The organism is Gaoshiqia sediminis, from assembly GCF_025907915.1.
GTDB lineage: Bacteria > Bacteroidota > Bacteroidia > Bacteroidales > Prolixibacteraceae > Gaoshiqia > Gaoshiqia sediminis.
This window is the reverse complement of record NZ_JAPAAF010000014.1, coordinates 1-57,671: the sequence shown is the minus strand read 5'-3', so window position 1 is coordinate 57,671 and position 57,671 is coordinate 1. Positions and strand designations below refer to the sequence as shown.

Annotated in this window: 37 protein-coding genes (1 of these 37 running past the window's edge); 14 read left to right on the top strand and 23 right to left on the bottom strand. The window is 46.3% G+C overall.

Annotation, left to right across the window (positions count from 1 at the left end; genetic code table 11):
• The 17 genes from N2K84_RS11080 to N2K84_RS11000 form a co-directional block, all read right to left on the bottom strand.
• Positions 1–1,792 carry the 5' portion of a SusC/RagA family TonB-linked outer membrane protein gene (locus N2K84_RS11080; RefSeq protein ID WP_282591879.1) on the bottom strand. The gene continues 1,367 nt to the left of window position 1, outside the view, so 1,792 of the gene's 3,159 nt are visible here — the first part of the coding sequence; the start codon lies at positions 1,790–1,792; the stop codon falls past the left edge of the window.
• 221 nt (positions 1,793–2,013) lie between these two features.
• Entirely contained in the window at positions 2,014–3,759 is a 1,746-nt protein-coding gene (locus tag N2K84_RS11075; protein ID WP_282591878.1) for a glycoside hydrolase family 43 protein, read from the bottom strand.
• A 553-nt stretch (positions 3,760–4,312) separates the two neighbouring features.
• On the bottom strand, positions 4,313–8,224 hold the full coding sequence (locus tag N2K84_RS11070; protein WP_282591877.1) for a hybrid sensor histidine kinase/response regulator transcription factor: 3,912 nt from the start codon (positions 8,222–8,224) through the stop codon (positions 4,313–4,315).
• Between the two features lie 223 nt (positions 8,225–8,447).
• A complete protein-coding gene (locus N2K84_RS11065; RefSeq protein ID WP_282591876.1) occupies positions 8,448–12,026 on the bottom strand; it encodes a family 43 glycosylhydrolase in 3,579 nt (1,192 codons plus the stop codon).
• A 172-nt stretch (positions 12,027–12,198) separates the two neighbouring features.
• Positions 12,199–14,745: a glycosyl hydrolase family 8 gene (locus N2K84_RS11060; RefSeq protein ID WP_282591875.1), complete on the bottom strand. Its 2,547-nt coding sequence runs from the start codon at positions 14,743–14,745 to the stop codon at positions 12,199–12,201.
• 192 nt (positions 14,746–14,937) lie between these two features.
• Positions 14,938–16,890 carry a glycoside hydrolase family 97 protein gene (locus N2K84_RS11055; protein ID WP_282591874.1) on the bottom strand — a complete coding sequence of 651 codons (1,953 nt, stop codon included), beginning with the start codon at positions 16,888–16,890 and terminating at the stop codon, positions 14,938–14,940.
• Between the two features lie 22 nt (positions 16,891–16,912).
• Positions 16,913–18,481 (bottom strand): glycoside hydrolase family 43 protein, encoded by a 1,569-nt coding sequence (locus N2K84_RS11050; RefSeq protein ID WP_282591873.1) that lies wholly within the window; start codon positions 18,479–18,481, stop codon positions 16,913–16,915.
• Between the two features lie 115 nt (positions 18,482–18,596).
• Positions 18,597–20,336: a glycoside hydrolase family 43 protein gene (locus N2K84_RS11045; protein WP_282591872.1), complete on the bottom strand. Its 1,740-nt coding sequence runs from the start codon at positions 20,334–20,336 to the stop codon at positions 18,597–18,599.
• 134 nt (positions 20,337–20,470) lie between these two features.
• The gene (locus N2K84_RS11040; RefSeq protein WP_282591871.1) at positions 20,471–21,304 is read right to left on the bottom strand and encodes an alpha/beta hydrolase; all 834 of its coding nucleotides are present in this window, start codon (positions 21,302–21,304) and stop codon (positions 20,471–20,473) included.
• A gap of 148 nt (positions 21,305–21,452) precedes the next feature.
• Positions 21,453–24,101 (bottom strand): glycoside hydrolase family 9 protein, encoded by a 2,649-nt coding sequence (locus tag N2K84_RS11035; protein WP_282591870.1) that lies wholly within the window; start codon positions 24,099–24,101, stop codon positions 21,453–21,455.
• Between the two features lie 40 nt (positions 24,102–24,141).
• Entirely contained in the window at positions 24,142–24,450 is a 309-nt protein-coding gene (locus N2K84_RS11030) for a hypothetical protein (protein ID WP_282591869.1), read from the bottom strand.
• A gap of 1 nt (position 24,451) precedes the next feature.
• Positions 24,452–25,111, bottom strand: coding sequence for a hypothetical protein (locus N2K84_RS11025; protein WP_282591868.1), 660 nt, complete (start codon positions 25,109–25,111; stop codon positions 24,452–24,454).
• Between the two features lie 20 nt (positions 25,112–25,131).
• Positions 25,132–27,681, bottom strand: coding sequence for a glycosyl hydrolase 115 family protein (locus N2K84_RS11020; protein ID WP_282591867.1), 2,550 nt, complete (start codon positions 27,679–27,681; stop codon positions 25,132–25,134).
• A gap of 159 nt (positions 27,682–27,840) precedes the next feature.
• Entirely contained in the window at positions 27,841–29,892 is a 2,052-nt protein-coding gene (locus N2K84_RS11015; RefSeq protein WP_282591866.1) for an alpha-glucuronidase, read from the bottom strand.
• A 12-nt stretch (positions 29,893–29,904) separates the two neighbouring features.
• Positions 29,905–31,722: a T9SS type A sorting domain-containing protein gene (locus N2K84_RS11010; protein WP_282591865.1), complete on the bottom strand. Its 1,818-nt coding sequence runs from the start codon at positions 31,720–31,722 to the stop codon at positions 29,905–29,907.
• Positions 31,680–32,570 carry a DUF1565 domain-containing protein gene (locus N2K84_RS11005; RefSeq protein ID WP_282591864.1) on the bottom strand — a complete coding sequence of 297 codons (891 nt, stop codon included), beginning with the start codon at positions 32,568–32,570 and terminating at the stop codon, positions 31,680–31,682. Before N2K84_RS11005 ends, N2K84_RS11010 begins: the two co-directional genes overlap by 43 nt.
• Positions 32,571–32,716: 146 nt before the next feature.
• Positions 32,717–34,093, bottom strand: a complete 1,377-nt coding sequence (locus tag N2K84_RS11000; protein WP_282591863.1) for a beta-xylosidase family glycoside hydrolase — start codon at positions 34,091–34,093, stop codon at positions 32,717–32,719.
• A 385-nt stretch (positions 34,094–34,478) separates the two neighbouring features.
• Here N2K84_RS11000 and N2K84_RS10995 point away from each other — a divergent pair, with 385 nt between their 5' ends.
• The 5 genes from N2K84_RS10995 (at position 34,479) to N2K84_RS10975 (ending at position 39,398) form a co-directional block, all read left to right on the top strand.
• On the top strand, positions 34,479–35,360 hold the full coding sequence (locus N2K84_RS10995) for an AraC family transcriptional regulator (RefSeq protein ID WP_282591862.1): 882 nt from the start codon (positions 34,479–34,481) through the stop codon (positions 35,358–35,360).
• A gap of 187 nt (positions 35,361–35,547) precedes the next feature.
• Entirely contained in the window at positions 35,548–36,261 is a 714-nt protein-coding gene (locus N2K84_RS10990) for a pirin family protein (RefSeq protein WP_282591861.1), read from the top strand.
• Between the two features lie 132 nt (positions 36,262–36,393).
• Positions 36,394–36,963: a YceI family protein gene (locus tag N2K84_RS10985; protein ID WP_282591860.1), complete on the top strand. Its 570-nt coding sequence runs from the start codon at positions 36,394–36,396 to the stop codon at positions 36,961–36,963.
• A 317-nt stretch (positions 36,964–37,280) separates the two neighbouring features.
• Positions 37,281–38,036: a DUF4197 domain-containing protein gene (locus N2K84_RS10980; protein ID WP_282591859.1), complete on the top strand. Its 756-nt coding sequence runs from the start codon at positions 37,281–37,283 to the stop codon at positions 38,034–38,036.
• Positions 38,037–38,063: 27 nt separating this feature from the next.
• Complete coding sequence (locus tag N2K84_RS10975; protein ID WP_282591858.1) at positions 38,064–39,398, top strand: alpha-L-fucosidase; 1,335 nt, start codon at positions 38,064–38,066, stop codon at positions 39,396–39,398.
• A gap of 46 nt (positions 39,399–39,444) precedes the next feature.
• Here N2K84_RS10975 and N2K84_RS10970 read toward each other — a convergent pair whose 3' ends face one another.
• Positions 39,445–40,869: an ATP-dependent DNA helicase gene (locus N2K84_RS10970; protein WP_282591857.1), complete on the bottom strand. Its 1,425-nt coding sequence runs from the start codon at positions 40,867–40,869 to the stop codon at positions 39,445–39,447.
• Between the two features lie 90 nt (positions 40,870–40,959).
• On the opposite strand from N2K84_RS10970, the gene N2K84_RS10965 reads away from it, so the two are divergent.
• Genes N2K84_RS10965 through rsmD form a run of 3 tightly spaced genes read left to right on the top strand, consistent with a single transcriptional unit; the run spans position 40,960 to position 42,952 of the window.
• Positions 40,960–41,592, top strand: a complete 633-nt coding sequence (locus N2K84_RS10965; protein ID WP_282591856.1) for a hypothetical protein — start codon at positions 40,960–40,962, stop codon at positions 41,590–41,592.
• A gap of 8 nt (positions 41,593–41,600) precedes the next feature.
• A complete protein-coding gene (locus tag N2K84_RS10960) occupies positions 41,601–42,431 on the top strand; it encodes a DUF3822 family protein (protein WP_282591855.1) in 831 nt (276 codons plus the stop codon).
• Positions 42,419–42,952, top strand: a complete 534-nt coding sequence (gene rsmD, locus N2K84_RS10955; RefSeq protein ID WP_282591854.1) for a 16S rRNA (guanine(966)-N(2))-methyltransferase RsmD — start codon at positions 42,419–42,421, stop codon at positions 42,950–42,952. The genes N2K84_RS10960 and rsmD overlap by 13 nt, the downstream gene beginning before the upstream one ends.
• An 86-nt stretch (positions 42,953–43,038) precedes the next feature.
• Here the strand turns inward: rsmD and N2K84_RS10950 are convergent, their stop codons facing one another.
• The 4 genes from N2K84_RS10950 to N2K84_RS10935 are packed head-to-tail and all read right to left on the bottom strand — an operon-like array spanning position 43,039 to position 47,048.
• Positions 43,039–44,235: a YeeE/YedE thiosulfate transporter family protein gene (locus tag N2K84_RS10950; RefSeq protein ID WP_282591853.1), complete on the bottom strand. Its 1,197-nt coding sequence runs from the start codon at positions 44,233–44,235 to the stop codon at positions 43,039–43,041.
• A gap of 6 nt (positions 44,236–44,241) precedes the next feature.
• The gene (locus N2K84_RS10945) at positions 44,242–44,763 is read right to left on the bottom strand and encodes a YeeE/YedE thiosulfate transporter family protein (protein WP_282591852.1); all 522 of its coding nucleotides are present in this window, start codon (positions 44,761–44,763) and stop codon (positions 44,242–44,244) included.
• On the bottom strand, positions 44,760–45,431 hold the full coding sequence (locus tag N2K84_RS10940) for a cytochrome b/b6 domain-containing protein (protein WP_282591851.1): 672 nt from the start codon (positions 45,429–45,431) through the stop codon (positions 44,760–44,762). The genes N2K84_RS10945 and N2K84_RS10940 overlap by 4 nt, the downstream gene beginning before the upstream one ends.
• A 12-nt stretch (positions 45,432–45,443) precedes the next feature.
• Positions 45,444–47,048, bottom strand: a complete 1,605-nt coding sequence (locus N2K84_RS10935; protein ID WP_282591850.1) for a tetrathionate reductase family octaheme c-type cytochrome — start codon at positions 47,046–47,048, stop codon at positions 45,444–45,446.
• Positions 47,049–47,476: 428 nt separating this feature from the next.
• On the opposite strand from N2K84_RS10935, the gene N2K84_RS10930 reads away from it, so the two are divergent.
• The 6 genes from N2K84_RS10930 (at position 47,477) to N2K84_RS10905 (ending at position 56,222) form a co-directional block, all read left to right on the top strand.
• The gene (locus N2K84_RS10930; protein WP_282591849.1) at positions 47,477–48,748 is read left to right on the top strand and encodes an alpha-L-fucosidase; all 1,272 of its coding nucleotides are present in this window, start codon (positions 47,477–47,479) and stop codon (positions 48,746–48,748) included.
• 94 nt (positions 48,749–48,842) lie between these two features.
• Entirely contained in the window at positions 48,843–49,853 is a 1,011-nt protein-coding gene (locus N2K84_RS10925) for a Gfo/Idh/MocA family protein (protein WP_282591848.1), read from the top strand.
• 223 nt (positions 49,854–50,076) lie between these two features.
• Positions 50,077–52,338 (top strand): aconitate hydratase, encoded by a 2,262-nt coding sequence (locus N2K84_RS10920; protein WP_282591847.1) that lies wholly within the window; start codon positions 50,077–50,079, stop codon positions 52,336–52,338.
• Between the two features lie 25 nt (positions 52,339–52,363).
• Positions 52,364–53,596: an NADP-dependent isocitrate dehydrogenase gene (locus N2K84_RS10915; RefSeq protein ID WP_282591846.1), complete on the top strand. Its 1,233-nt coding sequence runs from the start codon at positions 52,364–52,366 to the stop codon at positions 53,594–53,596.
• A gap of 1 nt (position 53,597) precedes the next feature.
• Positions 53,598–54,866, top strand: coding sequence for an NADP-dependent isocitrate dehydrogenase (gene icd / locus N2K84_RS10910; RefSeq protein ID WP_282591845.1), 1,269 nt, complete (start codon positions 53,598–53,600; stop codon positions 54,864–54,866).
• Positions 54,867–54,902: 36 nt separating this feature from the next.
• On the top strand, positions 54,903–56,222 hold the full coding sequence (locus N2K84_RS10905) for a citrate (Si)-synthase (protein WP_282591844.1): 1,320 nt from the start codon (positions 54,903–54,905) through the stop codon (positions 56,220–56,222).
• 336 nt (positions 56,223–56,558) lie between these two features.
• Here N2K84_RS10905 and N2K84_RS10900 read toward each other — a convergent pair whose 3' ends face one another.
• Positions 56,559–57,494, bottom strand: coding sequence for a formylglycine-generating enzyme family protein (locus tag N2K84_RS10900; RefSeq protein ID WP_282591843.1), 936 nt, complete (start codon positions 57,492–57,494; stop codon positions 56,559–56,561).
• Between the last annotated feature and the right edge of the window lie 177 nt (positions 57,495–57,671).

Below are 57,671 nucleotides of genomic sequence, written 5' to 3'. Positions count from 1 at the left end.
CTTTACGGCTGAACAATCCCATAGCAGTTATGCTATGTTTGCCAAAATCACGCGCCCAGTTTACCTGTAACTGATAATCCAGGTTACGCAAGGTAGATCCGTTTTGAACGGTACCTCCGGCAATGTTCCACAGAACGCCTTGCATGAAATCGAATTTGTTGTTGTTCTCAAATTCTTTCTTGTAGGTGGCCATGCCGGTAGCCGGGTCAATCCATTTTTGCTGAGCATCGTTATAAAGGTCGTTAACCCCTCGGTTATATTCTACAAAAGCATTATCCCAGGAAATAGTACCTCTGAAATTTAAGCCTTTTGTAACAAAGTCCAACTTTTGCTCCAGAATGAAGTCGGTGTTGATGCGCGTGTTGGTGGTGGTCATCACACCGGCAAGTGCCAGGTTGGCTGCCGAGTTGGTCACATTCGAAATGATGGGATAAAAACCCCAGGAGCCATCCGCGTATTGAGGCAAAAATACATCAGGCGCAATATTGTACGCACCCGCCCACTGTTGGGCCACGGCCCAATCCGATGAGTTTGTCTGGTTCCAGGGACTCTTTTTGGCGCCGCTCGAACCTGAAAGGTTTACTTTAAACAAAGTCGATTTTGTCAATTGGAAGTCGAGGTTACTCCGTACGTTTATCCGGTTGAACCCATAACCCGACTGATAACCGCGGCCGTTATCGAAAACCCGGAAAAGGTCGCCTTCATGTGCAAAGTCGGCCGAAGTAAAATATTTCACGAACTTAGTACCTCCGGAAACGTTAATATTCGCATTGTACGACATGGCGTAATCTTTAAAAAGCTCGTCCTGCCAATCCACGTTTGGATAGCGTTCCGACTCTTCCAGGTTGGCCGGATAACGGTATTTGTTAATAATATCTTGTGGCATAATGTACCCCCACGAGTCCGGTTCTACCCCCAACTCATGTTCAATCGCAATATTACGGGCCATTAAAGCATCGTAAGAATCTAACTTATTAGGCAACTTTGAGGGCACCTTAACCGTGGCATTTGCCGTTACATCAATTCGTGCGGCACCTTCTTTACCACGTTTCGTGGTAATAAGAATGACGCCATTGGCACCTTTAACACCGTAAACGGCTGTTGCAGATGCATCTTTCAACACAGAGATTGACTGCACGGAACTGACGTCCACACTGCTCATCGGACGCTCAACCCCATCGACCAATACAAGCGGTTCACTATTGTTCCACGAACTGGCCGAGCGGATCAGGATCATCGGATCTTCTTCGCCGGGCAAACCCGAACTGGCAATTGTGATTACACCCGGAAGATTCCCTGTCAGCGCGGAGCCAACGTTGGAAACACCGGCCGCACGCTCAAGCACTTCACCGGTGGTTTGCGTGATGGCGCCCACAACACTCTCCTTTTTCTGCTGGCCGTAACCAACAATAACGGTTTCGCCCAATTCCACACTCGACTCCTTCAGCGTTACAGTAATATTGTTCTTACCGGCGACATTTATTTCCTGGGTTTCCATCCCGATAAATGAAATAACAATCGTCTGTTTACCAGCAGGAACATTCAGCGAAAAGGCTCCGTTAAAATCGGTTGCAGTACCGACACCAGTAACACCTTTAATGGTTACAGCAGCACCAATAACCGGATTATCCAGCTCATCCAATACCGTCCCTGTTAAAAGTTTGGCATCCTGAGCAAAGCCGGACAGAGAAATTAAAACGACCCCCAAAAGCACAAAGCTTTTCAGCAGGGTAACCCTTACATTTACCCGTAAGGATTTTAATTGAGATAAGAAATTTGATGTTTGTTTCATTACGTTCTCAAATTAAATTGATAAAAAGTTCTAAATTCCTGAAGGATTGCAATTGCCCATATCAATGACAATCAAGAACCTAGCCCCTCCATAATCCGTAAGGATCCTGACAAGAGGAGAATGAAATACTGACATTTTTCGTAGCCGATTTTTAATCATAAGTTCATAGATTTGAGGTTAATAATTACATTTTCATAGATCATTTACAAATAGCTGGTTAATTAATTATTGAATTCATATAGTTTATTGGAGGCGTATAAACCAATTGTAGTCCCGGTAAACCCAAAAGATTGGGCAGTTGAGAGATAATAGGCTTCAACTCCTTCGGCCAGCAATTTCCAACTGCCGCCACCGGTAGCATAGTAAAAACTAAAATGGGTTCCCGTAGAGGTAACCTTCAGGTCTATTGAGTCATCAGTTGGTTTCAGAGGTTGTGAAGCCAATGTTTCAACTACATTTGTTTTTATCTTTTTCAAGCTAATTTGCACTTGGTCTCCGTCTTTTTCCACCGCCATGAAATACTGATGGCCCTCGTCTTTCATCAGCAACACACCGGCCATTTCAGCTGCTGTTTGCGGCGTAAAGTACATGCTGGTAGTACATTCAAATTTGTGGTGCTGCAAGCGTCTGCCAACAAAAGCCGGCGACTTCAATTCGTTCGATGCCACATCGGCACATCTCAGGGTCAGGAAGCCTGGATTTTCGGTCAAGGAATAGAGTTCAGTAGCAGCTCCGCGCAGGGTTGTCCACTCCATCCCCAGTTCAGGCGTATCGAAACCGTCGTTCTTCTCAAAGTTGCCGAAGGTGGTGCCAGACTCTCTTTTCACCCCCTCCATTTGGATGATTCCGGAAATTAATTCATCGCCTTTGGTCATGTAAGGAAATCCATCTTTGCTCCAGCGAACAGGTAGCATAAAGGTTTCACGGCCCAGGTTTTCAAATTTATTGTCAATCGGACGACAGGCCAGGAAAACCGACCACCATTGCCCGTTATCTTTCTGAATCAGATCGGCATGACCTGCACAGGTAACCGGGAGCGGACGGTTGGGATCGAGGTGCAGCTGGGTAAGAATCGGATTTTTATCCCAAGGCAGAAATTTTCCCATCGGAGTATTTCCTTTAAAAATAACTTCCCGATGGTTCTCTGAAGTTCCGCCTTCGGCACACATCAGGTAATAACTACCATTGATTTTGTACAGGTGAGGTCCTTCAATCCATATCGGCTTGTCGGCCAGATTGACACCGCCATTGACCAGCATGATGCTCTCACCAATCGTTTTATCGGTTTCAACATCAAACTCGCGCACCCGAATGGCACGATGACCTTCGTAAGTGGAACCGCCGTCGGGCACATCGTTGTTGACAATGTAGGCTTTTCCATCCTCGTCAAAAAAGAAAGAAGGGTCGATGCCGCCAACCTCAGGTAACCAAACCGGATCGGACCACGAGCCGAACGGATCTTTGGTTTTCACAAAGAAATTGCCCCGGCGAATGTTGGTGGTAATCATGTACCAGGTTTGGTTATGCGGGTTGTAACTGATTGCAGGGGCAAAAATGCCTTCACTGGTTCGCTGTCCGTCGAGCGGTAATTGCTCGGGGCGGTCGAGCACATGGCCAACCTGTTTCCAGTTAAGCATATCGGTACTGTGAAAAATCGGCACCCCCGGATAGTACGAAAAGGTAGAAGTCACCAGGAAATAATTTTTCCCGTCGGTACAAACACTTGGATCGGAATACCAACCCGGAAGGATCGGATTATAATAATAGTCGTCACCCGGAAGAGGATTTTCCTTATAAAAATCGTCATCGCCTTTGTAGGTAAAATAATCAAAATGTGCGACTAAGCTATCGGAAGCGAAACTGGGCAATTCGGCTTTAGTTCCCATGTTACAGGATGGAAAAGGAACGGTTAAGACCGACAAAAGAACAACTCCACTAAGAATTGAGATGGAGAACTTTTTCTTCATTCTATGTTCATCGTTTAGGTGAATAGCAAGATTACTTTCTATGTGAGGGTACGCCAATTCAACAGGGAAGAGGTTTTCACATTCACACAAATCAAATGTAAACCGACCTATTGGTGATGACTTTTAATTTTGGATATTTGATTTTTAATTTGGGACACAATTTAAAGAAGTGCACATAATACACTGATTAAATGCGATATACACCCAAATAAAAGAGAGGAAAAATCTACCTGAAAAAATAAGGGCCAAACACAATTACCGGTTTCAGAAAGCACGAAAAGCCGCGTTGAATGAAATGATGGCACAACAGATTAACGCATAAAAAAACCGGCACCTGTTTAAAATCAGATACCGGGTGTGGTTGGCTTTCTAAAATTGAATATCCGTTTGCATTTCCTGCCGGGATTCTTCCAGCTCCAACGATTGTAATTCGTAGTCAGTTGATTGTCATTTGTTGTTCTTTTAACCATTTAATGACCATGTCTGACAACGTAATGACACTTGTCTTTTGGGGATAAGAAATATTCCGGGAACGCATTTTCCCAATCCAAATTTAACTGACCTGAGTTGGCGATTTACCGTAGTGTTTCCGGAAGACCGTGCTAAAATAGCCAACGCTTGCAAACCCGCAGAGTTCGCTAACCTCGGTGATGGAATATTTTTTCGTCTGCAACAACTCCAGCGCATGATCCAACCGGATCGATTTGATAAAGTCAGTTGGCGACTGATCGGTCAACGATTTAATCTTCTTATACAAAAGCGAGGGACTAACATTCATGGCCGAAGCAAAATCGTTTTTGGAGAACTGTGAATTTGCCAGGTTTTCCCGCACAATCTCAACCATCTTCTTCAAAAATTTGTCATTCAACTCATTGTCCAAAATCGTTTCATCCTCATTTACTTTTATGATTTTCAGGGCCTTTTCACGAATTACCTCGCGGTTCTGAATGATTGTCCGGATCCGCTGCTGAAGCAAGGTTACATCGAAAGGTTTTGTCAGGTAATCATCCGCACCAAGCCCTAATCCCTTCATCTGCTGAGCCTTCCCGGATAAGGACGTCAGCAAAATAATCGGAATATGGGACGTTTCGTAGGTTGATTTTAGTTTGCTGCATAATTCGAAGCCATCCATGTTCGGCATCATAATATCAGAAACCACCAGGTCCGGGGTTTCCTTCTGGATTAGTTCCCATGCCTGCTGCCCGTCTTCGGCCAGGGTAATTTGAAATTGCGGATCCATAGCCGATTGTAAAAACTCCCGTAAATAATCATGGTCTTCAACAATCAAAACCTTCATTTTGTGATTGGTAACAGGATCAGACCCGTTCATCATAACTGAATGCATATCCTTTTTCTGCACCAACGGCTGAACGACTTTTTCGTCGGGGGACTTTTGCTTCATTTCCGCCTCATCAATCCGTTTCACCGGCATCACAACCTGAAAGGTAGAACCAACATTTAGCTGGCTGAAACAGCTGACCTTGCCGTCATGCAGATTCACATAGTTTTTCACCAGCAGCAGCCCAATACCGGAACCAACAATCTTCGAGTTCACGGCATTGTCGCCCCGGTAATATTCATGAAACAACTGCCGCTGCACCTTTTTACTGATCCCGATTCCCTGGTCTTTTACTTCCAAAATCCACTTATTTGAAAAGCATTGCAAGTCAACCAGTACCGGCATATTGGGATAAGAATATTTTATCGCGTTGGAAATCAGGTTGTCAATCACCTTCTCAATCATGGATTCATCCATGGCGGTAACAAATTTCGAAAAGTTTGTGGTAAACCGCAATTCAACATTCTTACTATTGGCATACGATTCAAACATCATAACCCGGTTCTCGATGATCTTAACGATATCGACCATCGACAACGACAGCTTTTCTTTCCCAATATCAACTTTCTGAAAATCCATCAGTTGAGTAACCACCTTTGACAAACGTTGCGCTTGTTCGGTTGCCCAATGTAAATATTGCAGTCCCTTATTGGAGAGCCCCGGCTCTTTGTGCAATTCCTCAATTGGTCCGCTGATTAACGTTAGCGAGGTCCTGATATCGTGAGCGGTATTGGCGAAAAACCGGATTTTTTCCTCCGAATGTTGTTTTTTCAACCGGTCAACATAATAGAAAAACAAGAAAACCCCCAGACCAACGATAAAAACTAAAACCAGCATCTTAAACCACCATTCCTCCCAAATTGGCGGAATCATGTGCAGCGTAATGGCCCTTTCATCAATAACCGTAGTTAAAGAACTGTCAACCATACGGATCCGCAGCGAATACGTTCCACTGGGAATATTGGAATACGACAAAATCCGGTTGTTGACCGGTTTGCTCCACTCTTGGTCGAGCCCTTCCAGTTTCCACGAAAATTTGGAGCCTGGTGAGGTAACGCCAATGGGGATCAATTCAAGGCTGACCGTATTTTGGTAATATTTAAGGGACAATTCCTGGAGACTATCCAATGGATTGTTGAGCCTAATGTTTGACGATTCGCGAATCGATCGCCCGGAAACCGTCAGGTCCTGAAAAAAGATCCGGCCTTCATCCTGCTTGGGCTGAATTTCATTGGGGTCAAAAACCAAAGCCCCCGTATTGGTTCCCCATATCAACTTACCATTTCGAAGCGTATAGTAGGAATTTTGATTAAACGAAACGTTGCTCAAATCAGATAACGACGTGAAGGTCAGTATCGTATTATCCATCTCGTTTAACCGGCTCAAGCCCTGCTCTGTCCCGATCCAAAAGTATCCGTTCGAAAACACGATGCTGTTGACAAAATTCGAGGGCAATCCTGAATCGACCGAATATCGATGTATTAGCTTGCTTTTAAGATCATACCGAATAACCCCGTCCCCACTGGTGCATAGCCAAACCACATTATTCTTCAATACAATATCATAGACCAAATAGCCTTCCAATAAGGTTTGGGTTTGTCCGTCCTTTTTATCAAACAGCAACAAACCGTAAGTGGTACCGATCAACAGTTTATCCGGCCCATAATCCGCCATTACGTAAACAGTCATATCGGGAAAAGATTTAAACCTGTTCTTCTTGGGTTGATAACAAATCAAGTCACCATTCACACCACCAATCCAGATATCGCCCCGCGTATCCTTATGAATATCAAAAATAAAGTTACAGCCAAATTCGCCTTTAGTTGCATCCGGGCTGTAATGGGCCAATTCTCTGCCGGTTTTTCGGTCGAGCAAATAAACGCCTGATGAATAGGAGCCAGCCCATATTCTCCCCTGGTCGTCCTCGCAAAGCGACAAAAACACCTGCGCCTGCTCCCGTTTGTTATGATAGAACGATTTCCAGCGATTGGCGGCTACATTCCAGTAGCTGATGCCATTATTTGTTGCAAACCAGAGATTACCGTCCGTGTCTTCCAATATGCTGTTTACATCATCTGTGACCAGCGAATTGGGATTATTGGCCACATGATTGATCTTGGTTACGATCGGATTGGCCTGATCGAAATAAGAAGCTCCTCCACTATAGGTGCAAACCCAGACACGATTATTTTGATCGCGGTAAATGTCATATACACCATTACCCTTCAGCGAATTAGGATTATCCGGATCTTCCTTAAAAACATTCAGGATCCGTGTTCCCTGCTTGTTGATTTCCCACAGCCCCTGGCCATCAATGCCAATAAGCATGGTTGAGTCGGAAATAGTTTCGATTGCCAGTATGGGTTGGTTCGGTATCGCGGAAACACCGGAAAGGCTCATCCTTCCATTTTCGTCCGTTAAATAAAAAAGGCCATCCGCGCGTGTTCCTACCCAAAGTGTATTTAACTCTTTATCGAATAGAAAATGAGACACAAAATAGTCCTTACCTTCGGGAAATACAAAATAATCGCTTGATGAGAAATCAAGCGTATTATATAGCCTGATCTGCCCGTTAATGGCAAAAAAGAAAGTATGGTCGTCAAACCATTCCAAAGAATGAATACTTTCGGCCTGGGCCAGCGATTTCAGTCCGGCTTCCGGGTCGTAACAATACAACCCAAACGAAGAAGAAAGCCACATTCTCCCCTGACCATCAACCAAGAGCTTGGTTACTATGATATACGGATTCCGAAGTTCTTTGGCAATGTTGATCTCTAATTCAAATATATCCTGAATGGCATCGTACTTAAAAATTTGGCCATTATTGGTAAACGCATACAAAACAGCATCTTTGTAAACTAACCGAACTGAAATGATATCGGCAGTTTCATACGGCAACTGATAAATCCGGATATCATCCTGGGTATAACGAAGAATGCCCATTTTGGATGAAATCCAAATAAACCCATTATCATCGCTGCATACCTGGTTGGTTTCGCGGATCGAAATTTCATATTCGTTATTCAGATTGAAAAACTGAACATCATTCGCTGCCCGAACCTGAAAAGGGATGGTATTCAGCAGCACGAAAATGCAGGCAATAACTATCTTGAACTTAAAAATCATAAGCAGGTCTGGTTTCATTCCATGATACAGATAGCAAAACAATTAAAATATTGCCAAAAACAGCTATTAAAAATGACTTTTTTGCGATGTGCCACTCGTTGTTGTATGACACGTTTTTAGCAACAATTTACTGGGATAACAAGGTAAAGTAAAAAGGCAAAAGTCACAAAATGAGCATTCATCCAGATCAAAATGAGACAACATCATCCTGGATCCAGGTGCATCAGAATCCCAATCCTATTTCAACTACTTTCTGGTTACCAACAATATAAACTCCTGCCGGAAGCCCTTTTGTGGCATTTTTCCGTATAACATCCGAACGCAGTTTGATTCCCATCACGGAATACACATCAACCAGCTCTGTTTCATCATGATTTCGAATCGGAATCTCCGACACATCCGTCGGGATCGTCCCTTCATCGATGGTATTGGTCAGAAACACCTCCGCAATTTCAACCGGGCAACCTCCAAGTGTCCAGAATCCGATGATGTAAATATGCGAAGGATCCAGTTTGGTGTCGGTGTCTTTCTTGTACATATTATAAAGCGGAACAGTCATTTCGGTACGGTTTCCAAAATCGTATTCTGCAGCTCCATCCCAGTAACTATTACTATCGAACAGGCGGAACGAGGGCGAACAAGTTGCTGCTTTTTCCAACCTGACGACCAAATATTTGTAATCCGAAAGGTCAATGCCGGCATCGTATTTCCATCCGCCAAAGCCATATTGGCCGGTAACCAAGGTTGCTGTCGTCTCGTCAAAAGTTCCATTCGCATAAATCGAAGGGTTAAACAGTCCGCTGGTCAACGGAAAAGTAGAAGAAGTAACCGTAAACTGGCGCGAAACCGGATTTCCCAGTCCGCCCTGGTAGGTTACGGTAACTGTTACTTCGCCATCGGCATCAGCAATAATGTTTCCGTTTACAATTTGAATGATTTCGGGCTTGGGATTATCGTATGTTGCACCAATGGAAACATCTTCCGTCCGGCCATCGGCAAAAACTGCCTGAACCGATAAGCTGGCGGTACCGCCGGTGAGCAATTCCACATCGCCCCCTTCAACAATCAGGTCAGTCAAAGTCAGCGACTCTTCACTGTAGCCTTCAAAAGCGTCATCATAAAAAGTTTCTTCCGAGAAAAATTCTTCGGTTGAAAACCAATCAAGATCCACGTAGCCTCCGGTTTGAACGGTAGCAAAGTTAAAGATGCTGAACTTGTTGCCGGTAAATACCGAAAGATCGAATTTCATGTCCAAGTCCGTTCCGATTTTCGTGTAGGTTTCGTTATCCAAACTAAAATAAAATCCGGCCATGCTGGTGTTGTAACTTGCCACAGCACGCAAATAAACTTCGATGCCTTCAATTGCGGCGCCGGTAACCATTGTGCCGTCATTCATCATCACCAACACTTTTTGTCCGTCAATCACTTTCACCCCAACATAAGCATACGGATCCTGAAAAACGGCCAACCCGGCCACATCGCCTTCCAGCATATTTTCAATATCCATTTTAATCGTGCCAAATGATTTATCCAGATCCGAAGGATAGCCAAAAATCCGTTGGGTCAAGGTATTCCGTGCTTGGGTTAAGTCGTTCACCACGCTCACCGTTTCCAGCCGCAGGTAATCCGGACGCTCCGTGAGCGACCACTTTGTATTATCCGGATTGTGGTTCCATCCCCATTGCATGCCCGGTTTATAGTTCCTGAAGTTATCATTGGTCGGGAGGACTTTCACAGGGTAGTCGCGACCAACATTGGGTTTGGTGTAAGTGGTAACACCTTTTCCGTCAACACCAATTTCCGGCCAGTTATCCACCCAGGTCACAGGCTGAAGGTTGGGTAAGCGGCCGAAAGCGCCTTTATCGTAAAACAAAACCGTCCACCATTCGCCGGTTTGGGTTTCCACCAAGGCACCCTGATGAATATTATCATCATCCAGCAAAAGTTTTTCTTCGTAGGGGCCATAAATATTGGTCGACCGCAAAGCCACCTGGTACGCCGGCCATCCGCCATAGGTCGCATAAATGTAGTAATAGCCGTTGATCTTGTACAAATGGCTGCCCTCCAGCCCTTCTTTTACCGTATAAGTGTAAACATCCTGCGCCGACCCGGGAACAACCGAAAAATCTTCATCCAACTCAGCAATTTTTAGTGTATTGATCCCGTAAGCAACATAGGTTTTCCCATCCTCGTCGAAAAACAGGCCCGGATCGTAAAAAGTGTCAGCCAGTTTTTGTTTTTCCCAAGGCCCTTCCGGATCGGTTGCCGTTAATAGGTAACTACCTTCTTCCAGGGTTGTAAACAGCAGGTAATATGTTCCATTGTTGTATTTCAGGCTAGTTGCCCATTGGCCGTGGCCATACCGGTCACATCCATCCAAATCGAAACAGGCCGACGATTCGATCTTCTCCAGCGGGTTGCTACAGTATTCCCAGTTCACCAGGTCGAAAGATTTCAAAATGGTAGCACCGGGAAAAATGTGCATGGTGGTGGATACCATGTAGTAAACATCGCCCACCCGTATGACATCAGGATCGGGGAAGTCGGCAAAAATCAAGGGATTGGAATAAGTTCCATCGCCATTGTCGCTCTGCGACTGGTATTGAAAGTCGGGGCGCGGGTAATTTTCATTGGCATACTCCTGATACCAGTGATAAACCGGCCACGGACAGGCTTCCGGATCGTTCAAAAAAGTATAGGGTTCGCCCTCAGCCGGCGGTTCACCTGTAAACTGGGCGAGTAAATCGGGACTTGTAAAAAGTAGCCAGCTCACATTGCCGGTTTCGTCCATAATCTTTTTGAAGTTGGCGCCAAAACCATCGCCCCCGGCAGTTCCGGTATGGCCTTTCCCCCAGGATGACTCGTATTTTTCATCCGCCCAATCCATTTCAGTAATCACAATGGGCGCAAAATCAGCAACCGGCTTAACCTGTTCGTCCCACTCTTGCTTAAAAACTTCGTAACCATCGGCGCTACCAAACCAACCCGGATAAACATGCACAGCGTAGCCAATATTTTCGCCTTCAATCGGATTTAAGGCAAAACCTTTGTACTGCGACTGGTAGCCCGAACCCGGAATCCAGAGCACATTGTGAAAGCCATTTTCGCGTATTTTGTTGACGATTGGTTGAAAAATTTGTTTGAGCACATCAAAATGTGCCTGGGCATTGGACCCTTCGGTTCCATCGGCCAGCCGAATCCGAACCGGCTCATTGGCCAGCTCAAGCATGATCTCATCGCTGTTTTTTATTTTTGGATGCTTCGACACAATGTCCCAAACCGTCATCAGGTATTGCGCATAGTTATAATCGTCCTCCACTCCAATAACTTCGGGACTAACCCCGGGAGGACGCATAATCACATACAGTCCTTTTGAAATGGCATATTCGGCCATGGGAATGAACACTTCATCCAGGTATTTTCTGAACCGATCTTCGTTAAAACAATTCGGAAGTTCGTGGCCATCAGGCGTACAACCGGGCGTATTGCTCCAATACGGATCCATGTGCAAACGCAAAAAGTTCATCTTCCAGCCGGCATCCAGGATATCATCAATCAAACCTTGATTATAGGCCAAACAGCCATTTACGTCGTAGTTGGTCCATTGGGTTCCCCGCTCGTTAAACCATGGACTGTAAGTCTGGGCAAAACCATGCAGGTTGACCGTATTGCCATGCGGGTCTTTCAAATAGCGGCCGTCAACATGTAACTTGGGAGTGGGCATGCCTTCCCACGCATAAACATCCGAGATCCATGAAAGGAACATCAGTAAGAACAACAGTCCGGGTAGTCGTTTTTTCATAAGTCAGGTTAAAATCAGGTTCAATTCAAATTCTACCCAATAATAATCCGTCTGTCCCAGACCGCTTTTCGATATGAGATAAATGAGTTTTAAATTTAGACAAACAAGATTTGATTGCTAAGGAAAAGCAAGTTAGCCATTAGAAACCGAATCACCTAAGCTCGTCTTTCACCTATTCAGGAACAATAGCCTGATAGTTACCGCTCAGATGCATTAAACTGAACAGGTACATGAGGCCGTCAAAATACGGATCGAAGTATTCGTCTTCATAAGGCTCCAGTTTTTCATTCCAAAGCTTATGCACAAAATCGTAGTCCGGATCCACTTCATCGATGAGTGAAACCGTTGCAGCCGTCGAAATAAAGCCCAGCGAGTGCCGCAACTTCTGAAAACCGCCCGCTTGTAAAATAAACTCTGGAGTCGTACCATCCGGATTGTACTGATCAACAAAATCGTTGATGCCTTCTTTCCGTAAAAATCCGTGAATTCGCGCGGCATAATCTTCCTGCCAAGCTTTATCCTTGCCAAACCAAACGTAGTCCATGGCAATATTCATTGGAACTCGCCATGAATCGTAACGAAAACCGGCAGGCATCCAACGGGTTGGGTGCGCTATACCGTCAAAGTTGGTGTAGTCGAAATTCAATCCGGTTTCAGCGTGACAGGCGCGGTGCAAAAACATACGAGCGGTATCGGCACAATCGCGGTAAAACTGCTCGTGACCATCATTTGCAAAATCGGCCCAAACCTCCAAAAAAGCCGGAACATGATACGACGGATCGGTCCATTCGTATCCGCCACCCTCAGGCACAAAGCTGATTTGTTTGTGTTCCAGGTTGATCACATGGTGAATTCCACCCGTACCATCTTTTGCCCACATGGCATCCAGTATTCTCCGGGCTTCGGCGTAATAATCAATGCCGGTGTCATTTCCCCAGCGATTCGATGCAAATAACAGCGTAGTTACAAAAAACAACTCGCCATCCGAAGCCGATCCTTCTGAGTTTTTTACCATGGTTTCGGGGTTGATGCTCCAGGCAAAATAGCCATCTCGCGGCCCGCCCTGATGCTGGGTGTATTTTTTTGTCCAACGCCAAATCCGGTCAAAAACTTCCTTCTTGTCTAACTGAACAGCCACCATCATTCCATAGGAAAGTCCTTCGGAACGGGCATCATGGTTCTTCAAATCCGATACGTAAGCCATCGAATCGCCCACCTCAAAATAAACCCGATTGGGCCCTTCAAAAAGATCGTAATAGGCCTTGGACAATTTCGCATCAATTTCTTGCTGGCTATACCCAGCCTCAAGGAGGAGATTGGGATAATTACCGGTGTAATACGCGCCTGTTTGGTTTTCAAAGCGAATCCAGTCGACCTCAACCGGGTTATCCGCTTTGTTGACGACAACCAGGTTCTGAACCCCGGACTGAAATTTAGATAATGGGGCGTCAATGATTTTCCATTCGGCACTTTGAGGAATGCTCACTTCGCCCACGACTAGGCCATCCGCATGGTTTAAACGGATTTGCAAGGTGCCGCCCTCTTCGGACAAAGCCCTGACCTGAACCGACGTCAGCTTTTGATCACCAAAATCGACGGCATCATACTGAATCCAAGCATCCCTGCTATCGAAAATGGTCTTCCAGCCTTCAAACGGATTGGTGCTATTCTTAAAACCGATTGTTGCACCCGAATTGCTGATAGTGCTGTAACGGTCGATTTCAATATTGTTTGTTGCCTTGGTGAGTCCAACACCACGCAGGCTTGGAATAACTTTCTGGATGGTTCCGTCGGCATTGAAAAACAGGCTGTCGACACGAACAGAACGGTTTTTATCGAACTGCGGCGAATAATCGTTGTGATGGTAAAACAGGTACCACTGCTTGTTGTATTCAACAATGGAATGGTGGTTGGTCCAACAACCCGTTGGCGACTCGTCCATAATCACGCCGGTCATTTTAAAGGGCCCCATCGGGTTATCGCCAATGGCATACTCCAACCGCTCGGTTTTGTTTTCCACATGCGGAAAAGTAAGATAATACAAGCCGTTGCGTTCGAAAACCCATGGCCCTTCTTTCAACCCTTTCTCGGGAAGATTGGGAATGATCATCGGCTCTGAATCGAGTTCCAACATGTTTTCTTTCAATTTGGCCACAAAAATATGCCCGTGCGACCAATAGATGTACGCTTGTCCGTCTTTGTCGATCAGCACATTGGGATCGATTCCCTTAATGCCTTTAATATTTTCTTGCTGAGTTACATACGGCCCTTCGGGTTGATCGGCCACCGCCACGCCAATACCAAAACCTTTTCGCCCGTTCTCGTCCACTTCATTGGTATTGGCCGGAAAATAAAAGTAATATTTGCCGTTATGCTCCACACAATCGGGTGCCCACATACTGTACGATGTCGAATCGATCCAAGGGGCATCATACTGGCTCACAATCATGCCGTGGTCGGTCCAATCGGTCAGGTTTTCGGACGAAAACACGTGGTAATCTTCCATACAGAACCAGTCTTTCCGAAGGTTTTCACCCTCGGGAGCTAGAATATCGTGCGAAGGAAACACATAGATTTTATCATTGAAAACCCGTGCTGATGGATCGGCTGTAAACTGGTTGCGAATAAATGGGTTTTGGGCTGAAACATTCGTATTTTGAACAAAAAGCACAGCCACCAGTATAGAAAGTGAAGTGAAAAAAGCGGTTAAGTTGGTCATCTGTTTTGATATTAATCAGGTTTAAAAAATGATAATGAGCCGGCAATCGACCTGTTTTTCAATAGCCTGCGGCGAAGTAAAAAGTAAATTAAACCACAGAGTTAACAGAGATTGCACGGAGTTTCACTGAGATTAAATTCCCCTGTTTTCTCTATGAGAATCCCTGTTTTCTCCTCGGTTTCTTATGAGTTATTATTGAACGAGCAGAATCCCGCCGTTGGTCGGAATTTGCACATCAATTTCCTGTTTATTATTCAGTTTAACCGATGCCACTTTGCCGTTGAGCTGCGCATCGTCGGTGTAAGCTTTCAATTCAGCATTTGCTTGAAGCATGGGCAAATTGAGTTTCAACTTCAGGGTTTCATTCTGAGCGTTGATTCCTGCAATGTACCATTTGTCGTCTTTGCGGCGTGCCACAATCACATACTTCCCGGGGTAACCGTCAATGAATTTCACTTCGTCCCAAGTGGTTGGCACGTTTTTCATGAAATCGATGGCCCAGGCGGGTGCGTCGGTGAGGTTGTTGGGCGCCAAGGCAAAGTGCTGAACTCCGCTTTGGAAAAGCACGGCCGTGGCCAATGCAAACACGTCGGACGTTTTGCGCTTGGAACCTCGGTTGGGCGTGTTGTTTCCGTTGTAGAACTTGTTGAGCGCGCTACCGCCAAAGTCCATGCTGCCCACCGTGTTGCGGATGAATGGGTGCAACGTGGCACTGAAGGCCTCGCGGTCACAATGGTATTGGCTGAAGTGTAGGTTTTCGCTGGCCAAAATGGCTTCGCTGGCCGCATAATTGGGATACATGCGCTCCCAGCCGCGTGGCAAGGTGCAGCCGTGGAAAATAACCATGATTCCAAAGTCGTTGGCATCGATCAGAATGTCTTCGAACAACTTCATGGTCACTTGCTTGTCGCCCCCAAAGAAGTCGACTTTGATGCCTTTCACGCCAATGCTTTTCATCCAGGCCATTTCTTTGCGGCGGGCAATGGTGTTGTCCATAATGCCGCGTGGCCCCTGTGGCGCGTCGTTCCAATAACCGTTCGAGTTGTACCACAAATACAACGAAACGCCTTTGCTGGCAGCATATTTGGCCAGTTCTTCAATTTTATTGTAGCCAATTTGAGTGTCCCAAAGGGCATCCACCAGCACGGTTTCGTAGCCCATGGCCGCACTAAAATCGACATATTCTTTTTGAACATCGAACACCGTGGCGCCGTCCATTTTCATGATCCAGCTCCACGAGCCTTTGGTGTATTTGTACGCTTGCGAAGCTTCGTAAAGGGGTTTTACCACATCGAATGCAACGGTTGTTTCAACAATGGGCGTCAACGTTTCGCCCACGGTGATGGTGCGCCAAGGCGTGAAACCTGGCAACGGAATGCCCGGCGCTGCCGTTCCGTTTCCGTTGTTTTCGCCTTCCATAGGGAAACCGATGGTGTACAAACCGTTGGCATGACCCAACAAGCGACTTCCGCAGTAGCGGCTGTCAACGCCCGTTTCGGAAATAAGCACCCAACCGTCGTTGTTCACCTTGAACAAACAAGGAAAGGTGTAGCCGTTGTTTTCCGATCCGTTTTGGCCCATGGGCGCGTCAACGGTGAATTGCATTTCGTAGCTGGGCATGGTACGCGCAAAGCCTACCATGGTTTTGCTTTGTGGCGTGAGGAAGGTGGTTGTTCCTTTAGGGAACACAAAACCCGAAGCCTCTTGGTTCACCATACAGCTTTTGCGTTCGCCCTGTGGATGCACCTTGTATTGAAACGCCACATCGTTGTTGCTTACGCGAAAAATGACGTCGAACGCAGGTTTTTCATCTTTCAAAAAAGAAAAAACACCTTCGGTGGCCACATAATTCACCTTGCTTTTTTTGATGTTGGGCAAGGAATACGTTTCATCGATTTTGCGCTGTTGCGCTTGGCTGCCCAAAACAAGGCCACTGGTGAAATCGCCCACGTTGGTTTCCATTCCCAAAGGTGAATTTTCGAGGAAGGTTTTCCCGTTGTAAACCACTTTGTAAACGGCTTTTCCGTTGGTATCGGCAATGCTTACAACCAATTTTCCGTCGGGACTGCTAACGGTTTTCTCAGCAGCTTTCGAGAATCCGAATACGCAAATAAGCGCTAAAAATAACAAACCAAATCTTCTCATAATGAATATTTTACACTAAGTATCATTTTGAAATTTGATCACTAATGCGAAAGTAATCGAAATCGGCGTATCCACCCGTTGTTTTGGTAGCATAGTTGAACAATCCAAAACGGTAGCCCATGAAGTGCTCCATGAGCGTGTATTCCATTTTGAGCTCGCCGCCAATTTGTTTCCAAGCCTTTCCATCGAGGCTGTAGAAGAATTTGGCCACATCGATTTTATTCCTGAAATCGCATTCAATTTTCAAGTTCACTTTATTTTGAACCAGCGGCAAACTTTCCAATTCGGTGGGTACATCGGTTTTGTTGCTTACCATGAACAGGTATTTTTGCCCGTTGACTACTTTCACTCCCACCTGACCAAATTTGCGTTGAAACGCAGTCAATCCGGCAAAATCGCCTTCTTTCAAATTGGTGGCATCGAGCAAGGTTGTTCCGGTGCAAACCGGGCCAATGGTGCGCTGTGTGAGCGTGTTGCGCGACTTGAGGAAAAGCGAGTCGATACGACCCGTTTTCAGGCGAAGAAATCCTTTGCGCTCGGTTACCGACCACAATGAATTGTCGGGATTGTGATTCCACTGCCAAACCAAAGGCAACGCAGGTTGGCCCTTTTTTCGTTTGAACTCGTCGTTGGCCACAATGCCGGGCATCAAGCCTTTGCTGGCAGGCAGGTCGAGGGTTTCGGGCACTTTGCCATCGACACCCAACACCGGCCAACCATCTACCCATTTCATGGGAACTAAGAATGGAATGCGGCCAACGGAACCATGATCCTGGAACAAGTAGGCAAACCACTTGCCATCGGGCGTATCGATGATGCTTCCCTGCGCCACCCCTTTATCTTGAAGCGCAATGCGGCCTTCCCAAGGTCCCATTAGGTTGTCGGCACGATGAACCAAAACGGTGCGCATACCGCCACGTGGCCACGAAATGTTGAACAAATAGTACTTCCCGTTGTGTTGAAAAAGCTGTGAACCTTCGGCTTTCAGCATATTCGGTTCGGTTGGTGCACTGGCATTTTCGATGAGCACCTGATTGATCCCACCTTCTTTCACGCCCGTTAAATCTTCGTTCAGCTCAACGATTTGCAATCGACCACCACCGGTGATCAAGAACGCACGGTTGTTGTCGAAAACAAGCGTACAATCGTGATAACCTGGCGAAAACGAATTCACTTTCCAATTGCCTTTTTCAATATCGTTGGTCCGAAAAATGTAAGTTTTATCGGTTGTTTGGGCATAGGTTGCGATGTAGTACGTACCCTTGTGATAACGCAAACTGCTGGCCCAAGTGCCTTTTCCGTAATTGCTTTTTCCGTTCACAAGGCTCAAGGCATCATCCTCGCCCAACCGATCGTAGGCATAGTTGAGCATTTCCCAATTCACCAAATCTTTCGATTTCATAATGGGAACACCGGGGCACATGTGCATGGTGGTGCTGGCCATGTAGTAGGTATCGCCCACGCGGATCATCGACAAATCGGGCACATCGGCAAAAATGATTGGATTTTCAGCCTTTTGAGCCTGAGCAAATATTATATTTACAAATAACAATGCTGACAGGATGATTAGACTACCACTTTTGATTTTCATTTCATTTAGTTTACTGATCTGCAATACAGGTGTTTCGCTCTAATTGGCAGGATACCAAAATTACGTCGAACCTGCCAATTGAAAAACGTGAATATTTAAACAAACTATACCAAAGTTATTCAGGAACAGCATCGTTGGCCGAAGTCGCATACAAGCCCAGCAAACAACCGGTGAATCCACCAACTACATTGGTCGAGAGAATGTCGCCCGACACAGTACCTCCTAAATTTACAAAATCAGTTCCGTTAATCGAATAGCTGAACTGGTAGTCATCGCCATGGGCCTGCACTTTTAAGTGAACCGGATTGTTGATATCAATAACCGTGCTGGCCACAATTTTTGACTCCACCTGGCGACTTCTTCGCGGCCGTTCATTCCGTTCGAGTAAAAGACAGTATTCATCGCCCATCTTCGTCACTCCAAAAACGTAGTTCGAGTGTTCATTCTGAAGCGCCACAATACCCGCCAAATCCTTTTCCGACGCTGGCTTGTAATCGAGTGTGGTTTCAAACGAAAAGTTTTTATGCTGCTGACGGTGGAACAAGGTTGACGTGGGTTTCACTTCCTTAATATTGACTTCGAAAGGCTGAATCAGCAAACCTTTTTTTGTAAGCGTCATGAAATCTTCGCGAGGCCCTCTCAAACCAATCCAACGATAGTCGAGCTTTTCGGAACTGAAATCTTCTTTGAAAGTAAAATTGCCATTGGGAAAGAAACCATCCCTTCCAGCTTTGTTTTCAACACCTTCGGGCATTTTCAACTTGGGTTCCATGGGAACCAAACCGTTTTCGAATACTGGAAACTCGCCCGACCAGTCGACCGGCAAGATAAAGGTTTCGCGGCCCGTGTTCACCCGGTCTTTTTCGTTGGGGCGAATGGCCAGAAATACACCATAATACTTGCCGTCAGGACCTTCGACAAGATCGGCGTGGCCTACCCAATCAACTTTATTTGCTCGTTCTTGCGGAAAATAGCGTTGGGTCAGGATTGGATTGCTGGGTGCCGGTTTGTATGGCCCCCGGGGATGGTCGCTGATGAAAATCACTTCGCTGTGCCAGCCACCCGTTCCGCCTTCGGCACACATCAAATAGTATTTGCCATTTTTCTTGTAGATATGAGGTGCTTCAATCCAAATGGGCTTTTCAGACAGGTCAACTCCCCCATCGACAATAATCTTGTCAGTTCCGGCAATCACCTGGTCGTTCTCCACATCATAATCCCAAATTTTGATCACCCTATGTCCGTTGTACAACTCTTTTCCCTGGTCGGGCGCATCGTTATGAACAACGTAGGCTTTTCCGTCTTCATCAAAAAACATCGACGGGTCGATCCCATTGAATGTTAACTTAATCGGGTCACTCCAGCCTTCAAAAGGATCTTTGGTTTTCACCACGATATTTCCAAAATCACCCGCAAACTGGGTGGTAATCATGTAAAAGGTATCGTTGTTCGGGTTGTACTTGATGGCCGGAGCATACACACCCGCACTAATACCCGTGTCGTGAACCTTTAACTGCGACTTGCGGTCCAGAACGTGCCCCACCTGGTTCCAATTCACCAAATCGTTGGAATGAAAAATTGGAACTCCCGGGAACATGGCAAACGACGAGCTCACCAAAAAATAGTCATCGCCCTTACGCGTGATGGCCGGATCGGGATAACAGCCCTGTAAAATCGGGTTGTAGAATTCGTCGGCTTCCAAGGGATTATTCTTATAAACATCATCGTCGCCGGTGTAAACAACTTGACTAAACAGGGGAATATTATCGCTCTTACTAGTTTTTTTCTTCTTGTTTTGACTAAATCCAGCCACGCTAACTAAAATCATCAAAACAGACAGTAATCCAACTTGCATTCCTTTTAGGGACGTTCGCCCACGATATTTTACGCTCATCATCTCTAACTAAATTTATTTCTTTATAATCAATTATTTCATCTCTGTGGAATTGGCCTCAACAGCTGGCCTCTTCAGGAATATCATCCATCAACTTAAAAGATCAACTGCACGTAATAGTACAGATCATCTTTCCAAACCTTAAAATCGTGATAACCATTTGGGATGACCCGATAAATATGTGGCACTTCCCTGGCTTTCAGGTATTCGCTTGTGCGTTTACTTACATGGAGCAGGCCATCCTGATCTCCACACGAAATGTATAACAGTTTCAGTTGGTTACGGGCATTCTCCGGATCGGGTACAAGATGCTCCGGCTGTTTGGTGTTGGGCGCCGATGAAAAACCACCAACCCAGGCAAATTGATCGAGGTTGCCCAGACCGAAGTTCAGCGACTGCCCGCCTCCCATCGACAAACCGGCAATGGCCCTATGCTCCCGGTCTTTCTTTACCGGATACGTTTTCTCAACGAATGGAATCAAATCGTCCAGCAAATCCTGTTCAAATGTGGCAAATGCCTGCACTTTGTCAGGCGCCATGATGTTTCCGGCAGCGCGGTCATCCTTCATGGCACGGCCGTTGGGCAACACCACAATCATTGGTTTCAGTTTTCCATCGGCATACAGGTTGTCAAGAATGATGTGTGGGGCGCCCTGATTGAACCACTCTTTTTCATCGCCACCAATGCCATGCAACAAATAAAGCACCGGGTACTTTTTGTTTTTCGAAAAACCCGGAGGTGTATAAACAAGTGCCTTTCGGTTGACGCCAACAGTTTTTGAAGCATAAACAATCGTGTCAATTTTTCCCTGCGCAATGCCTTCGCGATTCATGTCGAAACCTTGAGGAGCTTGTTTGGCCGGGCCTTGCGAATAACCAGTCAGGCCAAACAGCAAAAAAAAGAAAACAGAAAGAACGATTTGTTTCATAATGGGTTTAAGTTAGTTATACCGGAATACTTGAGAAACTGACCACTTGGGCTGTTCATCGTAAAATTAGGGCATTAACGTATCGATGAATATCAATTTTAGATATATGATTTTAAAGTTTGGATAATTGAACAACTTATTTCTATAACTACTCCTTGATCATATCAAGAACGGCATTCGCGAGGACAATATATTCGGCAGAGCCCCCAATGGTAACTTCATTTTCACCCCACAAAAATGGCCAATCATCCTTATTCTCGAGGAAATCCGGTTTCAACAACAGCAGTCCCGGGACTATTCCTCCGGCAATGGTTGTAAAATCGGCCCGGTTAATTCCATAGGCAACCTTTTTGGAACGGGTTCCAACGGCATTGACAAATGAGATATTTGAATAGGGGTGACATCCAAAAATAAAGTTTAGCCCTCTGAATACATGTTCCCTATCAATAATGGCGGGGAAAGCCTTGTGCGCATAATAGTTTGTAATGGCTGCATTAACGACCATTCCGCTTCCGCCCCAACCGCTGCGCGATATCGGCAAGCCATAGGGGTTGTTCTTCTCCATTTCATCGACAGATGCTTTGTATTTCAAAATATAGCTTTCCAATTTAGCTTTATAGTCGTCATTCATATAAGGTATGGCTTTCAAGGCAGGATTAAGGCTTCGGCTCGCAAAAAACATTTGACCGAAATCGCGCCCTTGACCGGATTGATCAAGTATTGTCCAGATCCTTTCCTCAAAGCGGTCTAAGTATTTCGTTTCTTTGGTCGTAATGTATAACTGTAGTACCGTATTTAAATCTGCACCTCTGGCCATCAACCTCATCCAAGATTCATCGGATTCATTGCCGGAATTCTTCACGGCTTCATCAGCTTCTTCCAACAGCTTTTTGGCGTAGGCCAGGCACTTGTTTGCAAGCTCATCGTTATAGCCCTTTAACGCCCTGCTTGCAGCAGCCAGTGTCGCTGCGGTCTGGTAATCCAAATAGGAACTGCGGTTGGTAAATGCCCAGCGATCGTCGGGGGTACCGCTCGATACGCCATCGGTTTCGTAAGGCTTAAGATCTGGATTATACGGAAGGTTATCCGTTTCAGTCGAAGCATCCCCCAGGTGGTGGTACTGATGCAGGTTGGGTACAATTATCCCGCGAACCGGATGACCGATATTTTCAACCTGCGCAACCAGGTTCAATACACCATGTTCAATTTGTTGCAAAATATCAGGTTTACCATCCGGACGATGGATGTCAACATAGCGCGTTTTCTGATCGATGTAAGTTTGATCCCGCTGCACATTGAATTCCTCCCATAGTTCGACAAAACTGGAAATAACACTGTTGTGCGAACCAGTTTGGATATCAAAGTCTCCGGCATCGAACCAGCCACCAACGGCCATTCCGGGAATCCGTTCCAGGGGTTTGTACTTCGTGTCAGTTGTTGGCCCCTGCGAATAACCATCGAAATGCTGATGGTTCAACGGAGCCTGCAGGCAATCATCTTTATAGGGCTCGCCATGCCATACACGATAGGCCTCGTTCACCTGCATATGGTCCATTTGAACCGGGAACCAAACATCGAGGGTCGGGTGCCAGGTTCCGGCGTAAACATCAGGCCCAATCGGGAAGATATTCGTTCTTTGATCGCCATACTGAATGCAATAGACTCCCGGTTCTTTTACCGCGCTGAAATCAAATTTCGCGTAATTGTAGCGCAGGTAATCCCCCCATTCAACCACATCGCCTTTAAATGCTTCAACAAATTTTCCATCTTCATTAACCTTGAAAACAGACGCTGTTTTTAGAGGATTATCGTTTTTGTCCAATTCAATGATGGCGACCTTTTCCTGCTGAGGCACGTATCCCACCTGGGAAAATCCAACGACCGGTGTTCTTATCCAATCCGGCATGGCATTGGGTTCGAGGTACCAGGTAAGTACTTTCCCTGTTTTACCGGCGGGGAGCAGACTTCGCACAATAAACCATCCGTTTTGGGCTACATTTCGGCCATCGAAAAACATCAAATCGGCATCCATGCTTTTTATGGTTACAAAGCGTTCCGGATCTTCAGGAGCTAAAACCATGATTTTCCCGGTAGCCAACTGATATGGCACAATAAACTCGTCCCTTCCCCGGTCTTCGAAAGTGTTATGACCGGCAAATTGCTTTATTTTTTTGCTCCCGGGTTCGATTCTTGTATTACTGGAAGGATATTTGGGAAAAACTCCCGGTTGTCCATCCATCAGATATGACCTTTCGAAGTAAGCCGATGGTAAAAACTCGAGGTTAAAACCGGCCTGTCCTTCCAGTTTCTCAGGGAGTGGTTCATCCAGAAAAACGCTTATTTCCAAGCCTTTGCCTTTGGAAGAAACCAGCAATCTGGAATTAAAATCAAGATCCTCGTAGGTTAACGTCACCTCAATCGAGTTATTCTCCCGGTTTACCTTCCTATCGACAACTTTTGGCACAAGGTCCCACTGCTCAGGTGTATTCTGCAGCCGGATAGCGCCGCCTGTTGAGGTACGAACTCCGTGCTGAATAATCTCAATTCCTGCTGTTTTTTCATCGAAAAACATGCCGTTGTACTCACTGCTAAAAACAAGCACATTTACACCTCTGGTCTCAAAATACTCCAGATCGTTCACTTGCATCTTTTGCCCGAAACTACTCATCGGACCCACAGCTGAAACAAATAGCAGCAAGACCACAAAGACCAATTTATTTAATGTTTTCGAAGTACGGCCGGAATAGATCTTCTGACCGACCAGGCGAAAATTAATACGTTTGATTACCTTATTCATTCTAATTGATTTATTAGGTTAGTAATTTTTGGTTCATGTTTTATGTCTGGCGGCTGCGGCGTACCCTAAGGCTGTCACGCTCCAGCAAATCATCTAAATTGTAAAGCGGTCGCTCCCGGTCGTATGGGATAGGGCGGCGGCTAAATTGCCGGAAATACTGCAGGCAGGCATCTTTCCATTCCTGTGCATCGCGACATTGCCGGCGCAATTTACTTTGAACCTCTGAAAAGCGCTGTGCATCAACATAAGGCTGCACTTTGTCCCAAGTTTTTTGAAACTGGCGCACTTCGTTTACACCTTTGTCGTACGTATAGCACAATTCGTCCCAAAGAATGCGCCCGTTTTTCATTTTATAGTCCCATGGCAAATGATGAAACCACAATAGATACATTCCTTCTGGTCCAAACCATGGGCCAGGGCCATAATGCGTATGATTGAGCCCGGGAAAATGTGGTGAAACCCAGCGGCATGGAGTAATTCACAGCGGCTTCACGGCTCTTGAGCATCATTTGCTTTACCGGTTCCAGAAAATTCAGGTTTCGGCCGATTGCCGGAAATGCTGTTCCAGGATCTTCACCAACCGGGCCAAAGGTGAGCTTTAACCACTCCCCGGCAATCTGGTCACTGCCGATGGAATTGCTCCAAGCCTGCCGCCCAAATGCATACCAGTTGGCCTGGGCAAAATGAAGACCACACCAGTTTGCCTCCAGCCCAATATTTGAAACACCCGCAATTACACTGTATTTCTGATTAAAAATGCTACCGTCGGTCGTGCGAGCATCGGTACTTCCGTCACCTTCCTGATACGTATCGCTTTTAAAAACCTCTTTCCACATGGCAGCCAGATAAACCAATTGAACTGAATGTCCAAGATATTCCTGGGTTATCTGCAACTCAGGCATAACAGAAGTCTTTTTCATGGCCCCGAAGAGAGGTTGAAGATGAAGCGGAATATGTGCCAGCATAAAGAGCATGCTGGCACATAAAACAATATTATTGAATCGCTTCATTCGTGTATAATCAACAATGGTTATCTTTTACTAGGCGACTCATCACCAAACAAATACGATTTTTCGTAACCGCCAAAATCGACTACTATCTTTTGAAATACAATTCCGGGATCCAGCGGAGTGAGCGTCAACACTTGCATGCCATCGGCCGAAGCGGGCACGTCCAATTTCACCGTTTTCTCAACCACCCTACGGGCTACGGTTGGATAGAAAATGGAATAAATGTTTTCGGGTTTCTCGTTCAAATCGGAATTGAAGTTAACGGTTTGCGCCTCGCCTCCATTGAAAGCTACAGTATATCTGTGCCCGTCCAAATTGGCAAAGGCCAAAGTCGATTTCACAACTACATGAACCGTAACCGTTTTCACATCGGCAGGAAAGTTCATTTTATAGGAAATTGAAGCACCTTCAACCGACTGATAATAAGGCATCACAGCCATTCCGCTTTGCGTGCGGCCATGAAATGGAATCACTGTCCATTTGGCATCGCTGGCATTTTTCAATTCGAAATAATGTTCGGCTTCGATTGAAACGTACCCATTGCTTGGAGCAAAAACATAGTTTCCAACAGCGGTTTCGGGGTTCTCGATCCGGAAAATTTCGGGTAATTTATTCGCCCTGAATCGATCATCCCACATCGTATAGCCAATCTTCTTTTGGATCATCATCCCATTCCACTTTCCGTTGGCCATCACGTTGTTGTAATCGTACTCCAACTCGGCATCGCGATTAAAGGTGCGCTCCACGTTGTCGGCCCAAAAGTTGGCCTGTGGGTTGTTTTCGGCGAACAACTTGTGGTTCATGGCTTGCGAATAGTACATTTCATAAAGATTCGCAGTAGCTTGTACCGGAAACAAAATCAACTGTTTGTAAGCATCGCGATATTCAGGTTTCAAGGTTAAATATTGACGCAACGCTTCTGTTTCAAGCTTTAAATATTCATCCGACACCTTTTTCCATTCACCGGTTTCAAGGTTGTATGTACGGCGGTCGAGCATTTCGGGCGTTACGCGTCCGTTGTATTTGCTGTACAAATTGAGGATACGCATGGCCTCGTCGGCCTGATCGGCTCCAAACTGCTGTGCACAAAACGCCCGTGGATGCTCCAACAAGTTGGCGGCTGTGTATTGTGTTGGGTTCCAGGCCATGTCCAGGAACAAAGTGATAGGATATTCCATGGGTTTGATGTCACCCACGTTGAGCACCCAAAGTTTGTCTACTCCGTAATCGTAGGTAAGTTGCAATTGCTCCCACATATGTTGAATGGGTGTCACATTGAGCCATTTGGTGTTACGCGGTGCGCCCACATAATCAACGTGGTAATACATTCCCCAGCCACCTGGATGTTGGCGTTCTTTGGCATTGGGCAGGCGGCGCACATTGCCCCAGTTGTCGTCGCACAACAGCATAATTACATCGTCAGGAACACGCATGCCAGCGTCGTAATAATCAAGCACTTCTTTGTACAAAGCCCAAATTTGGGGCGTTTCACTGGCCGGACGTTTGGTTGTTTTTTCAATTATTTTCCGTTGGTTTTTAACCACGCGTTCAAGCAATTGCACATCGGTTTCTTTCGACATGGCTTCGTCGCCATCGCCACGCATGCCAATGGTCACAATGTCCTCGGTGCCTTTCATGCGCTCAATTCCTTCTTGGAAGAATTTGTCGATTACTTTTTGGTTCGTGGCATAGTTCCAAGCACCGTGTTCTTGGCGTTTCCGAGTCCATTCTTGGTGGTTTCGTGCCATGGGTTCGTGGTGCGAAGTCCCAATAACAACGCCCATTTCGTCGGCCACTTTGCTGTTTATCGGATCATCGGCATAAAACGCCCAGCTCCACATGGCTGGCCACAAATAGTTTCCTTTTAGGCGGAGAATCAACTCAAACACACGCGCATAAAAATTATGGTCGCCGTAGTTGGTTCCGTAGGTGTTTTTCACCCAAGTTGTTAAACACGGCGCTTCGTCGTTGATAAAGATGCCCCTATATTTTACGGCAGGTTCACCTTTGGTGTACGTTCCGGGAACCACAAAAATGCTTTCTTTCTTTTGAACAGGCACATCGGCCCACCAGTACCAAGGCGAAACGCCCATTTGTTCCGACAGGTCGTAAATGCCATAAATGGTTCCGCGCTTGTCGCTACCTGCAATCACCAAGGCGCGTTCAACACCCGGCATGGGATTGTCGATGGTTTTGACAATGAACTTTTCCCACTTACCTTTCAGCTCGTTGACATCGAGCAACTTCTTGGCAACCAAATCATCAATCAGTGCACTTTGCCCAACGGTACCGGCAATGATAACGTTTTTGGCACTGGCAATTTTATCATAAACAAGCGTGGGTTTTTTCCTCGTAACCTTCAGAATATCTTCTTGCAAATCATTGAATGCGCGAATAACACCTGGATAATCGGTTGAATTGATAAGCATTTGTGCCGACTCCTGAGCCGTACTCACGGGGAAATAACCACTCCCTCCGCTCTCCGACACGTATTTGATTCCGTTAGCAACTTGAGCAAAAGCAGCACAGAAACAAAACATTACAATAAAAGTAGCTGATAATTTTTTCATAAAACAATATATTTTAAAAATGATTTCCGAATATATACTCCACGACCTATGCCGAAACAATCACTTCATCGGAGTCTGTTTTTCTCTTATTGCTTCGCACTCTTTTGAGTATTTCCATTGCTGTACGACGTGTGTCGTTATTCCTTGTATTTTAGAGCCTTATGGCCTATCCATATCGTTTTTCTTTATTTCGTCCAAATTGTGTATCGGGCGTTCAATGTCGAAAGGGATGGGTTTCCGGCTGAACTCCTGAAAGTAAAGCAAGCAGGCGTCTTTCCAAATTTGTGCATCGTGCGCATGGGTGCGCAATCTGCGTTGAACCGCATCAAATCGACCTGCATCGACATAAGGTTGCGCCTTGTCCCACACAACCTGAAATTGACGCACCTGCTTTACTCCTGAATCATAACGGTAACAGATTTCATCCCACAAGGTATTGCCATTCTTCATTTTATGATTCCATGGTACATGATGAAACCATAAGAGGAATTCCTCGGGACAGGTCTCCAAATTCCCGTAAATCGATTTTAGCGGTTCGTGGTATTGAGCCACGGCATTACTTCCTGTAATTGTTCGGTTGAAGCCCACACCAATCGTGTCGGCATTATGATAGTAGGGCATCGTCCAATCCTTTCGCACTCCATCGCGTTCCCACCAAGGCCCCGGGCCGTAATGGTGCGATGCCTGAAAAATGTGATGAAAACCAAGTGGCATCATATAGTTAACCGATGCTTCGTAGCTTTCCAACATCACTTGCTTAATAGGTTTCAGGAAGTTAACCGACCAATCCTCTGGAAGTGCTACTCTTACGTTGGTTTCAGGATTAAAAGTGAGTTTAATCCATTCGTCGGCTATTTGATCGCTGGTCAGCTGGTTGTTCCATGCCATGCGACCATAGGCGTACCAGTTGGCCTGGGCAAAATGATGGCCGCACCAGTTCGTATCCGTTCCGGTATTGGCAACCCCTGCAATGGCTGTGCGATGTTTAAAAATAGAACCATCGGTGCAACGGGCCACCGTGCTACCAGTCCCTTCCTGATGGGTGTCGCTGTGAAAAAACTCCTCCCACATGGGCGCCAAATACACCAAATGCGTGGAGTGCCCAAAGTACTCTTGCGTGATTTGCAGTTCGGGCATGATAGCGGTTTTTTTCATGGCGCCAAAAAGCGGGTTGAAAGGTTCGCGGGGTTGAAAATCGATTGGGCCGTTTTTAACCTGAACAATCACATTTTCGCGAAACTGACCATCGAAAGGAACAAATTCGGCATAGGCCTGCTTGGCCCGATCGTCTTCCTCTGAGCTGTACACAAAAGCTCGCCACATAATGATGCCGCCATAGGGTTTTACGGCATCGGCCAGCATGTTGGCACCATCGACATGGGTGCGTCCATAATCCTGTGGTCCGGGTTGGCCTTCGCTATTGGCCTTAACCAGAAAACCGCCAAAGTCGGGGATCAGGGTATATATCTCTTTAACCTTTTCTTTCCACCAGTTAATCACCTCGGGGTTCAAAGGGTCGGAGTCTGACAATCCCCCGACTATTTTAGGCGATGAAAAATTGATGGAAATATACAGCTTGAGGCCATACGTACGAAGAATGTCAGCGATGGCTTTAACACGTTCAAGCCTATCGGGGCGCAAAATATCGGGCGATGCATTTACATTGTTAATCGCCGCACCGTTTATGCCTATAGAAGCATTGGCACGGGCATACTCCGTCCATATTCTTTTATCGTTCTCGGTAACAACAAGTCCGTTTTCTCCTGTTCGCCAAAAAATAGACTTCCCGGCATAGCCCCGCTCAACCGAGCTATTGAGATTGTCCCAATGATTGAGCAAACGAAGTTCGTACGAAGGATTGTAAACCTTCTCGCTTACGGTTTGATGTGTTTGCTGCTGGCGCAACAACTCAAATACGCCGTATAAAATTCCCAAATCGGTATTAGCCTGAATTTTATCGCTACTTAACAGGAACCCATCGCCAATAATCCGCTTGTCCTTCTTCACCAATAAGTTTATTGTTGCATTCTCTTTACCCTGCCAATTGTTCAGCAATTCTTGTTTCGCAACATTAAAAATCGTTGATTTATGAGATCCCACGACATTAACAGGGCTTGCAAAATTATTGCGCAACCACAGACCGCTACCGTCTTCGGCTTTCAGGCCTGAGGCTATAAGCAGTAAAATGAAAACACAAACAGACACTCTCATAATCAACAGTTTTTAATCTTTAATTATTTTTCGTACAATAGTTTGATGTTGACCAACTATTCTCACTAAATAAATGCCCCTCTTGAAGTTGGTCATGTCGATTGTTTTGCTTGCCGCATTTTCTGCTGCCTGATACAATACTTGTCCATTACTATTGAAAATACTGATCGTTACGGGCGAACCAGGCAGTGAAATATGGAGCACGTCGTTTACCGGGTTTGGATAAACAGCAACAGTTAAGGACTGTACCAAATGTGCAGCAGTTGTTGTGCAATTGCCTGCATCGGGGCCCTGTCCATCGGGGGCAGCATCGCCATTGGTAAGCCATAGCTTATCGAGTTTTGCGCCATCTTCGCGGTAGCCAATGGTTAAAGTATGGGTGCCCGCACTCAAATTATACGAATTCGGATAAGCAAACCATTCCCACGAGCTTGAAGGCCCAATTCCGTTCCACGAATCAAACGACCCACTATTCATTTTTAGCCAGAACGAGTCATCGTTTGCATTCGGGCAAATAACCCGGGCATAGAGCTTATAGCTTCCGGCTTCACTTATTTCAAATGAATAAGTAATTAAACCCGATGCGTCTGTGGGAGCATTGTCGTTACTGTTATTGCCCGATTTTATGGTGACGTATTTTCCGTTCGAAGCGTTGTCGTCCGTTTCGGTGTTCCAAAGCGAACCAACAGCGCCACATTCGGCTTCGAGCCAGATGCCTGAAACCTCTTTCACCGTAACTACAACTTCATCTGAGGACGAATTTCCATCCCCATCTTCTAAAGTAAGTGTTATGTTATGGGCACCGATTGGCAGTGTTACGGTCGGCGACTCGCCGGTGGCAATCTCTACCCCATTAATTGTCCATATATACGTGGTTACTGTACCCAAAGGATTTTGGCTGAGGGAGCCATCTAACGTAACTACGGCATTACCTGAATTGCCGCTTTCCCATACTGTTTTATCCAAACCTGCATAAGCTCTTAACTTAGGTATCTTGTTTATTCTCAATACATCCAGATTCCTTGCACCGGGAACGGCATTGGTAACATTGCTGATACGGAAAGCGACCAATTCATCAAAATCGGCATCGCCAATTACATCAACAGAAACTGTTTTACTGGTTTCGCCTGGCTGAAAAACGACCGTAGTGCCCGACAATGTAAAGTCTTCACCGCTCAAAGCATCGCCGGCCACAGGAAGAATATCGGCGCTGATTGTACTGGCTGCGGCTTTGCTCAGTTTTATTGCCAATTGTACTTGACCGCCCCTGTTTGATGCCGAAATTACCTGATCGAAATAAACCTGTATGCCGTCTGTTTGCAGGTTAGCGTCCCAACCAAAGGCAGTTTGTGGATACACCGCAAAAGCACCCAGATCCAACCCGTTATCGCCGGCCCCTTTGGCCGGGCTTCCAGCTTGTAGATTAAAATCTTCGGAACCGGATACAGTACTCATAAACAAGGGATCGACCGAAAGCCCGTTGGTTTCGCCAACTCCCGCTTGAAATTCGGCCACCGAGACTGCTTTGCCCTTAAACTCTATCGAATTGGCCTTATCGGCGGTGAACCACAGGTTGTTGCTAAAAATGTGGGGTGCATTATTCAGCGCCTCTTGTGTGAATTTCAGATTATAGCCCGTGTTGTTGAAAACGATGTTGTTCCGGAACTCGTCGCGCCATGATTTGTGGACCGAAAAACCTGTTTCGTTATTATAGGCCACATTGTTTACCCAGCGTGGGTCGAAGGTCCAACCGGTGGTTTCGTAGTAGGCAGTCATGTAACCTACACTCATTTCGACACTGATGTTTTCCTGCACCACATTTTTGCGCACCTCGACTCGTTAAAAACAAGCCCGCTGCCTTTTCGTCCAAAATTCCGCAGTACAACATTGTTGCTGCCGTCCCTGTCAAGCCAAATATGGTGCACAACATTTTGGGCACTGTTAAAGGCAATTACGTTATTCCCGTCCGACATGTCCTGCACGTCGATGGCACGCGAGTACAAGTATTGACCACCCCAACTGCGCAGCTTTCCCTTGAAATCGATAAACGTATTGTTGCACACCAAGTTGAGGGTGGTTTGTTGCGAATTGACATTGATGCCGTCGCCCGTAATGTTTTTGAAGTAGTTATTGCAAACCACATTTTTCGTTGAGTTGAACAAAGCCACCATCTGGTTGCCATCCCAAGTGCCCACCTCGCTGTTTCCTAGGTTTTCGAAACGATTGTTGATCACAACGTTGCCTGTGCCGGAACTGATATAGATGCTTGCCCTGCCATATTGGAAATCTTTGAACTGAAACCCTTCGATCCAAATATAATTCCTGTTCGACAATTGGAAAACCGGGGTATTGTCACTGATCGAAGTCCCTGGATGTTTGATGATCACATCGCCGGTGCCAGGTTTGGGTTTAAAAACAATCATGGCATTTTCGGTGCCCGACGACTTTGGGGTGATGTTTTGTTCGGTGTAAGTTCCCTCGGCAACAAATACGGTGTCGCCCGCATTTACCAAGGTTGCTGCCTTGGCAATGGTTTTAAACGGTGCAGCTTCCGAACCGTCTGCTGTGTCGTTACCTGCCGGCGACACATAGTAATTTGTAGCGAAAGTTGTTGCCCAACATAAAAGGAAAAGAACCGCAAAAGCAAGTCTTCCTATTTTCGAATAGTGAAAAATCATCTTTCCTTTTTTAAAATGAATCACATACGTCATAATATCCATAATTTTTATTCACACTGCTAAAATCTACCTATAACACCCATGAAAAACGGATAGAATTTTTATTCCAACCATTTACGACAGGTTAAACAGCTTCAATGCATACTTCACATGGCCCCCAGCTTATCAATACCATGATTCGAAGTTGCATACAAACCAGTCATGGTTCCTACAAAACCTCCGGCAACTTGGGTGCTAGGGATCGAAGCATCGGCATTTTCAACCAAAATCTTCGAAACTTTCCCATCGATGCTGTACGAAAAATTGTATTGGTTTCCATCGCCTTCTACTTTTATTTTGATGGAAGCCTTGCCTGCATTTCCCTCCAAAACCTGAGACGCAGGTACTTGTTCGTGATCTTTTTCAATGCGATAAAGCACTTGGTTTTCCTTTCCTTCAATCAGAGTTTTTCCGAACAGGAATTGATATTTTTCGTTTTGGAATAAAGTCGCCCCGGCAAAGTTGGCATCGGTTGCGGGTGTAAAACTCAGCTGGGTTTCGACCGAAAACCGAGCACGTTGCTGACGACACATGACAACCGCCGGAGATTTTGCTTCTTCGATACTAACCGCCAATGGCTGAATAGACAAACGGCCTTCACGAATGGAGTGAAACTTTTGTTGCGGCATACGCACAAAAACCCACGAATGATCGAGCGTGGGATCGTTGTACTGTTGCCCGTAGGTGAAATTTCCTGTGAGATAATTGGTTTCGGGCTGAAGCCCTTTCTTTTCGACCACGGTTGGCCCGGGCAGTGCTTTTCGAAGAATACTTGAAAAACCCTTCTCCCATTCAACGGGCAGCAAAAAGGTTTCGCGCCCGGTGTTGCACATGTAGTTGCCGTCGTAAGGTCTTGTGCCCGAAAACACGGACCACCACTCGCCTTCGGGCGTTTGGATCAAATCGGGATGACCGGTGCAGGCCATCATGGCAAATTGATCGAGCTTGCCCAAGCTGAAGTTGAGCGACTGCCCGCCGCCAATCGACAAACCGGCAATAGTCATAAACTCGCGGTCTTTCTTTACCGGATACGTTTTCTCAACGAATGGAATCAGGTCATTCAGTAAATCCTGTTCAAATGTGGCAAATGCCTGGACTTTATCGGGCGCCATGATGTTTCCGATGGCGCGGCCATTGGGCAACACCACAATCATGGGTTTCAATTTGCCATCGGCATACAGGTTGTCAAGAATGATGTGTGGAGCGCCCTGATTGAACCGCTCTTTTTCATCACCACCAATTCCATGCAACAGATAAAAAACCGGGTAGTTTTTGTTTTTCGAAAAACCCGGCGGGGTGTAGACCAGCGCTTTTCGGCTAGCACCAACCGTTTTTGAAGCATAAACAATCGTATCAATTTTTCCCTGCGCAATGCCTTCGCGAACAAGATCGAAACCTTGTGGGGCTTGCTGGGCCGGGCCTTGCGAATAACCAGTCAGGCCAAACAGCAAAATGAAGATAGCAGAAAGAACGATTTGTTTCATAATGGGTTTAAGCTGGTTATACCGGAATACTTGAGAAAATGACCGCTTGGGCTGTTCATCGTAAAATTAGGGCATTAACGTATCGATGAATTTCAATTTTAGATATAAGATTTAAAAGTTTGGACAATTGATTTATTATCTGAAAAGAATTTCAGCCAGAGTAGGATGCCTATTCGCTCCGGGCATCGGAAAACTGAATCGGCCCGACTGAAATACACTAATATTATTTTGCCGCTTGATTGGAGAAGCTATATTTTGTATTATATATCCGCAGTATTTACTAGCAATCGGGCATTACCGATCTCATAGGCTCTGTTTCCGCGTTTAAACCTATTCCCAAAAAATGTGTTTGAATAAACCGAGTTGAAGATTATATTTGAAAACAATGCACAACGAGATAACGACATACGGACTGACAGATCTCAACGGTGCGCCGGTTGAATTTATTCTGAAAGACATGGGCGCTCTGTATGAAGCAGCAACCGGCGAAGCCGACCGTCCGCACCGGCACGATTATTTCACCATCCTGCTAATTGAAAAGGCAAGCGGCAAGCACATCATTGACTTCCAGGAATACCAACTATTTGATCACTGCCTGTATTTTATTTATCCGGGACAGGTGCATCAGCTGATTGCATCTGAGAAACCCACCGGCTGGGTGCTCAACTTCAGCAAATCATTTTTGGTGCACAACAATATTTCCGACCAGATGATCAACGATGTGTACTTGTTCAACAAACACGGCGAAACGCCGCCACTGCCCGTCAACGAAACTGATTTTCAGAACTATAAAAACCTGGTCTGGCAAATCAGCCAGTACCGCGACCTGGAGTTGGATTATAAAAACGAAGCGATGGGCGCCCTGTTGAAACTGATCCTGATCCACAGCAACACGCACTGCACGCTTCATAAGGAGAAGAACCCGCAACGCCTTGAGGCTGGCAACCAGTTGGTCCGCCGTTTCAAGAAGCTGATCGACCTGCATTACAAAGAGCTTCACAAAGTGTCGGACTATGCCGATAAACTGTTGGTGACCAGTGACTACCTCAACAAATCGGTCAAGTCGCTTACCGGCAAATCGGCCAAGGAGTACATCCTTGAACGGATTTTGGTAGAAGCCAAACGAGTTTTGCTGTTTACCGAGCTCAGCAACAAAGAGCTGGCCTTTGAGCTGGGCTTTGAAGAGCCTGCCCATTTCAGCAACTTCTTTAAAAAATACAACGGCCTTTCCCCCATCGACTTTCGCAACTCGGCCCGGCAGTCTTGATTGATGACTGATGACTGACGTCTGATGACTGATGACTGATGACCGATTACTGATCAACCATCCCGGATTTTTACAATCCCAATCCTGATTTTTGCAAGGTAAAAGACATTTTTGTCTGTTATTTTTGTACCATGAATTCATCACAAAGCCGCCAGGCTTGAAAAATTAAAAAAGAAAGGATTAGCTGATGAAAACAATTTTGCACAAATCAGAAACACGGGGCCACGCCAATCACGGTTGGCTGGACACCCACCACACCTTCAGTTTTGCCAACTATTACAATCCCGAACGCATTCATTTTGGTGCATTGCGGGTACTGAACGACGACACCATTGCCGGTGGACGAGGTTTTGGCACACACCCGCACGACAACATGGAAATTATTACCATCCCCCTTTCGGGCGACCTGGAACACAGCGACAGTATGGGAAACACCGCGGTGATCAAAGAAGGTGACGTACAGGTGATGAGCGCCGGTTCGGGCATTTTCCATAGCGAATACAACAAAAACGCCGACAAGCAGGTGAGCCTGCTCCAGATCTGGGTGCTCCCCGAACGAAAACAAGTGACACCACGCTACGACCAGATTTCGCTGAGCGATTTGGAAAAAGAAAACGAATTCTACCAAATTCTTTCGCCAAACCCGGATGACGCGGGTGTGTGGATTTACCAGCAAGCCTGGTTCTGCATGGGCAAATTTTCAGAGGATAAAACGCGAACGTACCAGCTCAAAAATGAGAACAACGGCCTGTATGTTTTTGTGATCGACGGAAAAGTCAACGTAGGCGGAAATAGGCTGGAAAAACGTGACGGACTTGGGATTTGGGAAACACAAAACATTGAGCTCAGTCTAACAAAAGGCAGCCAGGTGTTGTTAATGGAAGTACCCATGCGGTTTTAAAAAAGTTATTGGTTATTAGTCATTGGTCATTAGTTAAATTGCCAATATACATTAGTAACCCACTAATAGCCAGTGAGACCAATAGCCGGTAACCAGTAACAAATAAATATTAACTCATAAAAATGATTAAAAATGAAAACAGTTAAATTAGTATTGATTACAGTGATTTTAGGAGTAGCGGGCACGCTGAATGCCCAAGTATTAAAAGCCGATGCCGTTAAAACGGAAATTACCTGGCTGGGTAAAAAGGTTACCGGCCAGCACAATGGTACCATCAAGTTAAAAAGCGGAGAGTTGACGATTGACGGGAATGCGATCTCCAACGGAAATTTTGTCATTGATATGACCTCAATTGCTTGCACCGACATCACCGACCCCGAAACCAATGCCAAACTGGTTGGCCACCTGAAGTCGGACGATTTTTTCAGCGTAGCAAGCTACCCGGAAGCCAAATTGGTAATTTCAGAGAACGCCACATTTAACGGGACTACGGCCAAGGTAACAGGCAACCTGACCATTAAAGGGATCACCAACCCGGTATCTTTCGAAGTTAAGAAAGAAGGGAACACTTACCAGGCCGACATCACCGTTGACCGCTCAAAATACAATGTCCGCTATGGTTCCGGCTCGTTCTTCTCGAACCTGGGCAACAACCTGATTTACGACGAATTTGTACTGGGCGTGAAATTAGTGGTGGAATAATCATCCGCGATTTCTGATCTGCATCAAAAACATGCTGATTCCAATCGCTTTGAGTATATCTTACCCAAGAATGAGTTACTAAAAGGAATTGCCTGCCTGTACCTGTTATTTCAGGGTTTGCCGGTCATTTCCAGGTCGTTTTGCAGGGCGTCGGTGCTTTCCGTCGCCCTTTGCAGTTTTTTTTTGCAAAGCGATGCTGAAAATGATCAGTCATTTAAAACAGCAGAAAGTGCAAATCGCAACGCCTACCAATCCCGGAAAATAGATATTGTGATAACCTATTTTTGCAGTATCTTGTTGGCAGAAAAAATACAACTATGAAACGCATCCTATCCCTATTCGCCCTTTCCGCTTTGCTGTTGGCTGGCTGCGCCGAGTTACAGCAAGTGGCCCAAACCATTTACAACGAAGAACGTCCGCTCACCCAGACTGAAATCATCGCCGGACTTAAACAGGCGCTAACGGTGGGTGTTGATAGCTCGGTGGCCAAACTGGCTGCCAGCAACGGGTATTTGAACGACTTGGCCGTGAAGATATTGCTACCCCCGGAAGCAGAAGTGATCACCAGTAACTTGAGCAAACTGCCAGGTGGACAGCAAATGGTGGACAAAGTAATTACCGGCATCAACCAGGCAGCCTCGGATGCAGCCAAAGAAGCAGCTCCAATCATTGCCAACAGCATCAAATCGATGACCATTCAGGATGCGGCGGGCATCCTCACCGGGGGCGACTATGCTGCTACCGATTATTTGAAACGCACCAACTACGACGCCTTGCTCAAGCTGTATCAACCAAAAATTGAAGGTTCGTTGGACAAAAAGCTGGTTGGCAACCTGTCGGCACAACAATCGTGGGACGAGATGACCGGCAAATGGAACCAGGTGGCCGGCTCACTGGTTGGACAAGTGGCCAACCTTCAAACCGTGGAAACCGACCTGAGCGCCTACCTCACCCAGCGGGCATTGGACGGACTGTTCCTGAAAATTGGCGAAACCGAGAAAAACATTCGCCAAGACCCGGCAGCCCGGGTAACCGAACTGTTGAAACGTGTGTTTGGCAAAACAAACAACTAAAATACATTCACCTAAAAGCTGCTGAACATGAACAAAAAAATACTATCCGCCCTGTTGTGCGTGCTCGTTACCGCACCTGGTTTTGTCCGCTCTCAGGAAACGCCTGCCGATAAAGAAAAGCGCATGGAATGGTTTCGCGATGCCAAACTGGGCATCTTCATCCACTGGGGCATTTACGCGGTGAACGGAATCGACGAAAGCTGGTCGTTCTTCAACAACTACATTTCGCACGACGACTACATGAAGCAACTCCAGGGATTTACAGCAGTCAACTACAAACCGGAAGAGTGGGTCAACCTGATCAGGGAAAGCGGCGCCAGGTACGCCGTAATAACCACCAAACATCACGACGGCGTTGCCCTTTGGGATACGAAATGCTCGAAGTTGAGCGTTGCCAAACAAACTCCGGCCGCAAAAGATCTGATTGCTCCCTTTGTAAAAAGCCTGCAAAAAAGCAAGCTGAAAGTGGGCCTTTACTACTCGTTGCTCGACTGGTCGCACCCCGACTATCCAAACAAAACCAGACAAGAGAAACGTTATGCGGACGACCCCGAACGCTGGGCCCGATTTGTTGAGTTCAATTTTTGCCAGTTGGAAGAGTTGTCGAAACAATTCCGGCCCGACCTGTATTGGTTTGACGGCGATTGGGAACAATCAGCCGAAGACTGGAAAGCCAAAGAACTGAGCGAAAGCCTGCGGGCCTGGAACCCCGGCATCATCCTGAACTCTCGTATTCAAGGGTACGGCGATTACGATACCCCCGAACAAGGTCTCCCGGTTACCCACCCCGAGAGCGCATGGTGGGAACTGTGCATGACCATGAACAACTCATGGGGATATCAGCATAACGACACCGACTACAAAACGCCCAACCAAATCATCCGGATTCTGGTGGACTGTATCAGCATGGGTGGCAACCTGCTGCTCGACATTGGCCCCAAAGCCGACGGCACCATCCCCGCCGAACAGGTAGCTATACTGAAAGAACTCGGACGTTGGACCGCCAAACACCAGGAAGCCATTTACGGCACACGCGCCGGCATTCCGCACGAACATTTCTACGGCCCCACGGCTCTAAATAAAGACGGCGACCTGCTTTACCTGTTTGTTCCGCACAAGCCCAACGGCCCGCTGATGATCAAAGGCCTGAAAAACCAGATCAACCGCATTTGGGTGGTGGGCGAAGGCACCAAGCTGAACTGGAAAGTTGTTGGCAAACAATACTGGAGCTCGGTTCCCGGCATTGTATATGTCGACGTACCCGAATCGGTGCTGGATGAACAGGTTACCGTAATTGCCGTTTTGCTGAAAGACAAAGTAGACCTGTACCGCGAAAAAGGACAGGTAATTGAAAGTAATTAATCCCGAAGATTCACAACCACGAAAAGTTGGTGGCTTAAATGAAGTTTTAATCTTCAAAAAACTCTTTGTTGAAATTCACCAGGTACAGCTCTTTTACCGAGCGGGTAAACGCCGTGTAAAGCCAGCGTAAATACTCTTTATTGATCATCTCTTCCAGCAGATAACCCTGGTCCACAAAAACGGCATCCCACTGCCCGCCCTGTGCTTTATGGCAGGTAACCGCGTAAGCAAATTTTACTTGCAGGGCATTGAAATATGGATTTTCACGGATCTTTTCCCAACGTTTCTTTTTGCTTCGGATATCCGTATAGTCTTCGGCAACGCTTTGAAACAACCGCTTGTTATCTTCCTGTGTCATGCTGGCCGACTCAATATTTAAGGTATCAAGGATGATTTTGCAGTCCACTTCCAAATCATCGTAGTCAATAAATTTCAGACTCACATTGGCAAACCGGAATCCGTACAACTCCTCATACTTTCGGATGGCTTTAATTTCAACGATATCGCCGTTGGCAATAAAGTCAACTTTTTCATCTTCGCCCAGCCAGAAATAATTATTCTTGACTACCATCAGCAAGTCGCCCACGGTAATTTCCGAATCCTTATATAATATAGTAGAACGTATTCCCTGGTTGAATTTATTGGCCCGCTTGTTTGATCGGGTAATTACCATGGTTTGTTGCTCACCGAAACGGTCGTAGCAATTGGAAATTTGCTCAATCAGATCGGCTCCGCCAATGCGACTGATGTCAGTAAAACCGGCTGTTTCAATCGGGAAATAGGATGGATCCAGTAAATCCTCCGTGATCATCTCCCGCAAATTGGTGGCATTGTGCAAAATGCCGGAATCCTGCTCCTGCCGAACCACATCCGTCAATTCATGATCAATCACTTCCAGTCCGTAAAGTTCGAGCTCACGCGGGTCAAGCGCCGGGCTGATGGCCATGCCCACAGGTGGTAGTTGAGCCGTGTCTCCAACTAAAATCAGCCTGCAGTTTTGCCCGGTATAAACGTATTCATACAAATCGTCGAGCAAGCGCCCCGAGCCAAACACCGAACCTTCGGGCGAACTATTGGAAATCATGGAAGCCTCATCCACAATAAAAAAACAATCTTTCACCAGGTTCTTGTCCAGCACAAAGCGCCCCATGCCATCAGCCGATGATTGCTGCCGGTAAATTCGTTTATGAATGGTGTAAGCGCTTTTGCCGGTGTAGGATGAAAGTACTTTTGCCGCTCGCCCGGTAGGGGCCAGCAAAACCGTCTGAAATTTGAAAGCCGACAAGGTTTTCACCAAGGCATTGAGCATACTGGTTTTTCCGGTCCCGGCATAACCTTTCAGCAAAAATGCCGACTCAGCCGGGTTATCAGCCACAAATGCAGCCAGCTTCCCGGCCAGCAATTCCTGCCCCGCAGTAGGCGGAAAACCAAAATTTTGGAGCAATTGATCCGCTATGTGTTTTTTCAACATTGTCGCTAAATTAAAAGTATTCCGCCGATTGTAATTTAATTTTTTTTATAAATTTGCAAGCAAACAAAAACTAATCTTAAAAAATCAAAGATGAAGACAGCAATTCAGATCGCACTTGTAGCTATCGCCATTGTCCTCGGATACTTAATTTATAATAGTGTTCAGCGACCAATTGACTTTGAGAAAGCAAAAAAAGAAAGATATGATGCTACAGTGCAGCGTTTGAAGGATATCCGCAAGGCGCAGTTGGCCTACAAAGATGTTAACGGAAAGTTTACCGGAAGTTGGGATACCCTGATTAACTTTGTAAAACACGATTCACTTCCTTTGGTTCGTAAAATCGGTATGCTTACTGACAGTATGATCGAAGCTGGCTGGAATGAAGAAACCGCCATCAAAAAAGGAGCAATTATTCGTGACACGATCCGGATCAACGTTCTGGACACTTTATTTGGCCGTACGTACCCGATTGAACAAATCAAATACGTACCGGTTCAGGATACGATAGCAGAATTCCACCTTGGAGCAACTATTATTACAACCGGCTCAGGCATTCAGGTTCCTGTTTTTGAAGCCAAAGCACACAATAATACCATCCTGAAAAATCTGGATCATCAATTGGTTATCAACCTGAATGACCAAAGACGTGCCAACGAAAAATATCCCGGACTGAAAGTAGGTTCACTTACTGAAGCAAACAACAATGCCGGTAACTGGGAATAAAAAGCACTATGCAAAATATATCGCTGGTTGACGAAACTTTCGATTTAAATTTTACACCGGAATATATTCTGTCCATCCAGGTTAGCCTGGATGGATTTTCTTTTTCTATCCTGGACAGTATTCAGAATAAGGTAGTTTATCTGTTTCATCAGGATACGTTCACGAATGATCCCGGCTTCCAGCTAAAAAAAATTAAATCAGTTTATCAGGAGGCTGATCTGCTGGAATTACCGTATAAAAAAACAAATCTGTACTATACGGCCCCGGAAAAAACCACCTTGGTACCTGCAAGCCTGTTTCAACCCGAAGAAGCGGCCCGGCTGTACCAGTTTACGTTTAACGCATCGGGAGGGGAAGATATTCTATATACAAAATTACCTCAAGCCGACTCGATAGCTGTATTCGGTATCCATCACGAGCTTCATGAATTCCTGAAAGAAAAGCATCCGGGGATCGAGATTCAAAATGATTTATTGGTATCACTTTCCGATCTTTCACCCGGGAAAAATATCCTGAAGATACGCGTGTTCAGAAAACAGCTGGCCATTTGGGCCTACGACCAGCAGATGCGTTTTTACAACAGCTTCTACTACGAAGGCGAAACGGATCAGTTGTACTATATTTTAGGAGCGGTAAACAGCATGGGCAGCGAACCGTCAACCGTAATTCTGGACGGCATGGTAAACAAGCACGCGGAGATTTATCACCGGCTACGTCAATATTTCAATACGGTGCAAATTGCCGTCAACAATAAGAACCTACACTACAGTTATTTAATCGACCGGCTCCCGGATGCCCGGTTTGCTAACCTTTTTAACAGTTTTTCATGCGTATCGTAGGAGGTCAATACAAAGGGCGTCAGTTCACCCCTGGAAAAAGTTTTAAGGCAAGGCCAACCACGGATATGGCCAAAGAAAGCCTGTTTAACATTCTGCAAAACAAGGTTGATTTTGAACAAATCACCGTACTGGATCTGTTTTCGGGCACTGGAAGTATTTCGTTTGAATTTGCTTCGCGCGGCTGTCAGGACATCACCAGCGTGGAACAAAACTTTCACCATCACCGGTTCATCCAGGAAGTGATTGCCAAGCTGGGCGAAAGACATATTAAGGCCATCAAGGCCAATGCATTCGTTTTTGTGGAAAAAACCGCCAAAACCTACGACCTTATTTTTGCTGATCCGCCTTATGACCACAAACAATTTGCCGAGATTCCGACTGTAATCCTCTCTAAAGAAATTTTAAAACCAGGCGGCCTGTTCATTCTGGAACATTCAAAAAACTACGATTTTTCAAACTACACGCAGTTCACAGAACAACGAAACTACGGAAGCGTTCATTTCTCATTTTTCAGAAAATGACTCCTGCCCTTTTTACAAATAACCGGCAGTAAAAAACCCGGCTTTTTAACCGGGTTAAAGTACTTGTCGTTTTTAAGGATGCAGCATTAACAACCGCCACGCACTTTTGTCACCTCTTTTTTTACAGGTGCCCCAATGTTTTTCAAGGAATTGACCAAACTTTGCATGCCGGCGGCAGCCTGGGAGCGAAAATTATATACTTCGTTCAGGTGTTTGGGCGATCCGGGAGGCGGGGCATCTGCCATGAAAAACATCTGCTGAAATTCGCCGGCTGTTTCGTGCAAAATAAAATTGTCCGACTTTCCGATATAATTGGCTTTCAAACAAGCCATCTTCACCAGCGTATCACTATCGGCATAAAATATATTGGTTTTCATACGCTGTCGTAAAATACTCTCCCACTGCCGGTCCATCATACGATCGAAAGGCATATTGATAGCCATGGGAATATGAAATTTATCAAACTCTTCCGGGGTGCGCACATCAATTACATTGATCGCATAATAGTTGTTCACGATTTCGTTGGCCAGTTTGTCAGCCGACATTTCACGAAACACACACTTCTGCTGCCGTTTTGCTTCGGCAATGCGCGATTTGATGATATCGTCTCTTCCAGGCAGGAACGCGACAACCGCCAAAACCACAAATAACACACCGCCGGCCAACAGGTATTTCGTCCCCAACGGATGGGGAACCGATGTTGTCCGGTTGTTCACCTTGCTCTCGATAAACCAGGTAGCCACAAAAGCCATAACAGCCACGGCGGCCAGGATAAAGCCGAATTGAATGTTGCTCATCCCCAAAAAATCGGAGATACGCATATTTCCCATATTATTGGCAGTATAAAAATTTTCGAGTAGCGGGAAACTTTCGGTAAATACCCAAACGCCAAGGATTGATCCAAAAATAAAGGTCATCGCATCCAACTTCCCGATAGCAGCAGCACAAACACTTGTACCCGGGCAAAAACCACCAATAATGAAGCCTGCCCCCATAATGGCGCCACCCAGCAATGCGGATTGCAGAAACGTTGGGTTCACATAAATGATATCGAGATCGAGCAGGCCGTAATGGCCCAATAGCAACACACCCGCCATGGCGGTGATACCGGCTGTAAAAAACACGCGTAACACCGTAAAATCATACCCATAAAAAAGGCCAACCAGTTTTTTAGTAGATGAAAAACCTGCCTGTTCCAGAATAAAGCCAAAAGCTATTCCGAGCAGCAAGGCAATGACGAGACTAAACTCTTCGCTGATGATATAAGGTACTAATGGTCCCATAGACTGTTATTTAAGCCAAAGTTTTCTGAAAAAATACGCCAGTGCATAGGCTGCCCCAAAGATGGCCAGCATGGTGAGGATACCGCCCAGCGAAAGGACAGCCATTCCGCTCAGGGCCGAGCCGCTGGTACAGCCTCGCCCCAGTTGCGAGCCAAAGCCAAACAAAGCCCCGCCCACCAGAGCGCCAATAATCCGAATGGTTGTGGTTGCCCGGGGCCCTTTTTCCAACTTTAAGCCAACCCGGTTTGCCAGCACGCCCGAGAAAAAAGCGCCGATAAAAACGCCAATAACTTCAAAAACAAGCCAGTTTTTCCACGGACCGTCAGGGTTCTGCTCAGCAAAATCTTTGTAATAAGCTGTGTTTTCGGCATGTTGGGGCGCTACCGACTCTACGGTAGCGATCACCACACTCTTAAAAGCACCACTCGCTCCCAATCCGCGCCCGGTGATGTAAATGGTGGCCAACAACACCATGCCGAGTAAAAAACCCGCCAGATAGGGGTTCATGTAAGGTTTGGGCTGGTTCATAACGTTGTCTTTTTGGGTTTTGAATCACTTTTCAAGTTATCGCTTACTGCTGCCTGATCGGTTTCATCTTCCAGTTCCTCGTAGCCGGTAAGCATAGCCTGGATATTGGATGTTGGCGTGTGTCCCGTAGTAGTCATGTACACGTGCACCACCAGAAACACCATCAGCAGGAAGGCGCCCAAGGTATGCCAAAAGGCCAGCGATTCGAGAGAAATATCCTGAACAACGACAATATTGTTTCTGTCGATGGTTTTGTGGAACATATAAAGGATTCCGGAGATCACCGTAATGGGCACCAAAATCAGTTTAAAACTAAGATAGACCAACCGCTGAAGCGGGTTCAGTTTTCGTAGCTGCGTTTTTTGAGTTGGATGCTTTTCCCCCTTGAACATGCCAATACTGTAATAACGCACCTGGTCGATCAATTTTTTTGAAGTGGGGATGTACTGCTTCCACTCGCCGGTTACCACATGCCAGAAGATGGCAAAAACGATCAATCCGATAAGCATCCAGGAAGCCACGCGGTGAAAACGGGCAGCCTGTTCAAAACCTAACAGGTCGAAGGTACCATGCACCTCGAAACCGGTAAACGCCAGAAAAATAATCAGGGCAGCCTGTGTCCAGTGCCAGAAACGTTCAAAGCCTTTGTAAATATATACGCGTTTCATAATCCGTTCTTTTTACTGAATTGGTTCTTCTTTTTCATAGTCAATCACCTCGGCCTCATACGTTTTCCGGCGAATAGCCACCACAATGCGGAATGCGCCATGCAAAACAACGGCCCCCAATGCTGCAAAGAAGAGAAAAATGCCGGACGCGTCGAGCCGTTTGTTGTAGTCGCGGCCAGGAAGGTAGAAACCTTCCAATCGGGCAAGCCGCCCATTGTCGCGGGTATGGCATTCAGCACAACCTACGGATTGATCTTTTGGCGCCACCATGTGATTGACCGGCCAGTACATTTGAGTTTCCACAAATGCATATTCGCCGCTATACGGCAATCCAACCCGCTTCATACCAGCCTCAGCGGCAGTTTGCCAGTCGAAGTCTTTCCAGAAGGCGCTATCGCCAGTAACCGGCGAAAATAGCTTAGGCTGAATCAGTGTCTTGTATTTAATATCGTAAATTTGGTCACCGGTATGAATTTTTACCGGAATGATTTTCGAGTTTTTATCGTCGTGCGAACCAAAAAGCCGGTTCATCTGCACCGGTACAGACTGAATTGTATCGCCCAGCAAATAGTGATCGGCCGTTCCGTTAAACCACATGTAATCGGGAACCACATTCGTCGCCCAAACAAATTCCCCTTTTATAGACTGATATTCCCAAGTGTGGTCCTCGTTGACTTCCTGATAGGGCTGGCCATCGCGAAGCTTACCCGCTTCCGACCATTTCCACGACATTTTGGTTGGGTTTGCCTTGGCATAAGTTGGAATATGGCAGGCCTGACAGCTCACTTTGGCATTGTGCCGGTTCAGCATATCATCAAAATGGGGTGTATTGGAATGGCACTGTTCGCAGGTGGCGCGATTGTTATTGGTTGACGAAACCGAATAGAGACGCCCCTTGATCTGGTGATTTTCAGCGGTATGACAATCCACACAAGACATATCCATACCATTGGCGGCCATGTGCACATCAACATCCCGGTCGCAAGCCAATTGCGCTTCTTCCAGATCGCCATGCTTTACATTGTTGCCACCGCCACTGTAAAAATGGCAACTGCCGCAATTTATTTTTTCCGGAGGACCAACACTCTGGGCAACCTTGGTCAGGTTCACCGACCTGTCGGGGTATCCGGCTGTGGACGAACCTTTGAGGTACTCATCGCTGTTGTCGTGGCAAACCATGCAATCTACATTTCGGGCATTGTTGAAGTCGAAGTGGTCGTTTGTCATGCCGAAACCAATGTGGCATTTGGCACAACTCAACTCATTGGATTGCGCACCAAGGCAGAAATTGTTAAGCACATTCTTCTTTCCGGCAGCAGCTACCCCCCTGCCCTCAACATATGAAACCCGTTCCCAGTTCCAGTGGGCCGAGTTCATCACTTCGCGGTGCCGCTCGGTGTGGCAGCCAATACACGTTTCGGTAACCTCCTGAGGCGTAGCAAATTCGCGCTGCAGCTCCGGCAATTTCCGGTGGTCAACTGACGGAACCGGCTTAATGGCATACTCCTGTTTCAACTGTTCAAGTTTCAGGTTGTAGTATTCTTCCTCTGTGAGCAGATTCAGCAACAACAACGAAAAAATCACCACCAGGATAACCCCCAAAATCGTTTTTGTCATTCTAAATGGTTTTATTAGTTAACCAACCTGCGTCACGCAGGCGCTAAAATCTTCATTTGCAGTGTAAGTTTATAACGAAACAAGCAAATCGCAAAACCCTGACAGATGCTTTTAAAAACACATTTGATACTGCCACACGTTCAATCAACTACATATCAATACATTTAGATACCAAAATACCACAGCAAATCCTGCTAATACAGAATAATTCTAAAAAAACCCTGACTATTAAGGATTTCCAGATCTGAATCCCGCAAATTAGTTAATTAAGCACTTCATGCGAAACATCAACCGCTACTGCCTAACAACATCAGCTGGATCTCAATTTTTCATGTAATTTTATCAGCACATTACAGCACAGTTAACCAACTAAATCAAAACCGATGAAAAAATTACTTTTCACAGCATTCATGTTCCTTCTGTTAAACATGAGTTTCGCACAAGAAAAATATCAACCCTCGGTAGAAAACCTGGCCAACCGCGAATGGTTTCAGGACGCCAAATTCGGTCTGTTCGTTCATTGGGGCGTCTATTCGGTCATGGCCGGCGGAGGCGATTACGGCATTGCCGAGTGGATTATGAACCAAAAGCAAATTCCAATTAGGCAATACGAAAAGTTGCCGTCCTTTTTCAATCCCACCAAATTTGATCCGGAAGAATGGGTTTCAATGGTAAAAAAAGCCGGGATGAAATACATTACCATCACCAGCAAACACCACGACGGTTTTGCCATGTACGATTCGAAAGTGAGCGATTACGATGTGGTGGACCGCACCCCTTACGGGAAAGACATTTTAAAGCAGCTGAAAGAAGAATGCGACAAACAGGGCATCAAGCTTTTCTTTTATTACTCACAACTGGATTGGCACCACTCCGATTATTACCCGCGCGGAAACACGGGCAAAGGTTACACCGGACGTCCGGAAAGCGGCGACTGGAACGCCTATATTGACTATATGAATGCCCAGCTAAGCGAATTGCTGACCAACTACGGAGAGGTGGGCGGAATCTGGTTTGACGGCATGTGGGACCAATGGGACGCCAACTGGCGCCTGGACGAAACCTACGCGCTAATTCACAAACTGCAACCCGGTGCCCTGATTGGCAGCAACCATCATAAATCCCCAATTCCGGGCGAAGATTTCCAGATGTTCGAACGAGACCTTCCCGGCGAAAATACGATGGGTTTCAACCAAACCGGCACCATTTCGGAACTTCCGCTCGAAATGTGCGAAACGATGAACGGCAGCTGGGGGTTCAACCTGAAGGATCAAGGCTACAAATCGTCGAAACAGCTTATTCAAACAATGGTAAAAGCCGCCGGTTACGGGGCAAACTTCCTGCTGAATACCGGCCCCATGCCCAACGGACAAATCCAGCCCGAAAACATCGACACCCTAATGATTATGGGCAACTGGCTGGAAAAATACGGCGAAACGATCTACGGAACCCGCAAAGGACCAATAAAGCCAACAAACTGGGGTGCCACCACTCAAAAGGGAAATACAATTTACCTGCACATACTGGAATTGAGTGAGGAAAATCTGCTGATTCACAACTTGAACAGCAAAATAAAATCCATAAAATTATTCGACGACGGGGCAAAAGTCAACTTTAAAACCACCGAATTTGGAACACTGATCGAAATCCCGTTCAACAAACGCCAGCTGGTTGACACCATCCTGAAAATAGAAATCTAAACGGTTTATCCCCACTAATCGAATAAAATGGCTACCTCGCAGGGTGGCCATTTTTAGTATCTTTAAGCTGATCAAAAACAAAAAATCAATACCTATGAAAGCAACTTCTGCAAACCGAAAAATCAGATGGGGAATCCTGAGTACCGCAAAAATCGGCTTGACCAAAGTCATCCCGGCCATTCAACAAAGCCCGTTCAGCCTGGTAACAGCCATTTCCTCGCGCGATCTGGCAAAAGCACAAAAAGCAGCGAATGACCTTTCGATTGAAAAATCTTACGGTTCGTACGATGAACTGCTGAATGACCCGGATATTGATGCCGTCTATAATCCACTGCCAAACGACCAGCATGTGCAATGGACCTTGAAAGCGCTTGAAGCCGGGAAACATGTGCTTTGTGAAAAACCGATCGGCATGAACGCCGAACAAGCAACGTTAGTGGCCAAGGCAGCTGCAAACTTTCCCAACCTGAAAGTAATGGAAGCATTCATGTACCGTTTTCACCCGCAATGGAAGGAAACAGCCCGGCTCATCGAATCCGGCGCTGTTGGCGAAGTAAAAACAATCCACGCTTTCTTCTCCTATTATAATACCGACCCGCAAAACATCCGCAACAAACCCAAAGTTGGCGGCGGTGCGCTGATGGACATCGGCTGTTATTGCATCTCTTTTCCCAGGTTTATCTTTCGGGATGAACCGGATGCAGTGGTTGGCATGATGGAATTTGACCCGCAAATGGGCACCGACCGACTCACCTCCGGCATGTTGAAATTTGGTTCCGGGAAAACGGCCACATTCACCTGCTCCACGCAATTGATGCCCTACCAGCGCGTCAACATCCTGGGCGATCGCGGACAAATTGTTGTTGAAATTCCGGTAAATGCGCCGCCCGCTGAAACCACAAAAATTGAACTCATCACCAAAGAAGAACAGCGGATAATTGAATTAGGTCCGGTTGACCAATATTCGCTTCAGGCTGATGCGTTTTGTCTGGCGATCCTGGAAAATACTCCCGTTCCCACCCCGCTCAGCGATGCCATTGGAAACATGAAGGTAATTGATGCCATTGCAAAAAGTGCGACAGAACAAAAATGGGTCGTGCTCTAGTTCCCCCGGCGAAAACGGTTAATGTTTAAAATAAAAATCCCACCCCAGAGTGACGGCTTCTGAAAAAGAGGCATGATTGCTTTAGTACATATATACACATAGCTATATAATTTAAAACAGATTTTTTGATATCTTGAGGCCGTAACCGGAAACCTTTAGCCCCTGTTTTTGTTAAGGGAAGTAAAAATTCAACCGAAAATTAATTGATAAAAAAACCACACATATGTTTGATCTGGAATTAATAGAAAAAACCTACGGGAATTTTGGCCCTCGTATAGAAAAGGCCAGAAACGTGTTACAAAAACCGCTCACCCTTTCCGAAAAAATCTTGTATGCCCACTTGTTCAACCCGGATAAAGTAGAGAACTTCAAACGCGGGGCCGACTATGTTGACTTTGCGCCAGACCGTGTGGCCATGCAGGATGCAACAGCCCAAATGGCCTTACTGCAATTTATGAACGCAGGAAAAGCCAAAACAGCTGTTCCGTCAACGGTACATTGCGACCACCTGATCCAAGCCAGTGTTGGCGGGCGTACCGACTTGCAGTTTGCCCTTCAAAACAATAAAGAAGTATTCGACTTTTTGGAATCCGTGTCAAATAAATACGGCATTGGCTTCTGGAAACCCGGAGCAGGCATCATCCACCAGGTAGTGTTGGAAAATTATGCCTTTCCCGGAGGAATGATGATTGGGACCGACTCGCACACGGTGAATGCTGGCGGGTTGGGCATGATTGCCATTGGTGTTGGTGGCGCTGATGCCGTTGACGTGATGGCCGGCATGGCCTGGGAACTCAAGTTCCCGAAGCTGATTGGCGTAAAACTGACCGGAAAACTGCATGGCTGGACAGCCCCGAAGGATGTGATACTGAAAGTGGCCGGGTTGCTCACCGTAAAGGGCGGAACCGGTTACATCATTGAATATTTTGGCGAAGGTGCAAAATCGCTCTCAGCAACCGGAAAAGGAACCATCTGTAACATGGGCGCCGAAGTTGGGGCAACGACTTCAACCTTTGGTTACGACGAATCGATGGAGCGCTACCTGCGTGCAACTGGTCGTGCAGCTGTAGCCGATCTGGCCAACGGTATCAAAAATCACCTGACGGCCGACCCGGAAGTCTATGCGTCTCCCGAAAAATATTTCGATCAACTGATCGAAATCAATTTGGATGAACTGGAACCCCACCTGAACGGGCCGTTCACCCCCGACCGGGCCACTCCAATTTCAAAGATGGCCGAAGTGGCCAAAGAAAACGGATGGCCTACCAAGATTGAAGTTGGGCTGATCGGATCCTGCACCAACTCATCGTATGAAGATATCTCGCGCGCAGCCTCGTTGGCCAAACAAGCAGTCGATAAAAAGCTGAAAACAAAATCAAAATTCACCATTACTCCGGGCTCCGAACAAGTTCGCTACACCATTGAACGTGATGGCTTTATCGACATTTTTGAAAAAATTGGCGCCAGCGTGTTTGCGAATGCCTGCGGCCCCTGCATTGGACAATGGAACCGCGAAGGAGCCGACAAAGGAGAAAAAAACACCATTGTCCATTCCTTTAACCGAAACTTCTCGAAACGGGCCGACGGAAATCCCAACACGCACGCTTTTGTTGCCTCGCCCGAACTGGTGACTGCGCTTGCCATTGCCGGTGATTTAACCTTCAACCCCCTCACCGACAAATTGATCAACGAAGACGGGCAGGAAGTAAAACTGGATCCGCCAACCGGCGAAGAATTACCACGCAACGGATTTGCTGTAGAAGATGCCGGCTATCAAGCCCCGGCAGAAGACGGTTCCTCTGTCAATGTTGCTGTAGCACCCGATTCAGGCAGGTTGCAACTGTTAAGCGCCTTTCCTGCATGGGACGGCAACAACATAACCGGAGCAAAATTGCTGATTAAAGCCGAAGGTAAATGTACCACCGACCACATTTCGATGGCAGGGCCCTGGCTGCGTTTCCGCGGTCACCTGGACAACATCTCCAACAACATGCTGATTGGGGCAGTCAATGCTTTCAACGGCGAAACCAACAAGGTAAAAAATCAGCTGACCGGGGAATACGATGAAGTACCAAAAGTACAGCGCGCATACAAAGCAGCCGGTATTCCAACCATCGTGATAGGCGACCACAATTACGGCGAAGGTTCGTCGCGCGAACATGCAGCCATGGAGCCACGTCACCTGGGCGTAAAAGCGGTCATCGTAAAATCGTTTGCACGCATCCACGAAACCAACCTGAAAAAGCAAGGCATGCTGGCGCTCACTTTTGCCACCGAGACTGATTATGAGAAAATTCAGGAAGATGACACGTTCAACTTCCTGGACCTGGTTGATTTTGCACCTGGCAAACCCTTGAAAATTGAAGTGTCACATGCCGATGGCTCCAAGGATACAGTGGTCGTCAACCACACCTACAACGAGCAGCAGATAGAATGGTTTAGAGCTGGTTCGGCCTTAAACCTGATCAAAAAACAAAATAACTAGTCAATAATAATTCGCACCCGAAAAAATGGAAAAAATTAAAGTAGCAAATCCAGTGGTGGAACTGGACGGAGATGAAATGACCCGGGTTATTTGGTCATTCATAAAAGAAAAACTCATCTTCCCCTATCTGGATATCGACATCAAATATTACGATTTGGGAATGGAAAACCGCGACCTGACGGATGACCAGGTGACTATTGACGCGGCACATGCCATCCAACAACACGGGGTCGGCATCAAATGTGCCACCATCACGCCCGATGAAGCACGGGTGGAAGAATTCAAACTGAAAAAGATGTGGAAATCGCCAAACGGTACCATCCGCAATATTTTGGGCGGCACCGTTTTTCGCGAGCCCATTATCATCAATAATATTCCCCGCTTGGTTCCGGGCTGGAAAAAACCCATCTGCATTGGGCGCCATGCCTTTGGCGATCAATATCGTGCAACCGATTTCACAACCAAAGGAAAAGGTAAGCTCACCATCACCTTCACGCCCGAAGACGGCAGCAAGCCACAATCGTTCGACGTTTACAATTTTGAGGGCGACGGTGTGGCCATGGCCATGTACAACACCGACGAGTCGATCTTCGGCTTTGCCCATGCCTGCATGAACCAGGCATTGGCAAAAGGCTGGCCGCTTTACATGTCAACTAAAAACACCATTCTGAAAAAATACGATGGCCGTTTTAAAGACATCTTCCAGGAAGTTTTTGAAACCGAATTCAAAGAGAAATTTGCCGAAGCCGGTATCACTTACGAACACCGGTTGATTGATGACATGGTAGCTGCGGCTATGAAATGGGAAGGTGGATTCGTGTGGGCCTGTAAAAACTACGACGGCGATGTGCAATCAGACACCGTCGCCCAGGGATTTGGCTCACTTGGACTGATGACATCGACCTTGATTACCCCGGATGGCCAAACGATGGAAGCCGAAGCCGCACACGGAACCGTGACCCGGCATTACCGGGAGCATCAGCAAGGTAATCCAACATCAACCAACCCGATAGCTTCCATTTTTGCCTGGACCCGGGGATTGGCTTTCCGCGGAAAACTCGACAGCAATGAAAGGCTCATCAATTTTGCCGAAACGCTGGAGCAAGTCTGCATCGAAACTGTAGAAAGCGGAAAAATGACTAAAGACCTGGCACTGATCATTCACGAGAAAGACCTGAAAAAGGAGCACTACCTCACAACAGAAGCTTTTTTGAATGCGATTGACGAAAATTTGCAGCTAAAACTTTCGGCGAACTAACATGGACAAAAAAATTGCGATACATAACCAACGGCTGGTAGTCCCCGACAAACCGGTAATCCCGTTTATCGAGGGGGACGGCATTGGAAAGGACATCAGCCATCCAAGTCAGCGTGTGCTGGATGCTGCCGTCGAAAAAGCATACGGTAGCCAGCGTAAACTAATTTGGAAAGAAGTATTGGCAGGACAAAAGGCTTTCCGCGAAACAGGCAGCTATTTGCCCAACGAGACGTTGGAAGCATTCAGGGAATACCTGGTAGGAATCAAAGGACCACTCGAAACCCCGGTGGGAGGCGGCATCCGGTCGCTGAATGTGGCCCTGCGCCAAACCCTCGATCTGTACGTGTGCCTACGGCCCGTGCGCTGGTTCAAAGGTGTGCCCTCGCCTATCCGCTACCCGGAGCTGGTCGATTTGCACATTTTCCGCGAAAACACCGAAGATATTTATGCCGGAATTGAATTTATGGCCGGTGAGGAACAGACCCAAAAATTTTACGATTTTCTGGTGAAGGAAATGGGCGTGACCACCCAAATCCGATTCCCTAAAAGTTCTTCATTTGGGGTAAAACCCGTTTCAAAAGACGGATCGGAACGTCTGATCCGGGCAGCTATTCAGTATGCCATTGAAAGGCAACTGCCTTCGGTCACCTTGGTTCACAAAGGAAACATCATGAAGTTTACGGAAGGTGCGTTTAAAAATTGGGGTTACGACCTAGCTGAAAAAGAATTTGGAGGGCAGGTGTTTACCTGGAGACAATACCAGCAAATTGAATCGGGAAAAGGCCTGTTGGATGCAAAAAAGGCACTGGAGCAGGCTCAACACGACCGGAAAGTCATCCTGAAAGATGTCATTACCGATGCATTTTTACAGGAAAGCCTCTTGCATCCCTACGATCATTCGGTGATTGCCACCTTGAACTTGAACGGTGATTACATCTCCGATCAGCTGGCAGCCATGGTTGGTGGAATCGGTATTTCGCCGGGGGCAAATATCAATTACGATAGCGGTTATGCTATTTTTGAAGCCACCCACGGTACGGCCCCTACGATTGCGGGTACCGGAAAAGCCAATCCAAGTTCACTCATCCTCTCCGGCGTGATGATGCTGGAATACCTTGGCTGGAACGAAGCTGCTGAGCATATTTTTGACGCCATGGAACACACATTCGCCAAAAGACGTGTAACCTCCGACCTGCATGCCATGATGGAAGGCGCCACCCTGCTTTCAACAACAGAATTTGCTGATGAAATAATCAGAAATATTCATTAACTTATGCAATAACGAATCAATAAAAATAATTACGAAATGGAATACATAAAGAATAGATTTTACGAAAAAGCGAGCAAATGCATCGGTGAGTACCAGAAATTGAAAACCGAACATGCCGATAAAGTAATTGCCAATGTTACCATCGGCCAGGTAATGACCGGTATGAAGGGCGTACCAAGTTTGATCACCGATACCTCCAAGCTTGATGCCAACACCGGTATTACCTTCCGGGGCTATTCCATCCCCGAGTTGCGCGAAAAACTGCCCCGTTTGGACCCGGCAGGAGAACCTCTCCCTGAAGGCTTGTACTACCTGATGCTGGTGGGAGAAATCCCTGAACAGGAAGACGTGTTTAACATCTCCAAAGACTGGTCAACCCGTTCGCACGTTCCGCAACATGTGTTTGACGTGATTGACGCAATGCCCAAATCAGCCCGCCCCATGACCCAATTTAGCGCTGCCATTGTAGCCATGGCCACCGAATCGGTTTTCCAGAAAGCTTATCGCTCTGGCGTTAACAAAAAATACTACTGGGACTTCATGTACGACGATGTCATGAACCTAATCGCCAGGCTACCCCGTATTGCGGCTTACATCTATCGCAGAAACTATTTCAAAGACAAACACATAGAACCCGACCCGAGACTGGACTGGGCAGGAAACCTGGCTCACATGATGGGACATGATTCGGATGAAGTAAAACGCCTGATGCGCTTGTACATGGTCATTCATGCCGATCACGAGGGCGGTAACGTATCTGCCCATACCACACACCTGGTAGGTTCGGCCCTCAGTAACCCCTATTATGCATTGGGAGCCGGAATGCTTGGCCTTGCCGGTCCGCTTCATGGGTATGCCAACCAGGATGTCATCAACTGGATTTTTGAATTGATGAATGAAATTGGCTCGGATGAACCAACCAAAGAACAACTCGCCGATTATGTGCAAAAAACACTGGAAGCAGGACGGGTTGTGCCAGGATACGGACATGCCGTATTACGCGTGACTGATCCACGTTTCACCGCGCAGAAAGAATTTGCCGACAAGTATATTACCCACGACAAATTGATCAATACCGTAAACAACTTGTATGAAGTGGTTCCGCCGATTTTGGGAAGTGTCGGAAAAATCAGCAATCCCTGGCCAAATGTAGATGCTTACTCCGGAGCATTGCTCTACCACTACGGAATTAAAGAATATTCATTCTACACGGTACTTTTTGGAGTATCCAGGGCACTGGGCGTATTGGCGTCCTTGGTTATGGACAGATTGTATGGATTGCCCATTGAGCGCCCGTCTTCTTATCCATTGAAATGGTATCGGGATAAAGCTTCCGGAGAGGAAGGTGGCTGCTAAAACAATCATTGCCGTAATTGAGGAGGAAGAGGCTGCCTATACTTTTTAGACAGCCTCTTTTTAGCATCAATACAGGCATCAGTGCAAATCACTTTCAGTTATCTCTTTGTCGAATAAATCAGGTTTTCTTTGAAGTGGGCTAGGTACACCTCCGGTAATAAACATCAGAGTTTTTTTTAAAAAATTTGATTACCGGCTACGAGAAAACACACCTGTAAACCCGTCGTCCAAACGGCAAACAAAACGCTATTATTCAATCAATTACATTATTCCCAAAATCGTATTTCCAAGGAGAAATGCCTTTCTTAGGATTAAGTAAATAATCCAATCAAAAATTTAATCAATATTTTTTGCGCACCTGAATCCCGTGTTGAAAAGAGATGTTTCTGATGTATTGGATGAGCGTCCAGTTACAGAGTAACTATGTTCACCACTCTGATCGAAGAAAAAGGAACCTCCTCTAATGGATTTTAATTCTGCATTTAGAGGATTACCAACTGTACCTCCAGGGTAAGGTTTATAGACATCGGAACACCAGTTCCAAACATTACCCCCCATATCGGACATTCCACAGGAAGTTTCGCCATAGTGGCCAACCGGAGAAGTAAAAACATACCCATCCTCTCCCTGTTGGGTAGAAAAATCACTGCCCTGCCATACATTTGCCATATACTTTCCGTTGACCACTAACTGATCGCCCCAACTGAAAAACGTCGCACTTTTCCCGCCACAAGTGGCCGCAAACTCCCATTCAGCTTCAGTCGGTAGTCGCTTTCCGGCCCAGGAGGCATAAGCTACCGCATCATTCCAGCTAACATGAGTGACCGGATGATTATTTTCTGCTTTGGCATGGTTGGGCCCAAACGGATATTCCCAGTTGGCCTTGGGAATAAGTTTCCAGCTGGAACTATTCAGGTCGAAAACGCCAGAATCGCCAAACTTATCTGCATCTGTTCGGTACCCCGTCGCCTCAATAAAATGACGAAATTCATTCACTGTCACCGGGTACTTGTCAATCTCAAATGCCTGAACATGCACTTCATGGGACGGATACTCCTGCGGGGTTCCCTTATCGGAGCCCATCATAAAATCGCCTCCTTCGAAATAAACCATTCGACTTTCAACTATCGGGACCTCGGAAATGCTTTTTACCACTGCATCGCTACTCTCGCTTTTAGCAGTTGATTCTGACGGTTGGTTAGACGTACAGGCAGAAAACAAAACTACCCATGAGAACAGGAAACGTCTGCGAACTGTTGCTTTTATCTTCATCTTAATCGATCAGTATTTTAGAAAATCGGAAAAGGCGTTGTAATTTCCCCGGCTTTGTTGAGCTTGCTGCATATCGTGCTGTTGTTGCTGCCATTGCACGGCCATATCCGACAAAACCGGGTCGGCGTGTTTAAAGAACATTTTATACGACGTGCAGAAACGGGGTTTCCGGTGGTC

Coding starts and splice junctions, on each gene's coding strand:
- N2K84_RS11075 (WP_282591878.1), bottom strand. CDS start 3,759: ATGAAGAAAAAGTTCTCCATCTCAATTCTTAGTGGAGTTGTTCTTTTG.
- N2K84_RS11070 (WP_282591877.1), bottom strand. CDS start 8,224: ATGATTTTTAAGTTCAAGATAGTTATTGCCTGCATTTTCGTGCTGCTG.
- N2K84_RS11065 (WP_282591876.1), bottom strand. CDS start 12,026: ATGAAAAAACGACTACCCGGACTGTTGTTCTTACTGATGTTCCTTTCA.
- N2K84_RS11060 (WP_282591875.1), bottom strand. CDS start 14,745: ATGACCAACTTAACCGCTTTTTTCACTTCACTTTCTATACTGGTGGCT.
- N2K84_RS11055 (WP_282591874.1), bottom strand. CDS start 16,890: ATGAGAAGATTTGGTTTGTTATTTTTAGCGCTTATTTGCGTATTCGGA.
- N2K84_RS11050 (WP_282591873.1), bottom strand. CDS start 18,481: ATGAAAATCAAAAGTGGTAGTCTAATCATCCTGTCAGCATTGTTATTT.
- N2K84_RS11045 (WP_282591872.1), bottom strand. CDS start 20,336: ATGCAAGTTGGATTACTGTCTGTTTTGATGATTTTAGTTAGCGTGGCT.
- N2K84_RS11040 (WP_282591871.1), bottom strand. CDS start 21,304: ATGAAACAAATCGTTCTTTCTGTTTTCTTTTTTTTGCTGTTTGGCCTG.
- N2K84_RS11035 (WP_282591870.1), bottom strand. CDS start 24,101: ATGAATAAGGTAATCAAACGTATTAATTTTCGCCTGGTCGGTCAGAAG.
- N2K84_RS11030 (WP_282591869.1), bottom strand. CDS start 24,450: ATGAAAAACGGGCGCATTCTTTGGGACGAATTGTGCTATACGTACGAC.
- N2K84_RS11025 (WP_282591868.1), bottom strand. CDS start 25,111: ATGAAGCGATTCAATAATATTGTTTTATGTGCCAGCATGCTCTTTATG.
- N2K84_RS11020 (WP_282591867.1), bottom strand. CDS start 27,681: ATGAAAAAATTATCAGCTACTTTTATTGTAATGTTTTGTTTCTGTGCT.
- N2K84_RS11015 (WP_282591866.1), bottom strand. CDS start 29,892: ATGAGAGTGTCTGTTTGTGTTTTCATTTTACTGCTTATAGCCTCAGGC.
- N2K84_RS11005 (WP_282591864.1), bottom strand. CDS start 32,570: ATGATTTTTCACTATTCGAAAATAGGAAGACTTGCTTTTGCGGTTCTT.
- N2K84_RS11000 (WP_282591863.1), bottom strand. CDS start 34,093: ATGAAACAAATCGTTCTTTCTGCTATCTTCATTTTGCTGTTTGGCCTG.
- N2K84_RS10995 (WP_282591862.1), top strand. CDS start 34,479: ATGCACAACGAGATAACGACATACGGACTGACAGATCTCAACGGTGCG.
- N2K84_RS10990 (WP_282591861.1), top strand. CDS start 35,548: ATGAAAACAATTTTGCACAAATCAGAAACACGGGGCCACGCCAATCAC.
- N2K84_RS10985 (WP_282591860.1), top strand. CDS start 36,394: ATGAAAACAGTTAAATTAGTATTGATTACAGTGATTTTAGGAGTAGCG.
- N2K84_RS10980 (WP_282591859.1), top strand. CDS start 37,281: ATGAAACGCATCCTATCCCTATTCGCCCTTTCCGCTTTGCTGTTGGCT.
- N2K84_RS10975 (WP_282591858.1), top strand. CDS start 38,064: ATGAACAAAAAAATACTATCCGCCCTGTTGTGCGTGCTCGTTACCGCA.
- N2K84_RS10970 (WP_282591857.1), bottom strand. CDS start 40,869: ATGTTGAAAAAACACATAGCGGATCAATTGCTCCAAAATTTTGGTTTT.
- N2K84_RS10965 (WP_282591856.1), top strand. CDS start 40,960: ATGAAGACAGCAATTCAGATCGCACTTGTAGCTATCGCCATTGTCCTC.
- N2K84_RS10960 (WP_282591855.1), top strand. CDS start 41,601: ATGCAAAATATATCGCTGGTTGACGAAACTTTCGATTTAAATTTTACA.
- rsmD (WP_282591854.1), top strand. CDS start 42,419: ATGCGTATCGTAGGAGGTCAATACAAAGGGCGTCAGTTCACCCCTGGA.
- N2K84_RS10950 (WP_282591853.1), bottom strand. CDS start 44,235: ATGGGACCATTAGTACCTTATATCATCAGCGAAGAGTTTAGTCTCGTC.
- N2K84_RS10945 (WP_282591852.1), bottom strand. CDS start 44,763: ATGAACCAGCCCAAACCTTACATGAACCCCTATCTGGCGGGTTTTTTA.
- N2K84_RS10940 (WP_282591851.1), bottom strand. CDS start 45,431: ATGAAACGCGTATATATTTACAAAGGCTTTGAACGTTTCTGGCACTGG.
- N2K84_RS10935 (WP_282591850.1), bottom strand. CDS start 47,048: ATGACAAAAACGATTTTGGGGGTTATCCTGGTGGTGATTTTTTCGTTG.
- N2K84_RS10930 (WP_282591849.1), top strand. CDS start 47,477: ATGAGTTTCGCACAAGAAAAATATCAACCCTCGGTAGAAAACCTGGCC.
- N2K84_RS10925 (WP_282591848.1), top strand. CDS start 48,843: ATGAAAGCAACTTCTGCAAACCGAAAAATCAGATGGGGAATCCTGAGT.
- N2K84_RS10920 (WP_282591847.1), top strand. CDS start 50,077: ATGTTTGATCTGGAATTAATAGAAAAAACCTACGGGAATTTTGGCCCT.
- N2K84_RS10915 (WP_282591846.1), top strand. CDS start 52,364: ATGGAAAAAATTAAAGTAGCAAATCCAGTGGTGGAACTGGACGGAGAT.
- icd (WP_282591845.1), top strand. CDS start 53,598: ATGGACAAAAAAATTGCGATACATAACCAACGGCTGGTAGTCCCCGAC.
- N2K84_RS10905 (WP_282591844.1), top strand. CDS start 54,903: ATGGAATACATAAAGAATAGATTTTACGAAAAAGCGAGCAAATGCATC.
- N2K84_RS10900 (WP_282591843.1), bottom strand. CDS start 57,494: ATGAAGATAAAAGCAACAGTTCGCAGACGTTTCCTGTTCTCATGGGTA.